This window comes from Xenophilus azovorans DSM 13620 (assembly GCF_000745855.1).
Classification (GTDB): Bacteria; Pseudomonadota; Gammaproteobacteria; order Burkholderiales; family Burkholderiaceae_C; genus Xenophilus; species Xenophilus azovorans.
Genome location: NZ_JQKD01000018.1, coordinates 1 through 54654 on the forward strand (window position 1 = coordinate 1; position 54654 = coordinate 54654).

General features: G+C 68.9%; 60 protein-coding genes and 4 tRNA genes (1 of these 64 only partly in view). 26 read left to right on the forward strand and 38 right to left on the reverse strand.

The window, feature by feature from the left end; all coding sequences use genetic code 11:
• Positions 1-108: 108 nt before the first annotated feature.
• The 4 genes from Q392_RS11365 to Q392_RS11380 all read left to right on the forward strand — a co-directional run bounded on the left by Q392_RS11365 (position 109) and on the right by Q392_RS11380 (position 4266).
• Positions 109-792 (forward strand): hypothetical protein, encoded by a 684-nt coding sequence (locus tag Q392_RS11365; RefSeq protein WP_157007917.1) that lies wholly within the window; start codon positions 109-111, stop codon positions 790-792.
• A gap of 238 nt (positions 793-1030) precedes the next feature.
• Positions 1031-1651 carry a guanylate kinase gene (gmk, locus tag Q392_RS11370; protein ID WP_038206994.1) on the forward strand — a complete coding sequence of 207 codons (621 nt, stop codon included), beginning with the start codon at positions 1031-1033 and terminating at the stop codon, positions 1649-1651.
• A gap of 43 nt (positions 1652-1694) precedes the next feature.
• Positions 1695-1898 carry a DNA-directed RNA polymerase subunit omega gene (gene rpoZ, locus Q392_RS11375; protein ID WP_038206659.1) on the forward strand — a complete coding sequence of 68 codons (204 nt, stop codon included), beginning with the start codon at positions 1695-1697 and terminating at the stop codon, positions 1896-1898.
• Between the two features lie 97 nt (positions 1899-1995).
• Positions 1996-4266, forward strand: coding sequence for a RelA/SpoT family protein (locus tag Q392_RS11380; protein WP_038206662.1), 2271 nt, complete (start codon positions 1996-1998; stop codon positions 4264-4266).
• 9 nt (positions 4267-4275) lie between these two features.
• Here Q392_RS11380 and greB read toward each other — a convergent pair whose 3' ends face one another.
• From greB to Q392_RS32770, 19 genes are all read right to left on the reverse strand, one after another.
• The gene (greB, locus tag Q392_RS11385) at positions 4276-4842 is read right to left on the reverse strand and encodes a transcription elongation factor GreB (protein ID WP_038206997.1); all 567 of its coding nucleotides are present in this window, start codon (positions 4840-4842) and stop codon (positions 4276-4278) included.
• A 61-nt stretch (positions 4843-4903) separates the two neighbouring features.
• Positions 4904-4980 (reverse strand) — tRNA-Arg (locus tag Q392_RS11390).
• Between the two features lie 29 nt (positions 4981-5009).
• A tRNA-Ile gene (locus tag Q392_RS11395) sits at positions 5010-5086 on the reverse strand.
• A 42-nt stretch (positions 5087-5128) separates the two neighbouring features.
• Positions 5129-6145: a heat-inducible transcriptional repressor HrcA gene (gene hrcA, locus Q392_RS11400; RefSeq protein WP_038206664.1), complete on the reverse strand. Its 1017-nt coding sequence runs from the start codon at positions 6143-6145 to the stop codon at positions 5129-5131.
• Between the two features lie 35 nt (positions 6146-6180).
• Positions 6181-6924, reverse strand: coding sequence for a recombinase family protein (locus Q392_RS11405; RefSeq protein ID WP_084217005.1), 744 nt, complete (start codon positions 6922-6924; stop codon positions 6181-6183).
• Positions 6925-6934: 10 nt separating this feature from the next.
• Positions 6935-7453 carry a hypothetical protein gene (locus Q392_RS32750; RefSeq protein WP_157007920.1) on the reverse strand — a complete coding sequence of 173 codons (519 nt, stop codon included), beginning with the start codon at positions 7451-7453 and terminating at the stop codon, positions 6935-6937.
• Positions 7454-7637: 184 nt separating this feature from the next.
• Positions 7638-8876 carry a zonular occludens toxin domain-containing protein gene (locus Q392_RS11410; protein WP_038206667.1) on the reverse strand — a complete coding sequence of 413 codons (1239 nt, stop codon included), beginning with the start codon at positions 8874-8876 and terminating at the stop codon, positions 7638-7640.
• Between the two features lie 8 nt (positions 8877-8884).
• The gene (locus Q392_RS11415) at positions 8885-9184 is read right to left on the reverse strand and encodes a DUF2523 domain-containing protein (RefSeq protein WP_038206670.1); all 300 of its coding nucleotides are present in this window, start codon (positions 9182-9184) and stop codon (positions 8885-8887) included.
• A 2-nt stretch (positions 9185-9186) separates the two neighbouring features.
• Entirely contained in the window at positions 9187-10593 is a 1407-nt protein-coding gene (locus tag Q392_RS32755) for a hypothetical protein (protein ID WP_157007923.1), read from the reverse strand.
• Positions 10594-10721: 128 nt separating this feature from the next.
• On the reverse strand, positions 10722-10925 hold the full coding sequence (locus tag Q392_RS11425) for a major capsid protein (protein ID WP_038206676.1): 204 nt from the start codon (positions 10923-10925) through the stop codon (positions 10722-10724).
• 12 nt (positions 10926-10937) lie between these two features.
• Entirely contained in the window at positions 10938-11147 is a 210-nt protein-coding gene (locus Q392_RS11430) for a hypothetical protein (RefSeq protein ID WP_038206679.1), read from the reverse strand.
• Positions 11147-11458 carry a major capsid protein gene (locus Q392_RS32760; RefSeq protein WP_157007926.1) on the reverse strand — a complete coding sequence of 104 codons (312 nt, stop codon included), beginning with the start codon at positions 11456-11458 and terminating at the stop codon, positions 11147-11149. The genes Q392_RS11430 and Q392_RS32760 overlap by 1 nt, the downstream gene beginning before the upstream one ends.
• A 136-nt stretch (positions 11459-11594) precedes the next feature.
• Complete coding sequence (locus tag Q392_RS11435) at positions 11595-11888, reverse strand: hypothetical protein (RefSeq protein ID WP_038206681.1); 294 nt, start codon at positions 11886-11888, stop codon at positions 11595-11597.
• Positions 11888-12142, reverse strand: a complete 255-nt coding sequence (locus Q392_RS11440) for a hypothetical protein (protein ID WP_038206683.1) — start codon at positions 12140-12142, stop codon at positions 11888-11890. Before Q392_RS11440 ends, Q392_RS11435 begins: the two co-directional genes overlap by 1 nt.
• Positions 12143-12146: 4 nt before the next feature.
• Positions 12147-12458 (reverse strand): hypothetical protein, encoded by a 312-nt coding sequence (locus Q392_RS11445; RefSeq protein ID WP_038206686.1) that lies wholly within the window; start codon positions 12456-12458, stop codon positions 12147-12149.
• Positions 12459-12478: 20 nt separating this feature from the next.
• Entirely contained in the window at positions 12479-13675 is a 1197-nt protein-coding gene (locus Q392_RS11450; protein ID WP_051953296.1) for a replication initiation factor domain-containing protein, read from the reverse strand.
• Between the two features lie 463 nt (positions 13676-14138).
• Positions 14139-14366, reverse strand: a complete 228-nt coding sequence (locus Q392_RS32765) for a helix-turn-helix domain-containing protein (RefSeq protein WP_157007929.1) — start codon at positions 14364-14366, stop codon at positions 14139-14141.
• Positions 14363-14656 carry a hypothetical protein gene (locus Q392_RS11455; RefSeq protein ID WP_038206691.1) on the reverse strand — a complete coding sequence of 98 codons (294 nt, stop codon included), beginning with the start codon at positions 14654-14656 and terminating at the stop codon, positions 14363-14365. Before Q392_RS11455 ends, Q392_RS32765 begins: the two co-directional genes overlap by 4 nt.
• Positions 14657-14939: 283 nt before the next feature.
• Positions 14940-15386, reverse strand: coding sequence for a hypothetical protein (locus Q392_RS32770; protein ID WP_157007932.1), 447 nt, complete (start codon positions 15384-15386; stop codon positions 14940-14942).
• A gap of 84 nt (positions 15387-15470) precedes the next feature.
• Here Q392_RS32770 and Q392_RS31960 point away from each other — a divergent pair, with 84 nt between their 5' ends.
• From Q392_RS31960 to rapZ, 4 genes are read left to right on the forward strand one after another with little or no spacing between them, the layout of a single operon-like run.
• Complete coding sequence (locus Q392_RS31960; protein ID WP_084217006.1) at positions 15471-15764, forward strand: hypothetical protein; 294 nt, start codon at positions 15471-15473, stop codon at positions 15762-15764.
• 10 nt (positions 15765-15774) lie between these two features.
• Complete coding sequence (locus Q392_RS11470; RefSeq protein WP_038206704.1) at positions 15775-16677, forward strand: NAD kinase; 903 nt, start codon at positions 15775-15777, stop codon at positions 16675-16677.
• A gap of 1 nt (position 16678) precedes the next feature.
• Complete coding sequence (recN, locus tag Q392_RS11475) at positions 16679-18361, forward strand: DNA repair protein RecN (protein WP_038206710.1); 1683 nt, start codon at positions 16679-16681, stop codon at positions 18359-18361.
• Positions 18358-19266, forward strand: coding sequence for an RNase adapter RapZ (rapZ, locus tag Q392_RS11480; RefSeq protein ID WP_051953298.1), 909 nt, complete (start codon positions 18358-18360; stop codon positions 19264-19266). The genes recN and rapZ overlap by 4 nt, the downstream gene beginning before the upstream one ends.
• Positions 19267-19278: 12 nt before the next feature.
• On the opposite strand, the gene mutY is transcribed toward rapZ, so the two are convergent.
• From mutY to mutM, 3 genes are all read right to left on the reverse strand, one after another.
• The gene (mutY, locus tag Q392_RS11485) at positions 19279-20292 is read right to left on the reverse strand and encodes an A/G-specific adenine glycosylase (RefSeq protein ID WP_038207009.1); all 1014 of its coding nucleotides are present in this window, start codon (positions 20290-20292) and stop codon (positions 19279-19281) included.
• A gap of 62 nt (positions 20293-20354) precedes the next feature.
• Positions 20355-22337 (reverse strand): dynamin family protein, encoded by a 1983-nt coding sequence (locus Q392_RS11490; RefSeq protein ID WP_051953299.1) that lies wholly within the window; start codon positions 22335-22337, stop codon positions 20355-20357.
• Positions 22338-22433: 96 nt separating this feature from the next.
• Complete coding sequence (gene mutM / locus Q392_RS11495) at positions 22434-23249, reverse strand: bifunctional DNA-formamidopyrimidine glycosylase/DNA-(apurinic or apyrimidinic site) lyase (protein ID WP_038206716.1); 816 nt, start codon at positions 23247-23249, stop codon at positions 22434-22436.
• A gap of 87 nt (positions 23250-23336) precedes the next feature.
• Between mutM and Q392_RS11500 the strand changes: the two genes are divergently transcribed.
• The 8 genes from Q392_RS11500 to Q392_RS31290 all read left to right on the forward strand — a co-directional run bounded on the left by Q392_RS11500 (position 23337) and on the right by Q392_RS31290 (position 29842).
• Entirely contained in the window at positions 23337-25202 is a 1866-nt protein-coding gene (locus Q392_RS11500) for a tetratricopeptide repeat protein (protein ID WP_038206719.1), read from the forward strand.
• 35 nt (positions 25203-25237) lie between these two features.
• Entirely contained in the window at positions 25238-25774 is a 537-nt protein-coding gene (locus tag Q392_RS11505; protein ID WP_245610701.1) for a lipoprotein insertase outer membrane protein LolB, read from the forward strand.
• A complete protein-coding gene (ispE, locus tag Q392_RS11510; RefSeq protein WP_038206721.1) occupies positions 25771-26637 on the forward strand; it encodes a 4-(cytidine 5'-diphospho)-2-C-methyl-D-erythritol kinase in 867 nt (288 codons plus the stop codon). The genes Q392_RS11505 and ispE overlap by 4 nt, the downstream gene beginning before the upstream one ends.
• Before the next feature lie 83 nt (positions 26638-26720).
• Positions 26721-26797 (forward strand) — tRNA-Gln (locus Q392_RS11515).
• 50 nt (positions 26798-26847) lie between these two features.
• Positions 26848-27822, forward strand: a complete 975-nt coding sequence (locus tag Q392_RS11520; RefSeq protein WP_038207017.1) for a ribose-phosphate pyrophosphokinase — start codon at positions 26848-26850, stop codon at positions 27820-27822.
• Positions 27823-28033: 211 nt separating this feature from the next.
• Positions 28034-28669, forward strand: coding sequence for a 50S ribosomal protein L25/general stress protein Ctc (locus Q392_RS11525; RefSeq protein WP_038206723.1), 636 nt, complete (start codon positions 28034-28036; stop codon positions 28667-28669).
• Positions 28670-28742: 73 nt separating this feature from the next.
• The gene (gene pth, locus Q392_RS11530; RefSeq protein WP_038206728.1) at positions 28743-29381 is read left to right on the forward strand and encodes an aminoacyl-tRNA hydrolase; all 639 of its coding nucleotides are present in this window, start codon (positions 28743-28745) and stop codon (positions 29379-29381) included.
• A 32-nt stretch (positions 29382-29413) separates the two neighbouring features.
• Positions 29414-29842, forward strand: a complete 429-nt coding sequence (locus Q392_RS31290) for a hypothetical protein (RefSeq protein ID WP_051953300.1) — start codon at positions 29414-29416, stop codon at positions 29840-29842.
• Positions 29843-29848: 6 nt separating this feature from the next.
• On the opposite strand, the gene Q392_RS11540 is transcribed toward Q392_RS31290, so the two are convergent.
• On the reverse strand, positions 29849-30097 hold the full coding sequence (locus tag Q392_RS11540) for a YfhL family 4Fe-4S dicluster ferredoxin (protein WP_038206732.1): 249 nt from the start codon (positions 30095-30097) through the stop codon (positions 29849-29851).
• A 62-nt stretch (positions 30098-30159) separates the two neighbouring features.
• Between Q392_RS11540 and Q392_RS11545 the strand changes: the two genes are divergently transcribed.
• The 6 genes from Q392_RS11545 to Q392_RS11570 all read left to right on the forward strand — a co-directional run bounded on the left by Q392_RS11545 (position 30160) and on the right by Q392_RS11570 (position 36929).
• Positions 30160-31119: an ABC transporter permease gene (locus tag Q392_RS11545; protein ID WP_038206738.1), complete on the forward strand. Its 960-nt coding sequence runs from the start codon at positions 30160-30162 to the stop codon at positions 31117-31119.
• Between the two features lie 94 nt (positions 31120-31213).
• Positions 31214-32089 carry an ABC transporter permease gene (locus Q392_RS11550; protein ID WP_038206744.1) on the forward strand — a complete coding sequence of 292 codons (876 nt, stop codon included), beginning with the start codon at positions 31214-31216 and terminating at the stop codon, positions 32087-32089.
• Positions 32086-33075, forward strand: a complete 990-nt coding sequence (locus tag Q392_RS11555; protein WP_038206749.1) for an ABC transporter ATP-binding protein — start codon at positions 32086-32088, stop codon at positions 33073-33075. Before Q392_RS11550 ends, Q392_RS11555 begins: the two co-directional genes overlap by 4 nt.
• Complete coding sequence (locus Q392_RS11560) at positions 33072-33899, forward strand: ATP-binding cassette domain-containing protein (RefSeq protein WP_038206758.1); 828 nt, start codon at positions 33072-33074, stop codon at positions 33897-33899. The genes Q392_RS11555 and Q392_RS11560 overlap by 4 nt, the downstream gene beginning before the upstream one ends.
• Before the next feature lie 42 nt (positions 33900-33941).
• A complete protein-coding gene (locus tag Q392_RS11565; protein ID WP_038206766.1) occupies positions 33942-35429 on the forward strand; it encodes an ABC transporter substrate-binding protein in 1488 nt (495 codons plus the stop codon).
• Between the two features lie 81 nt (positions 35430-35510).
• Complete coding sequence (locus Q392_RS11570) at positions 35511-36929, forward strand: amidase (protein ID WP_038206773.1); 1419 nt, start codon at positions 35511-35513, stop codon at positions 36927-36929.
• Positions 36930-36949: 20 nt separating this feature from the next.
• On the opposite strand, the gene Q392_RS11575 is transcribed toward Q392_RS11570, so the two are convergent.
• Positions 36950-37813, reverse strand: a complete 864-nt coding sequence (locus Q392_RS11575) for a LysR family transcriptional regulator (protein ID WP_038206777.1) — start codon at positions 37811-37813, stop codon at positions 36950-36952.
• Positions 37814-37918: 105 nt separating this feature from the next.
• On the opposite strand from Q392_RS11575, the gene Q392_RS11580 reads away from it, so the two are divergent.
• A complete protein-coding gene (locus tag Q392_RS11580) occupies positions 37919-38317 on the forward strand; it encodes a tautomerase family protein (protein WP_038206783.1) in 399 nt (132 codons plus the stop codon).
• A 120-nt stretch (positions 38318-38437) separates the two neighbouring features.
• On the opposite strand, the gene Q392_RS11585 is transcribed toward Q392_RS11580, so the two are convergent.
• From Q392_RS11585 to cysM, 4 genes are read right to left on the reverse strand one after another with little or no spacing between them, the layout of a single operon-like run.
• Complete coding sequence (locus tag Q392_RS11585) at positions 38438-39535, reverse strand: hypothetical protein (RefSeq protein ID WP_051953302.1); 1098 nt, start codon at positions 39533-39535, stop codon at positions 38438-38440.
• Positions 39535-39762 carry a sulfurtransferase TusA family protein gene (locus tag Q392_RS11590; protein WP_038207026.1) on the reverse strand — a complete coding sequence of 76 codons (228 nt, stop codon included), beginning with the start codon at positions 39760-39762 and terminating at the stop codon, positions 39535-39537. Before Q392_RS11590 ends, Q392_RS11585 begins: the two co-directional genes overlap by 1 nt.
• Before the next feature lie 8 nt (positions 39763-39770).
• Complete coding sequence (locus tag Q392_RS11595) at positions 39771-40346, reverse strand: NUDIX domain-containing protein (RefSeq protein WP_425425179.1); 576 nt, start codon at positions 40344-40346, stop codon at positions 39771-39773.
• Positions 40346-41248 carry a cysteine synthase CysM gene (cysM, locus tag Q392_RS11600; RefSeq protein WP_038206794.1) on the reverse strand — a complete coding sequence of 301 codons (903 nt, stop codon included), beginning with the start codon at positions 41246-41248 and terminating at the stop codon, positions 40346-40348. The genes Q392_RS11595 and cysM overlap by 1 nt, the downstream gene beginning before the upstream one ends.
• Positions 41249-41309: 61 nt before the next feature.
• On the opposite strand from cysM, the gene Q392_RS11605 reads away from it, so the two are divergent.
• Positions 41310-41394 (forward strand) — tRNA-Leu (locus Q392_RS11605).
• Positions 41395-41443: 49 nt separating this feature from the next.
• On the opposite strand, the gene Q392_RS11610 is transcribed toward Q392_RS11605, so the two are convergent.
• Together Q392_RS11610 and Q392_RS11615 are read right to left on the reverse strand one after the other, a co-directional pair.
• Positions 41444-42223, reverse strand: a complete 780-nt coding sequence (locus tag Q392_RS11610) for a TIGR04325 family methyltransferase (RefSeq protein WP_038206800.1) — start codon at positions 42221-42223, stop codon at positions 41444-41446.
• Between the two features lie 39 nt (positions 42224-42262).
• Entirely contained in the window at positions 42263-43210 is a 948-nt protein-coding gene (locus Q392_RS11615; protein WP_038206803.1) for an SDR family oxidoreductase, read from the reverse strand.
• A gap of 58 nt (positions 43211-43268) precedes the next feature.
• Between Q392_RS11615 and Q392_RS11620 the strand changes: the two genes are divergently transcribed.
• Positions 43269-44333 (forward strand): CDP-6-deoxy-delta-3,4-glucoseen reductase, encoded by a 1065-nt coding sequence (locus Q392_RS11620; protein WP_038206806.1) that lies wholly within the window; start codon positions 43269-43271, stop codon positions 44331-44333.
• Between the two features lie 45 nt (positions 44334-44378).
• Positions 44379-45359 carry a Bug family tripartite tricarboxylate transporter substrate binding protein gene (locus tag Q392_RS11625; protein ID WP_038206808.1) on the forward strand — a complete coding sequence of 327 codons (981 nt, stop codon included), beginning with the start codon at positions 44379-44381 and terminating at the stop codon, positions 45357-45359.
• A 69-nt stretch (positions 45360-45428) separates the two neighbouring features.
• Here Q392_RS11625 and Q392_RS11630 read toward each other — a convergent pair whose 3' ends face one another.
• The 8 genes from Q392_RS11630 to Q392_RS11665 all read right to left on the reverse strand — a co-directional run.
• On the reverse strand, positions 45429-46145 hold the full coding sequence (locus tag Q392_RS11630; protein ID WP_038206811.1) for an ABC transporter ATP-binding protein: 717 nt from the start codon (positions 46143-46145) through the stop codon (positions 45429-45431).
• An 11-nt stretch (positions 46146-46156) separates the two neighbouring features.
• Positions 46157-46927, reverse strand: coding sequence for an ABC transporter ATP-binding protein (locus Q392_RS11635; protein WP_038206812.1), 771 nt, complete (start codon positions 46925-46927; stop codon positions 46157-46159).
• Positions 46928-46945: 18 nt separating this feature from the next.
• Complete coding sequence (locus Q392_RS11640; protein WP_038206815.1) at positions 46946-48130, reverse strand: branched-chain amino acid ABC transporter permease; 1185 nt, start codon at positions 48128-48130, stop codon at positions 46946-46948.
• A 13-nt stretch (positions 48131-48143) separates the two neighbouring features.
• On the reverse strand, positions 48144-49073 hold the full coding sequence (locus Q392_RS11645; RefSeq protein ID WP_038206818.1) for a branched-chain amino acid ABC transporter permease: 930 nt from the start codon (positions 49071-49073) through the stop codon (positions 48144-48146).
• A gap of 241 nt (positions 49074-49314) precedes the next feature.
• The gene (locus Q392_RS11650) at positions 49315-50610 is read right to left on the reverse strand and encodes a replication-associated recombination protein A (RefSeq protein ID WP_038206821.1); all 1296 of its coding nucleotides are present in this window, start codon (positions 50608-50610) and stop codon (positions 49315-49317) included.
• A gap of 34 nt (positions 50611-50644) precedes the next feature.
• On the reverse strand, positions 50645-51286 hold the full coding sequence (gene lolA / locus Q392_RS11655) for an outer membrane lipoprotein periplasmic chaperone LolA (protein ID WP_038206824.1): 642 nt from the start codon (positions 51284-51286) through the stop codon (positions 50645-50647).
• 181 nt (positions 51287-51467) lie between these two features.
• The gene (locus Q392_RS11660; protein ID WP_038206826.1) at positions 51468-53870 is read right to left on the reverse strand and encodes a DNA translocase FtsK; all 2403 of its coding nucleotides are present in this window, start codon (positions 53868-53870) and stop codon (positions 51468-51470) included.
• Positions 53871-54008: 138 nt separating this feature from the next.
• Positions 54009-54654, reverse strand: partial view of a Crp/Fnr family transcriptional regulator gene (locus tag Q392_RS11665; RefSeq protein ID WP_038206833.1) — the 3' portion only. It continues 29 nt past the right edge of the window; 646 of the gene's 675 nt are visible here — the last part of the coding sequence; its start codon lies beyond the right edge, outside the window — the gene reads right to left on this strand; the stop codon is at positions 54009-54011.

The following is a 54654-nucleotide window of genomic DNA, read 5'->3' on the forward strand; positions in this document are numbered from 1 at the left end:
TCGATCTTCGTATGAATACATGAACTACCTCCAACGGTAGTCCAAGAAATCCGCCGCACCCCCGATGGGTCAATTTTCGGCCGGCGCCAACAGCCATGGATGATGGCCGTGCAGAACAACGCCACTGCGGCGGTCAACAACCTGCGTCGATTGGGCGCCCGGCGGAACGAAGCGCGGGACGAAACCCGACGCATCGAAGCACGGCTGGGTACGCTGTTCAAGCAGCGAGGCTTTCGGGTGCTGGTCGGCCACGAATTTCCCGCCGGCAAGGGTGATGAAGAGGATGCGGGCGAGATCGACCTGCTGTGCGCACTGGAAGGGCACTTGCTTGTGCTCGAACTGAAGTCAACCTACCAGCGCCGCTCCATGAAAGACGCTTGGATGCACCGCACCTCGACCCTGCGCAAGGCAGGATGGCAACTGCACAGGAAGGTGCCCGCGGTTCGCCAAGCACTCCAGCACGATGCGTCGCTGCGCCAGGCGCTGGCACTGCCGCCAGAAGCGGAGCCGGCGATCACCGCCTGGATCATCGACACCTCCATCGAGTGGGATCACCAGGCGTTCCGGGGCTTTCTCAAGATTTCGCTGGAAGAGATCCAGATTGCACTGCGCGATGACCGGCGCTGGCTGAATGACCCCGAAGGATTGTTCCGGGGGCCAGGCGTTGGTGATGCGACGACGCGTGCCGACACAGGCGCGGAGCCAGTCGACACGCTCTATCCAAACGGATTCTCAGCAAGGAAATTCATCGAGGTTGTCGAGTCGGCTGCGGTATGGACGGCTACGGCATGAGCAGAGGAACTGCGGCACGCGACAGCCTTGGGCCAAGGAGGTCGGCTGATAGACTTCCCTTCATGCGCGCGCTGGAGATGTGCTGCAGTGGCATGCCGTCTCACCGCAGCCCAGGCATCTTGTGGGGTAAATCGTGGGGGAAATGCAGGCCTACAACCCCGATAGGCCATGAAAATCAACGACTTGGAGCGCATCTCGCGCTTCAGGTGCAGAGCATCGAGTGACGAACACCATCACCATGGACTATCCCGGCAATCTCTTCGTGGTCGCGGCGCCCAGCGGCGCCGGCAAGTCGAGCCTGGTCAAGGCGCTGATGGAGCTCGACTCGGCGGTGCAGCCCTCCGTCTCGCATACCACCCGGGCGCCGCGCGGCCAGGAAAAGCATGGGCGCGAATACTTCTTCGTCTCGCCGGCCGAATTCGACGCCATGATCGCGGCCGACGGCTTCGTCGAGTGGGCGCATGTGCACGGCCAGCGCTACGGCACCTCCAAGAAGGCCGTGGAGGAGCGGGTGGCGATGGGCGCCGACGTGATCCTGGAGATCGACTTCCAGGGCGCGCTGCAGATCCGCAAGGTGTTCGCCAACGCGGTGCTGGTGTTCATCCTGCCGCCGAGCTGGGAGGAACTGCGCTCACGGCTGGAGCGGCGCGGCGAGGACGCGCCGGAGATCATCGAGATGCGCCTTCGCAATGCCGCCGAGGAGATGGCGCAGGCCGACCGGTTCGACTTCGTTATAATCAACGAGTTGTTCGAGCGCGCGCTTTTCGACCTGAAAGCGATCGTTCACGCCCAGCGGCTGCGGTATTCCGCCCAGCGCCGCGCCCGCGCCGACACCTTCGCCGCGCTGGGCATTTCCTGAAGAGCACCCTGCTTTTCCCCCTTTCCTCCGAAAGACTTCCACCATGGCCCGCATCACCGTCGAAGACTGCCTGGAGCAAATCCCGAACCGTTTCCAGCTCGTGCTGGCCGCCACCTACCGCGCCCGCATGCTGAGCCAGGGCCACGCGCCCAAGATCGAGAGCAAGAACAAGCCCGCCGTCACCGCCCTGCGCGAGATCGCCGAGGGCAAGGTCGGGCTGGAAATGCTCAAGAAGGTGCCGGGCTGAACCGACTGACGCCCCGCCGCCACACAAAGGAGCACCGCATGCGGTGCTTTTTTTATGTCCGGGGGCTTGACGGCCAATGCCACGCTAAAGTAGGGCGATGAGCGCCGTCGTCCAGCCGCAGTCCGCGGCCCAGCCCTCCTCCGGTGCAGCCGCCCCGGGGCACGTGGCTGCGCTGAACGCGGCCGCGGCCAGCTTCGCCGCGCTCACGGCCAAGCTCGACTACCTCAGCGCCGAGGACGTCGAGCAGGTGCGGCGGGCCTACCGCTTCGCCGACGAGGCCCACCTGGGCCAGTTGCGCAACAGTGGCGAGCCGTACATCACCCACCCCATCGCCGTGGCCGCGCAGTGCGCGGAATGGAAGCTGGACGCGCAGGCGCTGATGGCCGCGCTGCTGCACGACGCCATGGAGGACTGCGGCGTCACCAAGCCCGACCTGGTCGAACGCTTCGGCGCCCCGGTGGCCGAACTGGTGGACGGCCTCACCAAGCTGGACAAGCTGCAGTTCAATACCCGCGAGGAAGGCCAGGCCGAGTCCTTCCGCAAGATGCTGCTGGCCATGGCGCGCGACGTGCGCGTCATCCTGATCAAGCTGGCCGACCGCACGCACAACATGCGCACGCTGGACGATGCGCCGCGCGAGAAATGGGCCCGCATCTCCAGCGAGACGCTGGAGATCTACGCGCCCATCGCCTACCGCCTCGGCCTGAACCAGACCTACCGCGAGCTGCAGGACCTGTCGTTCCGGTACATGCGGCCCTGGCGCTACGCCATCCTGGCCAAGGCGGTGGCCAAGGCGCGCAGCCGGCGGCGCGACCTGATCCAGAAGGTGCAGCGCGACGTGGAAGCCGCCTTCGCCGCCGCCGGCATCGCGGTACGCATGGCCGGGCGCGAGAAGACGCTCTACTCCATCTACCGCAAGATGGACGAGAAGAACCTGAGCTTCGCGCAGGTCACCGACATCTACGGCTTCCGCATCATCGTGCCCAACGTGATCGCCTGCTACACGGGCCTGGGCGTGCTGCACCAGCTGTACAAGCCGCTGCCCGGCAAGTTCAAGGACCACATCGCCATCGCCAAGCTCAACGGCTACCAGTCGCTGCACACGACGCTGGTCGGCCCCTCCGGCATCAGCGTCGAGTTCCAGTTGCGCACGGAAGCGATGCACCTCGTGGCGGAGTCCGGCGTCGCCGCCCACTGGCTGTACAAGGCGTCGGACGCGGCGGGCGGCGCGAGCAGCGGCGACCGCCTGAGCGCCAAGTGGCTGCAGTCGCTGCTGGACATCCAGGACGAGACGCGCGACGCGACCGAGTTCTGGGACCATGTCAAGGTGGACCTGTTCCCCGACGCGGTCTACGTCTTCACGCCTCGCAGCGAGATCATGGCGCTGCCCCGCGGTGCGACGGTGGTGGACTTTGCCTACGCCATCCACACCAACATCGGCGACCACACCTCCGCCGCGCGCATCAACGGCGAGCAGGTGCCGCTGCGCACCGAGCTGAAGAACGGCGACGTGGTGGAGGTCATCACCGCCCCCGTCTCCACGCCCAACCCGGCGTGGCTGGGATTCGTGCGCACGGGCCGCGCCCGCTCGAAGATCCGCCACTACCTCAAGACGCTCGCGCAGGCCGAGTCCGAGCGGCTGGGCGAGAAGCTGCTGAGCCAGGCACTGCGGGCCGAGGGCGTGGGCAAGCTGCCCGACGACGACGCCGACAACCAGCCGACCTGGGAGAAGCTGCTGCGCTTCACCGGCAGCCGCAACCGCGCCGAACTCATGACCGACATCGGCCTGGGCAAACGTGTCGCCAGCCTGGTGGCCAAGCGGCTGGCCGCGCTGCTGGCCGAACGCGGCTTCAAGCCCGACGCGCTGCTGCTCAGCCGCGAGCGCTTCACCGCGCACGAGAGCGTCTCCCAGGGCGCGGTGACGCTGGACGGCAGCGAGAACTCGTCGGTGCGCTTCGCCCAGTGCTGCCGGCCGATCCCCGGCGACCCGATCGTGGGCTACCTGGGCCACGGCGAGGGGCTGGTCGTCCACACCGAGGCCTGCGGCGTGGGCCAGCGCCTGCGCCACAAGGACAGCGAGCGCTTCTTCGCCGTCGAATGGGCCGACGAGCCCGTGCGCACCTTCGAGACCGGCATCGTCATCACCGCGCGCAACGACAAGGGCGTGCTCGCCCGGGTGGCAGCCACGCTGGCCAACGCGGAGGCGGATATCACCCACGTCGAGATGAACGAGGAGCCCGGCCAGGACTCGACCGACCTGCGCTTCGTGGTCGCCGTGCGCGACCGCCCCCATCTCGACGCCGTGCTGCGCGCGGCGCGCCGCACGCCCTCGGTGCTGACGGCGGCGCGGATCGTCCCCGCGGCCTGACCGGGCGCTTCAGCCCGGCGCCGGGTAGCGGACTTCCAGCACCTCGATGTCCTGGCCACCTGCCGGAGTGACCAGGCGCACGACGTCGCCTACACGCGCCTTCAGCAGCGCTCGCGCCACGGGAGAGATCCAGCTCACCTGTTGTCGCGCACTGTCCGCCTCGTCGATACCCAGGATCGTGACCTCGCGCTCCTCGCCGGCCTCGTCCGCATAGCGCACCGTCGCACCGAAGAAGACCTGCTCGCCGCCGTGGTGGACGGCGGGATCGGTGACCTCGGCGACCTCCAGCCGCTTGGTCAGGAAGCGGATGCGCCGGTCGATCTCGCGCAGCCGCTTCTTGCCGTAGAGGTAGTCGCCGTTCTCGGAGCGATCGCCGTTCTTGGCGGCCCAGTGCACGGCCTCCACCACCTTGGGCCGCTCGTTGTCCATCAGGTCCAGAAGTTCGGCCCGCAAGCGCGCATAGCCGCCCGGCGTGATGTAGTTCTTGCCGCCCGCGGGCAGCGCCGGCAGCGCATCGGCCTCGCCGTCATCCTCGATGGCATCGCCATCGCTTTCACGGGTGAACGCCTTGCTCATGTCGGTGACCGCCAAAGAAAACAAGCCCGCAACCTCATCGGTTGCGGGCTTGATCAAAAGGTGGCGCGGCTGGCAGGAATCGAACCCACGACCCCTTGGTTCGTAGCCAAGTACTCTATCCATCTGAGCTACAGCCGCGCAGAAGCGAAAGTATAGCACGGGTTATCTGGTAGGCCGTGCTGGGCTCGAACCAGCGACCAAGGGATTATGAGTCCCCTGCTCTGACCAACTGAGCTAACGGCCCCGCGCCGCCGGATTCTAGGCGGGCCGCCGTCCCTTCCCGGCGTCACTTCGGCCCGGACGCGTGGTGGCTCAGCGCGTTGCTCACCAGGCGCGCGGTGATGTCGACGATCTGGATCATGCGCTCGTAGGGCATGCGCGTCGGCCCGATGACGCCGAGCGTGCCGACCACCTGGCCGTCGACCTCGTAGTTCGCGCTGACCACCGACAGTTCCTCCACCGGCACGAACTGGCTTTCGCCGCCGATGAAGATGCGCACCCCCTCGGCCTTGCTGGAGACGTCGAGCAGCCGCAGCAACTGGGCCTTCTGCTCGAACAGCTCGAAGGCGCGGCGCAGCTGGTTCATGTCGGTGGAGAAGTCGCTGACCGACAGGAGGTTGCGCTCGCCCGCGATCACCACTTCCTCCTGTGCCTGGGAGATCGCCTCCGAACTGGCCTGCACCGCCGCCTGCATCAGCGAGGCGATCTCGCCACGCAGGGTGTCCATCTCGGACTTGAGGCGGTCGCGCACCTGCTCGATCGACAGACCGCTGTAGTGCGCGTTCAGGTAGTTGGCCGCCTCGATCAGCTCCGATTGCGAATAGTCACGGTCGGTGAAGAGCACGCGGTTCTGCACGTCGCCGTCGGGCGAGACGATGATCACCAGCAGCCGGCGGTCCGACAGCCGCAGGAACTCGATGTGGCGGAAGGCCGAGGTGCGCCGCGGTGCCATCACCACGCCGACGAACTGCGACAGGTTCGACAGCAGTTGCGCCGCGTTGGCGATCACCTTCTGCGGCTGGTCGGCCGGCAGGCTGGGCGCCGCCATGTGCGGGCGCTGCGCCGTCAACATGGTGTCGACGAAGAGGCGGTAGCCTCGTGCCGTCGGGATGCGCCCTGCCGAGGTGTGCGGGCTGACGATCAGCCCCAGTTCCTCCAGGTCGGCCATGACGTTGCGGATGGTCGCCGGCGACAGTTCCAGGCCCGGCGCCCGCGACAGGGTGCGCGAGCCCACGGGGGTGCCGTCGGCGATGTATCGCTCGATCAGGGTCTTGAGCAGCAGCTTGGCCCGTTCGTCCAGCATCCTGAAATTCTAGTGACGTGTTTAATGATGTACCTTCAATACCTCACCCGAAAGACCACGCCCTCACGCAACAGCGCCCGACGCGCTGCGCTAGGCGACACCCCGAAAGCCCTCGCCGTCTCATCGATGCTATAGCCCGCACAGTACATCACAGCAGCCTCCTTGGACACCTCGCCCGAAAGCAACGGCAACGGCCCTCGCTGCACCGCGCCAGCCCTGCCCCTGAACTGGGCACCACCCGCCCGAAGCGCACGCCGAATCGCGACATCACTGACCTGATACAGCGCAGCAATCTCCGCAACGGTGAAGCCCGCACCGTACAGGTCTACAGCGGCATCCGCGGCAGCGCCATCAACCAGCGGCGCCCGACCAAACCGCACACCCCTCGCTCGAGCAGCCTGCCGCCCCGCCTCACAACGCTCATGGATCAATGCCCGCTCAAACTGCGCGGCAGCACCCAGCACCTGAATCGTAAAAAGCCCAGCCGGCGAACTCGTGTCAATCGGCTCCGTCAAACTACGCAGACCTGCCCCGCGCTCCTTAAGGCACTCAAGCACGGAAAGCAAATGGGCCAAGCTACGAGCAATCCGATCCAACTTGTACACCACCAGCACATCACCGCACATCAGCTCCGCAAGCAGCCGCTCAAACTGGGGCCGATACCGCACCGCTGACTTCTTTTCCTCATACACCCGATGCACTCCGGCTTGCCTGAGCACACGCACTTGCATCGCCGTATCTTGTTCCAGCGTCGAAACCCTCGCGTAGCCAACCAGCACACAACCCCCATCAACACCTCAGCCGAAACTGCTCATCACGAGCCGCCTTCCGCCGCCTCGCAATGTCATCCTGCACAGAAGCCGGATTAGGCTGCCGCGCCGCAGCATCGAGCGCACGCACCTGCTCATTCAACGCTGCACATACCGATGCATTGGCCTGCGTAGTCCCGGGCGTACTTGCCACCACACGACTGTTCCGCCGCAACAGACCATAGCCGGCCCGCGTCTGCCGATTCGCAATCTCCGCCTGCTCATGCATAGGCAAATCCGCTGGCACACGCTCAACACGCTCGATAACGGCATCACGACGACCGCAATGCTCCTGCGACCAGGAACGCGCGCCATTCGGCCACTCGCATAAATACAGGTCCGCCATCACGCGGGCATCCGGATCAGACACGGCCGGCCGCACGTCCACAGATCGACCACCAGCGCAGGGCACATCGCTATAGGCACTCCCGCACCGATAAACGCCCTGCGCATGACTGATCGAACACAACGCCAGAAGAGCGGCAAACATCCATTGCATACCTTAATGCTACTGGATGTAACATGCACTGTCACTCCCGGTAACGAATCTCCGATTCCGCGCGGCCATACCAGCACCGCAGCGCGGCCCTAAAACGTCCTCAGCCAGCGCCAATAGCGCACCGGACGAACGCGCGTTATCGGCCGACCAACACGCACCCGCCGCCCCAACTTCAAACAGCGCATCACCCGCCAGTCGTGAACGACCAGGGCGAGGACTTCGGCACTCGCGGCCTTGCGCCTTCGCCGGCCTCAATGGCGGGTTTCGATTCGATGGCCGGCTTCCCCAAGTCCTTGAGCATGCCCGTAGGCGCTTCGAACACGCTCAGGCCGCTCGGCGCCTGCGCAACCTGATCCGGACGCGCCTGCGCCGGTTGAGACGTCTCCATGACGTTCTTTCGCTGCGGATTAGGATCGAAATCGAGCCAGATGCCCGATGCCACGATTTGCTTACACAACATCGCGTCCACGGTGTACGGCGTGGCATCCTGCGTATAGCACTTGCACTTGTCACCCATGCTCATGCACGCAGCCGGCACAGGCACGCGCGCGGGCTTCGTCAGTTCGTCATAGGCCGGCGCCGAATGACGCAAGCCCGCGAGTCTCGGCTGATAGCTGGCGATGTACTCTGCCGTGGTCTTTACCGCATGCTGCTGGCCACCGGAGCCCTGCCCTGCCACCGGCATCGCGCCAGGCGCTTGTAACTGCGCCTGCTGGGGCGCCTTGCCGACCGTGCGCTTCCAGAGCATGTACCCGCCGCCGCCCAACAATGTCGGGATCAGCACCAGCGAGACGGCCAGGAAGATCGCTGCGCGAGGGATACGGGTCTTGCCCGTGTGCAACTCGGCCGAGTCGTACCACTCATAGACTTCTTTCGGCTGGCCGCGCATGGTGACCTGCCCCGACCGGCCGGCACCGTTCTTTTCGCACTGATTGTTGACGGCGTCCCACTGAATCACGCTCGTGACATTACTGCCGCCAGCCACGCGCTTCAGATGCTGATGCCAGCCAGGAGCGCCAATCAGCTTCGTGACGAAGCTATCGAGGTTGGACGGATGCTGCGTCAGCAGGAAGAAGTCAAAGCCGCGCGAGCGATGCTCTGCCAGCTTCGAGATGTACTCAGGAACTGCGCTACCGTTCGGCCGCTTGGGCAACCAGTTATGGCACTCATCGGCCAGGAAGATGGTGCCGTCCGGCTGCGACCACCATTCCGAGTAGTGGCACTCCACCCAGCCGAATTCCTGCATGGTCTTCGGCTTGATGCGCAGGTAGCGCCGCTCCGTATCAGCAGGCTCCGTCTGCGTAGCAGGCTTGCCGATGATGACGCACACCGACCGGCCTTCTTTAACTTGCTTGTCGCGCAGGTCTTTGAGCGTAAACAGGCTTTTGCAGGAGCCATTGGCCCCGGTGCGAAGGTACAGCATGGCCGCTCCTACTTCTTACGAAACGCCTTCATGGCGCCATTCTTCAAGCCCTGCCCGGTCATACGCATCACGATAGCGCTTGTGATGATGTTGATGCACACGCCAATCTTCATATAGGCCATGAGATTCACGATATCCGCACCCATGCCCTGCATCGCTCCGAGCGCCTGCGACTTCGCATAGTCCAGGGACATGTCAATGCCCGTATACGTGATGACCCCGATGCCCAGCGACACCAACACTTGTCCAGCAATGGAGCCAGCGGCCCACAGTAGACCGCGCATCAATAACGCAATGATTGCAGGCATGTTCAACCCCTTGTGACGATGCGAGCGGCCAGCAAGAACGAGACAGCCACCAGCAGATTGCCGAGCATGGCGAGCGGATCGCACAGCACATTGAAAGGCAGGTTGACCGTCAAACCGCGAACCTCAAATTGCTTGTTCAGATCGCAACTGCCGCCCCCGAGCGCATCCGAACTATCGAAACCACCCGGGCCGACATTGACCGTCTCGTTATGCGGATTGGTCGCCGTGCGATCGTCAGTCCGCTCGCCCTCGCCCTGAAGCCACGTGGAAGGCTCCGCGTCCGTGCGCAACGTCTCGCAGTTACGCTTATGCTGCTCCTGCGCCATCGCGTTGACCACAGCATCCTCAGACTTCGCCACGAAGCCCTGCGCGCAGTTGCCCGAGAACGAGCTTTCACTCGTGCCCTCGCCGCACATCTTGAGCCCATTACCCGGCTTGCACGCCCCGGACGCCGAACCGCTCGTGCTCGAACTCGTGCATGTCTGCGTACTACTGCCGGCTGGCGTCACGCATTCCGTCGTCGTCGTCGTACACGTCCCGCCCGAACAGCTTGTCTCCTTCGTCCAATCGGTCTTGTTCCCATCCTTGTCCGTCGAACTACCCTTGTCCGTTTCCTTGACGTTGCCATCGGTGCCGCGCGGATAGCAACTACTGACACCATTGACTTCACCGCGCGACTGCCCAGCAGGACAAGGCGACGGCGCCGCCGTACCGTCATCCGGCTTATCCGGCGTCGATCCATCTTCGGGCTTCGGCGTACTCGGCGCAGGCCCCTCATCCGTACCGCCACCACCATCGCAAGTAGTGCCCGTGCTACCGGTATAGAAGCCCTCGCCGGTGCTCACATAATGACCCGACCCCGCTGGCGTCTCCTGCTGAAACATGCGCTGCACTTTCACGACGCACTTCCCGCCACCGGCACTGTTCCAGCTATCGCAGAAATAGAAATCCGACCCCGTGCCTTCGTAATTCTTCCAGCCCGCCGACTGGCCGGCCAAAGCCTCGCATTCACTCGGATCAGCAACGCACGCGCCGCCCTCTTCGTGATAGCCGGTGTTGCACTGACAGCCGCCGCTTACCGCCGTGCTATTCGCAGGACACACCGACGACGCGCGACTGATGACCTTATAAACGCTTGAACCACCGACAGTCGAAATCCGACACGTCCCATAGTTGCCACCACCCACGACACCATCCCGATTCGGATAGCCGCTCCAAATGCCTTGCGCAATATCCATCCACTCATTACAGGCGGCAACGTTCGTGGAGTAATAACCCGTCTGGGGCGACGTCTTCCCCAAGAACGTATGCGAATCGACAAAGTACTGATTCGTCAACGCCGGCACCAACGCATGCGCCTGCCCAACCAGCAGCAGCGCCGCGACGATCAGACGGACAACATGAACCATAACGCCCCCAGTACCGCCAAGATGATGTAGATGCCGCCTTGATCCATGCTCTGCCTCTGCGAAGCGCACACCGCATGCGCTTTGAACAGGCAACCCCGGGTGATCAGGCCGGGGTGCGAGCTACTCGATCAGCTCAGGGCGGCACGCACCCACTTGAAGGCCTTCACGGCGCCGTAGATCATCAGCACGGCCACGCCGACCAGACCCACGGGAGCGGCCTGCGCGGCGATGTCCGTGACCAGATCGGTCACATCGATGGCGGCGGCATTGGCCGAGGCCAGGGCGCCCAGGGAGCCGACGGCCACGAGGCCGCGAGAGATGGTCTTGTTCATTTCAGTTTCCTTTCAGTTGCCCTCAGCGGGCGGGTTTCCATCACCAGTTGACAGGACCCGGGCGAGCATTCGAATAGCCCAGCCCACGATCCAGACCGCGCCGATGGCGAGCGCGATTTGTGCGCCTTCTTCCTTCGTCAGTTGGAAGGGAGGCAGTGACAACTCGTGCACGACCGTCACCGTGCACGCGCTATCGCATTGAATGATTTGCTGCGGCTCCATCAGCGGCCGGCACGCCGGTCCTCATGCTGCGCAGCGACGCCCTCGCGCCATGCCTGCTTTTCCGCATCGCTCCACGAGGCATCGAACTGGCGGCGCATGTAGCCCGAGTCCCAGGCCGCCGTGGCGGCATTCGCAGCAGCGGCCTCGCGCAGCGCCGCAGTGCCTTCCATCGGGCTATAGCCGAGCGCCGAGCGGACCCACTTACTCGCCTTCGCGGCAAGGAGCACCAGCAGGCATCCCAGGCCTACGGCACCAACAGCGCCTACTGCGAAGCCGATATCCGTCACGAGCGATGAAACATCAATTGCCATGGGTAAACCTCCTCAGGAAGAAAAGGGCGACCGCCACCGCGACGGCCGCGCAGACTCGGGCGATGACGTAGCGGCCCATCACAGCCACTCGCCAATCAGCACGAAGGCCCACATCGCTGCACCGCATGCCACGACTTCAAGCGCCCACATCGCAGCCTCGCCTTGCAGCTTGGCGAGCTTGACGCTCCGCGACCCGATCCAGCGCCAGGAACATGCGTTCGCGCATGACCCTCACGTGCTCGACGCGCCGGGCGAACGGCACTTGCTGCCCGCGCAGGCGAATCCAGCGGCCGACCATGCGAATCGCAGCCGCAACGCCCTGCGCGATGAACACGCCGAGCACGCCCGACACGAATGCGATCAGCGCCATGTAGCTCAGCGCCTGAGACAGGTCTTCGGCATTGAGAACAGACAAAGGTGCGCAATCCATCAGTGACTCCCGTTTCCGGTTACGAATCTCGATTGCGCTTCGTCGGTGTCATCGGCCGTGCCGAGTACATCGAGGTCCACAATCGAGGCGTCATCGTCCGGGTCCGTCCAGTCCTGCACCAACTGAACAGCCCGTTCGACGTCATCGGTGACCCCGCCGCCCGCTTTCGCGAGGCTGCGGAACCACTCGGGCGTGCCGTCCCGCCCAGGCGCGAGGAAGCGACCGGTTGCGAGGGATTGCACAATCAGCCGCATGGCATCAGGCGGACTTCGCCCGCTCCATCGGCTTGATGCTCACGATCGACAGCGAGGTCTTGTTCTCCGCCGCCGCGACCACATCGAACTCCACTTCGACGCGCAGCGGCAGCGACTTGGCGAGATGCTTCCACTTGTCGAATTCATCGGCCTTGCCGAACTTGAAGGGACGGGTGCTGATGCCGATGGCTTCGCCGCTGGTGTTGCTCGCGAGGTCTGCATCCAGGTGGAAGGTGCAGGAGTCGAAGCCACGGCCTTCGAAGTCGCCTTTGCTGGCCTTGATGCCGTAGAGAGTGCTTTCAGACTTGATACGCATGATTGATCCTTACAGCCCGTTCAATGGACACCCTGCGCGACTGGGCCAGATCGCGGGGCAACATAAGACTGGAATGCGCTGGCGTAACCGGCGCGAAGATCGGCATCAGAGAAGCCCCGAAGGCGAGACGGCCGCTTGACGGCCGACACGATCAGTTCGAGAAACTGTTCTTCATCGAGGAAGGTTGCGGCCACGCCGACGCTTGCAGCGGCCGTGCTGAGCACCCAGCGGGCATTGCGGGCGCACTCGGCCTGCACGCTCATGATGGCTTCGCGCGGCTTGCACTGGATCGGCTCAGGCGTGGCCTTGTCGCCCGCCTCGCGCAGGACGGCCGCATGCCAGTCGCTGGCGCCCGCGAAGAAGTCCTGCGGCCGGCGCAGCACTTCGCTTTCGATCACGCGCAGCTTGTTGCCATAGCGCAGTTCGAAGCGCAGCCAGTCAACATCCGCCTCAGGGCCGAACAGTTGATCGCCCTTTTCATAGACGTTGGTTTCCTTGCCGGCTTCCTTGCTGCCGATGTACAGGCTTCGACTATTGCCCTGCAGCCAGTTCAGATCGCGCAGCTTCGGGCGACGGCCGTAGTGATCGCACAGGCCGGCCTTGTAGTCTTCCCAAACACGCTCGATGCCGCCTGCATAGCCATCGAAGAAGTCCAACGCGAGGTCAACGCGCGTGATCTTGGCTTGCAGTTCATCGACAAGGTTCGCCATCTTGTCGGTCCATCCGGTATCAGCGAAGGTGCACGCCTTGCCGTAGAGGTTGACGTGCAGCGTCTCGGCTTGTGTGCGCTGGCGAGGACTGTCCGAGCTTGCGCCGAATCCGACCCAGCCGACTTCTTCTTCGTTGCGCTTAATGGACCAACGATGCTTGTAGAAATCGTGGCCCTTTTGCAATTCGTGATGGCGCACGAAGTCGAAGCCAAGGATGGTGCAGACGCGCTCCGCGAGGTCCGCCGCCTGCTGCGCCGGGGACTGGTCCGCATCGGGCAGACCATTGATGATCGTCAGCAGCTTGTGCAGGCGGTAGCCTTCGTCCCACACCGAAGTCGTCTCGCGGCGACGGTCCGTGAGGACTGGGGGATAGGTCTTGACCTTCGCCGTGAAGCGAAGCCAGTCCACGTGCACGAGGCGCTTGCTTTCGGTGCGCTCGGCCATCAGCCGCAGCTTCACCGTGTTGCCATCGAGCACCAGCGCATTGCGGTCCGCTACCTTGGTCATTGATCGTCTCCGCGATGCGAATTCATGTTCTCCCCGTGATTACCATCGGGGTCGGCCGGCGCGTCTGCCGCGCTCGTGTCTCGTGCCTCGCCCCGGCGCGGCGCCACGCCCGCAGCCCGAGCAGCACAACGAGGGCGCATGCCTTCGGCACCGGGCTCTGGCCCTTCGGGTTGAGCCGGCCTTGCCGTCTCAATCGCGCAAGGCGCGACTAACGATCCCTTGCGCGGGGCGCCACCGTCCGCGTACCAAACCACGCCGGCATCGAGGAGGCCGCGCAGGAGGCCCGGATCAATCAGCAGCTCACGGCGGGCTGCGGCTCGCCCTCGGGGCGCAGCCGCAGCGACAGGCCGGCCAGCGCTGCACGCGCTGGATTTGTTCAGCAAGAGGGGGGCGAGGGGCGGCAGGAAGGCCGCGCCACTGGCGAGCAGGCGGCGCGAGCCGGCGCCGGCCGCGATGGCGGGTTTCACCATGGCGACCCCATCGCGCGCTCGATGCGCCTTCGCGTGGCACGGTCCACCACATCACCGGACTCGGCACGCTGGAACGTGCGCAGGCCGACACCGGCCCGGCTGGCGGCTTCCGGCTGCGTCAGCTTCAAACCGACACGCAGACAACGGATGAACGACGCACCGGGCGGCGCGCGATACGGGCCACGCGAGCCGCCACCGGAAACGAATCGCAGGCCGCTCATGCTCGCCCCTGCATGGCTTCCAGGCGGCACAGCGCGGCACGGGCCTTGTCCTGCTGCGTGCCGCGTGCGCAGAAGGCCGACAGCACCGCGCAATCGGCCTTGAACTGGATGGACGCCCGCAACGACTCGCGCACGGCCGCAGGGACCGGAGCGCGAAGGACTGCCGAGGCCCGGCGGCGCAACTCGTGGCGGTCGATGCCGGCCGTGCTCACCGAGACGGCCGGCGTGACGGGCTCCGGCTTCGCGCAACGCGTGCGGACGGCTTCGAGCCATTCGGAGACGGTCAGCATGCCACCCTCCGGTCCTCAAGCTCACGCGCCTGCGATACCTCAAACGACAACATGCGCCACGCCGTCCACGGCGTACGCCCGAAACCCTTTAAGCCCTGCGGGCCGATAGCAACCCACAAGCCGCCATCGCGATACAGATGCGGCTTTTGATGCCAGTCAGTCACAGCGCACCCCACCCCCCCGCCAAGGCCATACTGCAGCGAATAGAAGCGGATCAGGGACACAAGCGGCCGATGCCGCATGCAATTCCTGCGCTGCGCAAGCTTGATGCGCTGCGCGTGCTTCACAGCGCACCCCGCCCGACGAGCCCGACCTGCTTCCAGTTGCGATTGGTCAGCGCGAAGGCCAGCAACTCGCGTACGACCTCATTGGCGCTGAAGCCCAGTTCACGGGCAATGGAATCGATGCTCGCCTTCGTCTCGGGCTTGACCGTCACATCCAGGCGCGCATGGGACTGGCGATGTGCCTTGACACGCTCGCGCGACAACGCGTAACGAGCCTTGCGGCCGGGCACGCTGATCAACTCGATAGGGATGCCCGCCGACTGGCCGGAAGCCGCAGGAGCGGCCACGCTGACGGCAGCTTCGTTTACCTCGGCAGAGGCACCAGCCGGGGGGCAAGGGTCACCATCGACAACGTAGCCGCATGCATCGCATGCCCACTGACCGGCAGCGTTCAGCCGCAAGTCATGCCCGTTGCCGAGGCAGTGAGGGGTGACGGAAAGAGACATGGCCGCTCCTATGCGAGAATTCACTTATCAAATCCGGTTACTTACCAGATTTGATAAGTTGCAATTTACCACATGAGGTAACCAATGAGCCAATTGAATTATCTTATCGAAAAAGGTAAATCCATGTTTGGAAGCTATGGCGCGTTAGCAGACGCGATAGGCGTCCCGAACACACATATCTCCATGTGGAAGTCAGGCCGACGCTATTGCAGCCCGCCCGATCGCGCAGCACTGGCCAGCGCCGTAGACGAAGACCCCACGGCAGCAACCATCGAAGCAGTGATCGAAGGTATCGACCTCAAAAGCCCGCAGGGGAAGCGCGCAACACACGCGCTACAGGTTGCATTGCACAACCTACAGACGAGCTTGAAATCGTAATTTGTATCCCATGAGTACCCGCTTTCGCCACGTCGCCCTGATCGGAAAGTACCAGGCGCAGGCGGCCCGCGCGCCAGACAGCGTGATGCAGGGCATCGCCGCCTTCCTGGAGGAGCAGGGCTGCTCGGTGGTGCTGGAGCGCGGCAGCGCCGAGAGCGGCCCCGACGGACAGCCCCTGGACACCGGCCCGTACCCTGTGCTGGCGGTGGAGGACATCGGCCAGCGCTGCGACCTCGGCCTGGTGGTCGGCGGCGACGGCACCATGCTCGGCATCGGCCGGCGCCTGGCGCCCTCGGGCCTGCCGCTGGTGGGCATCAACCACGGGCGCCTGGGCTTCATCACCGACATCCCGCTCGACGGCTACCAGGGCGCGCTGAGCTCGATCCTGGCCGGCGAGTACGAAGAGGACCACCGCAGCCTGATGCACGCGCAGGTGGTGCGCGAGGGCGCGGTGGTGTTCGACGCGCTGGCCATGAACGACGTAGTGGTCAACCGCGGCGCCACCTCGGGCATGGTGGAGCTGCGCGTGTCGGTCGGGCCCAACTTCGTGGCCAACCAGCGCGCGGACGGGCTGATCATCGCCACGCCGACCGGGTCGACCGCCTACGCCCTGTCCGCCGGCGGGCCGCTGCTGCATCCGGCGATCCCAGGCTGGGTGCTGGTGCCAATCGCGCCGCACACGCTGTCGAACCGGCCGATCCTGCTGCCCGATGCGCAGGAGATCACCATCGAGGTGGTCGGCGGACGCGACGCCAGCGCCAATTTCGACATGCAGTCGCTCGCCACGCTGATGCACGGCGACAAGGTGGTGGTGAGGCGCTCGGACTACCGGGTGCGCTTCCTGCACCCGCGCGGCTGGAGCTATTTCGACACGCTGCGCAAGAAGCTGTACTGGAACGCAGGAGGTTCATGACATGGCGCTGCGACGCATCGCACTGCGCGACTTCGTCATCGTCCGGGCACTCGAGCTGGACCTCGCCGCCGGTTTCAGCGTGCTGACGGGCGAGACGGGCGCCGGCAAGTCCATCCTCATCGACGCACTGCAGCTCGCGCTGGGCAGCCGCGCCGATGCCGGGGCCGTGCGCGAGGGCGCCGAGCGGCTGGACGTGAGCGCCGAGTTCGATCCCGTGCCGGCGCTGGCCGCCTGGCTGGACGAAGGCGGCTTCGCGCCCGGCGAATCGCTGCTGCTGCGGCGCACCGTCGACACGCAGGGCCGCAGCCGCGGCTGGATCAACGGCAGCCCGGCCACCGCCGCGCAGCTGCGCGAGCTGGGCGACCACCTGCTCGACATCCACGGCCAGCACGCCTGGCAGAGCCTGACGCGCGCCGAGGCGGTGCGCGGGCTGCTGGACGCCTATGCCGGCATCGACGCCGCACCGCTGGGCGCCGCCTGGACAGCCTGGCGCCAGGCCGCGGGCGCCCTGGAGACGGCGCGCCAGGCGCAGGACACGCTGCTGCGCGAACGCGAGCGCCTGCAGTGGCAGATCGGCGAGCTCGACAAGCTGGCGCCGGGCGAGGACGAATGGGAGGAACTGTCCGCCCAGCACACCCGCCTGTCGAACGCACGGGCGCTGCTGGATGCCGCCGAGGGCGCGGCCGCCGCGCTGGAGGACGACGACGGCGGCGCGCTGCAGGCGCTGGCGCGCGCGCAGTCGCTGCTGCAGGCCAGCGAGCACATCGAGCCCGCCTTCCAGGCCATCGGCGAGGAGCTGGCCTCGGCCATCGCCCAGGCGGCCGACGCCGCGCACACGCTGCACGCCTGGCGCCGCCGCACCGACCTGGATCCGGAACGCCTGGCGGAACTGGACGAGCGCATGGGCCAGTGGCTGTCGCTGGCGCGCCGCTGGCGCCGGCCGCCGGCGGAGCTGCCCGCGCTGCTGGCCGACTGGCGCACGCAGCTGCAGGCGCTCGACGCCCAGGCCGACCTGGCGGCCCTCGAAGGCGCCGAGCAGGCGGCGCACAAGGCGTACCTGGAGGCCGCGCGCGCGGTCGGGCGCGCCCGCCAGAAGGCTGCGCCGAAGCTGTCGCAAGCCGTCACGCAGGCCATGCAGGGCCTGGGCATGCAGGGTGGGCGCTTCGAGGTCGCCCTGGCCCCCCTGGCGCAGCCGGGCCGCGCCGGGCTGGAAGAGGTGAGCTTCCTGGTGGCAGGCCACCCGGGCAGCACGCCGCGGCCGATCGGCAAGGTGGCCTCGGGCGGCGAGCTGTCGCGCATCGCGCTGGCCATCGCCGTGACCACCAGCCGGCTGGGCGAGGCGCAGACGCTGATCTTCGACGAGGTGGATGCCGGCGTCGGCGGCGCCGTGGCCGAGACCGTCGGGCGCCTGATGCAGCAGCTCGGCCGCGACCGGCAGGTGCTGGCCGTCACGCATCTGCCGCAGGTGGCCGCCTGCGCCGACCACCACCTGCGGGTCGCCAAGCGGGTGGCGCAGGGCCGCACCGAAAGCACCGTGCAGCCGCTGGACGGCGAAGGCCGCATGCAGGAGATCGCGCGCATGCTGGGTGGCGAACAGGTGTCGGCCACCTCGCTGGCACACGCGCGCGAGATGCTCGGCAAGCCCGCTGCTCCCGCGCCGCGCCGCGCGAAGGCTGCCTCATGAGCGTGCCCGGGACCACGCAGGCCCCGCCCGACGGGCTGGACCTCTTCCTCATCACCGGCATGTCGGGCTCCGGCAAGTCGGTGGCGCTGGCAGCGCTGGAGGATGCCGGCTACTACTGCGTCGACAACCTGCCGCCGGAACTGCTGGAGTCCTTCGTCGCCCTGCAGCGCGAACGGCAGGCGACGCACGTGGCGGTGGCGATCGACGTGCGCAGCGGCGTCTCGCTGCCGCAGTTGCCGCTGCAGCTGGAGGCGCTGCGCCGCGAGGGCATCCGGATGCGCTCGCTCTTCCTCGACGCCACCACCGACGCCCTGGTGCGGCGCTACTCCGAGACGCGCCGCCGCCACCCCCTGTCGCGCCAGGACGGCCGCGTCGACGTGCCCGAGCAGGAGCGCGCCCTGGTGCAGGCGATCGAGCTGGAGCGCGAGCTGCTGGCCGACCTGCGCGACGGCGCCGACGTGATCGACACCAGCCTGATCCGGCCGGCGCAGCTGCGCACCTACATCAAGGCGCTGATCGGCGCCCCGCGCCGGCAGATGACGCTGGTGTTCCAGTCCTTCGCCTTCAAGCGCGGGCTGCCGCTGGACGCGGACTACGTGTTCGACGTGCGCATGCTGCCCAACCCGCACTACGTGCCGGCGCTGCGTCCGCTGACGGGGCGTGACCAGCCGGTCATCGACTGGCTGCGCGGCCACGACGAGGTGGCGCGCATGTATGCGGACATCGAGCAGTTCCTGGCGCGCTGGCTGGACGCCCTGGCGCAGGACCACCGCAGCTACGTCACGGTGGCCATCGGCTGCACCGGCGGACAGCACCGCTCGGTGTTCCTGGTCGAGCAACTGGCGCGCGCCTTCGGCGACCGCTGGGCGGCGCTCAAGCGGCACCGCGAGCTCGACATCGAGTAGGCGGCCTGCGCTTCAGCCGGCGGCGCGCTGCTCCAGCAGGCGCCGCACGGGCGCCGGCAGGCCCAGCGTGGGCCAGCGGTCCGCATCCACCCAGCTTCCTTCGATGGCCGGCGACTGCGACGCGAAGGCCGTCGCCACCGGATGCAGGTGCAGATCCTTGTGGGTGAGCACGTGGACGAAGGCCGGCAGATCCTGCGGCTCGGCTGCGGAGGGGCAGGCGGCCAGCAGCGCCTCGCGCGACTCGAACACCGGCAGCGCCCACAGCCCGGCCCAGATGCCGCGCGCCGGGCGCTTGTGCAACCAGACCGCGCCGTCTTCCTCCCGCTGCGCCAGCAGCACCCACAGCGTCTGCGCCGTGCGGCGCAGCTTGCGGCTGCGCACGGGGTAGCGCTCGACGTCGCCGCCGGCGCGGGCACGGCACAGGGCCTGCACCGGGCACAGCAGGCAGTCGGGCCGGCGCGGCAGGCAGATGGTGGCGCCGAGGTCCATCAGGCCCTGCGTGTAGGCCGCGATGTCGTCCGGTCGGTCCGCCGGCGGCAGCAGCACATCGGCAGCGGCCCACAGGGCCCGCTCGTTCGCCGCCACGGCCAGGTCGCCGCCGTAGGCCAGCAGCCGCGCCAGCACGCGCCGCACGTTGCCGTCCAGGATGGCGACCCGCTCGCCGAAGCAGAAGGCGGCGACGGCCGCAGCGGTGGAGCGGCCGATGCCGGGCAGCGTCGCCAGCTCGGCCGCGGTGTGCGGAAAGCGGCCGCCGAAGCGCGCCACCACCTCCTGCGCGCAGCGGTGCAGGTTGCGCGCCCGGCTGTAGTAGCCTAGCCCGCTCCAGAGGCCGAACACCTCGTCCTCCGGCGCCGCGGCCAGCGCAGCAACGTCAGGGAAGCGGGCGAGGAAGCGCTCGTAGTAGCCCAGCACGGTCGTCACCTGCGTCTGCTGCAGCATGATCTCCGACAGCCAGACGCGGTACGGATCGCGGGTGCGCTGCCAGGGCAGGTGGTGACGCCCGTGGCTGCGCTGCCAGGCGACCAGCTCGCGATGGAACTCGGATGAAAGCGCCTGCGCGGCGGCGGCGAGCGCCGCGTGCTCGCCGGTCACGCCACGCGCAGGGCGTCGCGCGCCGCGGCCTCGCCGGCGGCGGACGCGGTGGGCGGCTCCTGGCTGGTCAGCAGCCCGGTCAGCTCCTGCAGGCGCTCGTTCAGGGCCTTGAGCTGCCCTTCGTGGGCGTGGATCTCGGCCAGCCGCTCCTCCAGGCCGCCGGCCGCCTGCTGGATGCGCTCGACGGACTCGATGCGGCGCACGAAGTTGCGGCGGCGCTCCTTGAGCTGCGCGTCGAGCTGCGCGCCGGCGCTCTTGGACCAGCGCTCCACCTCGGCCATCGCGGCCTCGTTGACCGCGCGCACCCGGCTGCCCAGGGCGCGCACCAGCTTGTCGCAGAAGTCGTGCTGCGCCAGCTTGAGCACGTTGCCCACGCCCAGGTAGTGCAGGTGGCTCTGCTCGATGCGCCCCAGCTCGGCCACGAAGTCGCTCAGGTCGGGCTCGGCCGGCGCCTGCAGCGCGAAACCGTGCTCCGCGTTGAGCTGGCGGAAGGTGGCGTGCAGCATGGCCTGGATCTCGGCCGTGGTCGCCTGCACCTCGCGCAGGTTGCCGCGCAGCGCATCGAAGGTGGCGCCGTACACCTTGCCCAGGCTGAGCTTGATGCCGGGGCGCCGCAGCGCCGCCGCCAGCCGTCCGAGGTCGGCCTTGAGCGCGGTGCTGCCCAGCACCGCGTACACCTCGCGCAGCAGCTTGGCCTGCACCGAGCGCAGCGCCAGGATGCGGGTGTTGCTGGCCTCGAAGTCGGCTTGCTCCTGCTCGATGCGCGCACGCATGTGGCGGATCACGGTACTGTTCTTGCCGCGCAGCCCCTGCAGTTCCAACGCCTGCTCCGACAGGTCGCGCTGGCGCACCTGCAGCAGGCGCGCGGCCTCGGCGCGCAGCGCCGCGATGCCGGCATCCACCGCCAGGCGCAGCATGGTCTCGCGCCGGCCCAGCAGTCCTTCGCCGAGCGCGGCCTCCAGGGCGGGCAGGCGGCTGGCCTGCTGCAGCGCAGCGTCGCGCTCGATCTTGGCCTGCAGCCCCTTCTGCGCCGAGACCGGCATCACACGCTCGCGCGGCACGCCCAGCGTGTCGGCCGAGGTGCGGCACTGGCGTTCGATCTGCGCGTCGATCTGGCCCGGCGCGCTCAGCGTGTCCCAGAGCGTGTCGATCTTGTTCAGGACGACGATGCGGGTCTCGCCCGGATCGCCCTCGGTGACCAGGTGCTCGCGCCAGATGGCGAGGTCGGAGCGCGTGACGCCGGTGTCGGCGCCCAGGATGAACACCACCGCATGCGCCTGCGGGATGAGGCTCACGGTGAGCTCCGGCTCGGCGCCGATGGCGTTCAGGCCCGGCGTGTCGAGGATCACCAGCCCCTGCTCCAGCAGCGGGTGCGGCATGTTCAGCAGCGCGTGGCGCCAGCGCGGCACCTCCACGCGGCCCTGGGCATCGCACACCGGGTTGTCCTGCGGATGCTCGTCGCTCCAGAAGCCCAACGCCCGCGCTTCGTCCACGCTGACCCAGTCGACCTCGGCCACCTTGTGCATCGCCGTGGCGAGCGACTCGGCGTCGTCGACGTCGATGGGCACCTCGGTCCAGCGCGCCTCCTGCTCGCGGCCGCGCCACCAGGTCAGCGAATGCGCCTCCAGCCGGGTAGCGATGGGCAGCAGCCGCAGGCAGGGCAGGAAGGCGGCGTCGTAGCCCAGCTCGGTCGGGCACATCGTCGTGCGCCCGGCGCTGGCCGGCATGATGCGGCGGCCGTAGCCGGCGAAGAAGATGGCGTTGATCAGCTCCGACTTGCCGCGCGAGAACTCGGCCACGAACGCGACCATGACCTTGCTGGTGCGCATCTGCGCCTCCAGCTCGCGCAGGCGCTCGCCGACGGCGGCGTCCAGCAGGTCGCTCTCACGCAGCCAGCTGGCCAGCCACTTGAGCCGGTGCGCGAAGTTGCGACGCCAGGCACCGTGCTGGTCGAATTGCTGGTTGAAGGACGCGCTCAAGAAGGCCTGCCACGTGGATGGTTAACAAAATATAACACTCGCTTTTCCGCCCGGCATCGCCTTTCGGAGGGTCGATGTCGACCGTTCAGCCGCTTTTCAACTTTTCTGACACGCCGGGCAGAAAAAGGTGGAACGCTGGCCCTGGCGGATCTGCCGGACCAGGGTGCCGCACACCCGGCAGGCCTCGCCGGCACGACCGTACACCATGGCTTCGAGCTGGAAGTAGCCGCTGCTGCCGTCGACGTGCGAGAAATCCCTGAGGCTGCTGCCGCCGCGCTCCACCGCGCGGCCCAGCACGTCGCGGATGGCGGCGTGCAGCCGCAGGGCGCGCGGACGCGAGACGCGCGAGGCAGGCAGCGTCGGCCGGATGCCGGCCAGGAACAGCGCCTCGGAGGCGTAGATGTTGCCGACCCCCACGACGACGTCGCCCGCCATCAGCACCTGCTTGATGGGCGCCTGCCGCCGGCGCAGCGCGGCATGGAAGACGCCGGCGTCGAATCCGACCTCCAGCGGCTCCATGCCCAGGCCGTCGAGCAGCTTGCGCGCCGCCGGCGCGTCCTGCGCCTCCACATAGACGGCCGCGCCGAAGCGGCGCGGATCGTTCAGCCGCAGCGTTCCCGCGGTGGTGGCCAGGTCGAAGTGGTCGTGCACGCCCGGCGGCGGCAGCGCGGCGTCGAAACGCAGGCTGCCGGACATCCCCAGGTGCAGCAGCAGCAGGCCCTCGTCCAGGTCGACGAGCAGGTACTTGCCGCGCCGACGCACGCCCTGCACCCGGCGGCCCACCAGCGCCTGCGGCAGCACGCCCAGCCCCCAGCGCAGGGGCTTGCCCATCCGCACGGCCAGCACCTGCGCGCCGGCGATGCGGTCGGCGAAGCCGCGCCGGGTGACTTCGACCTCGGGGAGTTCGGGCATGGGGAATCCAGCGAAAGGGCGCAGCGCAGCCAGGCCGGTTGCCCGGCTGCGGCCATCGTCCGAAAGGGGTTGGATTATTATGATTCGATGCTTTTTTCGCCCCGCAGATACCGCCTGGCGGCAGCCTTGGCGACGGTCGCCACGCTGGGGGCGTGCGCCCAGACGACGACGGCGCCCGAACCTTCCCCTCCTCCTCCTTCCGCTGCCGCGCCGGTCCCTGCCGCCGCACCGGCAGCCGTACCCACCGCAGCCACCCGGACCGACACCCGCGGCGACGCCGGCAAGAACAAGGACACGCCCGAGGACGACGGCCCGGCCCGGCCCTCGGCCATGACGGCCCAGCTGTTCTACGAGGTGCTGGTGGGCGAACTCAACGCCACCGGCGGCGATCCCGGCGAGGGCTTCGAGATGTTGCTCGACGCGGCCCGCCGCACCCGCGAACCGGCCCTGTTCCGCCGCGCCGCCGAAGTGGCGGTGCTGGCGCGCTCGCCCGAGGCCGCGCTGACGGTCGCGCGCCTGTGGCGCGAGGCCCTGCCCGACGCGCGCGAAGCCCGCCGGCTCGAACTGCAGGTGCTGATCGTGCTCGGCCGCCTCGCCGAATCCGAGGCGCCGCTGCGCGACGAGCTGGCGGCCACTCCCGTGGTCGAGCACCCTGCCCTGATGGCGATGATCGTCCGCCACTACAGCCGGGCTGCCGACAAGAAGCTCGCCGCCTCGGTCATCGAGCGCGCGCTGGCCGACGACCTGCGCAACCCCGCCACGGCCGCCCTGGCCTGGACCACGGTGGGCCGCCTGCGCATGGTGGCCGGCGACGCCGGCGGCGCGCTCGATGCCGCGCGCAAGGGCCAGGCGGCCGACCCCGACGCGGACGCGCCGGTCGGGCTCGCGCTGGACCTGATGGAGACGCAGCCCGAGGCCGAGGCCGTCGTCAAGCGCTACCTCGCATCGCCCAAGGCGCTGCCCGAGGCGCGCATCGCCTATGCGCGCGCCCTGGCGGTCGATCGGCGCTATGCGGACGCCTCCGCCGAGCTGCAGGCGCTCACCCAGGCCAAGCCGGAACTGCCCGAACCCTGGCTGCTGCTGGGCTCGCTGCAGGCACAGGCCCGGCAGGACACCCAGGCCGAGGCCTCGGCCAAGCGCTACCTGGAACTCGCCACGCAGCAGAGCGACGCGGACGACCGCCGCCGCGGGCAGACGCAGGCCTACATCCTGCTCGCGCAACTGGCCGAGCGCCGCAAGGACTATGCGGATGCTGAGCAGTGGCTGACGCGCATCGAGGGCGGCGACCAGTTGCCCGCGGCCCGCTCGCAGCGCGCCCTGCTGCTGGCCCGCCAGGGCAAGCTGGCCGAGGCGCGCGAGCTGATCCGCGGGCTGCCGGCGCGCAACGAGGCCGAGCGCCGGCAGAAGCTGCTGGCCGAGGTGCAGCTCCTGCGCGACGCCAAGGACTACCAGAGCGCCTACGACATGCTGGCCCGGGCCAGCACCGCCGCGCCCGAGGACGGCGACCTGCTCTACGACCAGGCCATGATGGCCGAGAAGCTCAACCGGCTGGACGACATGGAGCGCCTGCTGCGCCGGCTGATCCAGCTCAAGCCCGACAACCAGAACGCCTACAACGCGCTGGGCTACGCCTGGGCCGATCGCAACATGCGCCTGCCGGAGGCGCGCGAGCTGATCCTCAAGGCCGTGGCCCTGGCGCCGGACGACCCGTTCATCGCCGACAGCCTGGGCTGGGTCGAATACCGCCTGGGCAACGTCGCCGAGGCCCGGCGCATCCTGGAAGCGGCCTACGGCAAGCGGCCGGACCCGGAGATCGGCGCCCACCTGGGTGAGGTGCTGTGGGCCAGCGGCCAGCGCGACCGCGCCGTGAAGGTGTGGAAGGAAGCCGTCCTGGCCGACGCCGAGAACGAGACCCTGCAGGAAACGCTCAAGCGCCTGCGCGTCAAGCTGTGAGCGCCGCCCGACCGCTCGAAGACGCTCGCACGGCAGTGCGAAGCACGCAGGTTGTCGGGTATTCCCGCCGCCGCACCCTGCTGCGGGCGGCGCCGGCCGCCTGCCTCGCACCGCTTCTCCTGCTGGCCGGATGCACGACGCCGCCTGCCGGCCGGCCGGATGCCGCCGTCTGGACGGGCCGCCTGTCGCTGCACGTGGACAGCCAGCCGGCCCAGACCTTCGCCGCCCTGTTCGAGCTGCGCGGCGCCCCGGGCGCGGGCGAACTCGTCCTCACCAGCCCCATCGGCTCGACGCTGGGCGTGCTGTCGTGGAAGCCCGGCGAGGCCCTGCTGCGCGACGGCAGCCGGGTGCAGCGCTACGACTCCATCGACCTGCTGGCCGAGCGCGTGACCGGCGCCGCCCTGCCGGTGGACGCCCTCTTCCGCTGGCTGGCCGGCGAGCCGGCCGAAGTGCCGGGCTGGCGCGCCGACCTGCGCCAGGCGGCCGCGGGCCGCCTGCAGGCGGTGCGCGAGTCGCCGCCGCCCACGGCCGACCTGCGGGTGGTGTTCGAGCCGCGGCAGGCCGTGCCGTGAAAGCGCTGTACGACCTGCCGGCGCCGGCCAAGCTCAACCTCTTCCTGCACATCACCGGCCGGCGCGAGGACGGCTACCACCTGCTCCAGTCGGTGTTCATGCTGATCGACTGGTGCGACACGCTGCACGTCGAGCTGCGGCGCGACGGCCAGCTCAGCCGCGAGGACCTGGCCGCACCCCTGCCGGCGGACGACCTGGTGCTGCGCGCTGCCCGGGCCCTGCAGGCGGCCGCCGGGCCCCGGGCCGCCGACCTGGGCGCGCACATCGGGGTGCACAAGCGCATCCCGGCGCAGGCCGGCATGGGGGGCGGCTCGTCCGACGCTGCCACCTGCCTGCTGGCGCTGAATCGGCTGTGGACCCTGGGATTCAGCACGGCGCGGCTGATGCGGATCGGCCTGGCCCTGGGGGCCGACGTGCCCTTCTTCCTGGGCGGGCGCAACGCCTGGGTGGAAGGGGTGGGTGAGCAGCTCACGCCGGTCGAGTTGCCCGCCGCCCGCTTCGCCGTCCTCAAGCCGCCCGAGGGCCTGGACACGGGCCGAATTTTTTCGGCGCCGGACCTGCAGCGCGCCACACCTGCTGCTATACTCTCAGGCTTTGCTGCGAACGACGCGGAACAAATCTACCGGTTTGGCCGCAACGACCTGCAGCCGGTTGCCGAGCGGCTTTGTCCGCCGGTGCGCGAAGGCCTCGATTGGCTGGCAGCGCAGGGCCTTTCTTCCGATTCGGCCCGCATGACCGGCTCCGGCAGTGCGGTGTTCGCGCAGATGCCGCAAGGCCTGCGGCTCGCCGACCCGCCACCGGGATGGCAGCTTCGGCAGTGCGGCAATCTGGCAGTCCATCCTCTCGCAGGCTGGGCGCGCTAGGTGAACCGGGCGTCCTTCCCTGGCAGGAGGGGCATCCGGAAGCGACATTCACGGTGGGTGGTCGTTGGACCATCCTCCTGTGTAGGGGAGTCGCCAAGTTGGTTAAGGCACCGGATTTTGATTCCGGCATTCGAGGGTTCGAGTCCTTCCTCCCCTGCCAAATCCTCACGATCACTCCGCCCAATGTCCGAAGACCGCCGGGAAGCAAGCATGCAGGCGTACCACCCTGATTTCATGGTTTTCACCGGCAACGCCAACCCGGCCTTCGCGGCCGAGGTGGCGCAGGCGCTGGGCACCACGCTGGGCGCCGCCCGGGTGGGCCGCTTCTCCGACGGCGAAGTCACCGTGGAACTCCACCAGAACGTGCGCGCGCGCGACGTGTTCGTGGTGCAGTCCACCTGCGCGCCGACCAACGAGAACCTGATGGAGCTGCTGATCATGGTCGACGCGCTCAAGCGCGCCTCGGCCGAGCGGATCAGCGCCGTCATCCCCTACTTCGGCTACGCCCGCCAGGACCGCCGCCCACGCTCCAGCCGCGTGCCGATCTCGGCCAAGGTGGTGGCCAACCTGCTGCAGACCGTGGGCGTCTCGCGCGTGCTGACGATGGACCTGCACGCCGACCAGATCCAGGGCTTCTTCGACATCCCGGTCGACAACATCTACGCCTCGCCGGTGCTGCTGGGCGACCTGCGCGCCAAGAACTACGACGACCTGATCGTGGTCAGCCCCGACGTCGGCGGCGTGGTGCGCGCCCGGGCGCTGGCCAAGCAGCTCAATTGCGACCTGGCCATCATCGACAAGCGCCGGCCCAAGGCCAACGTGAGCGAGGTGATGAACGTCATCGGCGAGATCGACGGCCGCAACTGCGTGATCATGGACGACATGATCGACACCGCCGGAACGCTGGTGAAGGCGGCCGAGGTGCTCAAGGAGCGCGGCGCGAAGAAGGTGTACGCCTACTGCACGCATCCCGTGTTCTCCGGCCCGGCGCTGGAGCGCATCGCCCAGGGCACGGCGCTCGACGAGGTGGTGGTGACCAACACCATCCCCCTGTCCGACGGCGCGGCCGGCTGCGGCAAGATCCGCCAGCTCTCCGTGGCACCGCTGTTCGCCGAGACGATCCAGCGCATCGCCAAGGGCGAGTCGGTGATGAGCCTGTTCTCCGAACAGGACAATCTTTTTTGAGCACTTTGCGATCTGACGATCGCAAAGCGGGTTTGAGAGTCAGCGCGAACAGGACCGGCAAAGCCGGATCCTGATCGCAATGAAGACGGCGCTGCGCGATGCTTCGCGCCGTCTTGAGGAGCACGCTTCGCGGCTCCTTTTGGTGGGTCCTTCGGGCCTTTTTTGAAACGGAGCCAGGCTGGTCGCGGCCGGTTCCATCTGGAGAATCGATATGAAATTCGTCGCCTTCGAGCGCGCCAAGCAGGGTACGGGTGCGAGCCGCCGTCTGCGCAACTCCGGCAAGACGCCGGGCATCGTCTACGGTGGCGAGGGCCAGCCGCAACTGATCGAGCTCGATCACAACGCGCTGTTCCACGCCCTCAAGAAGGAAGCCTTCCACTCGTCCATCCTGGAGATGGAACTGGGCGGCAACGTCACCAAGGTGCTGCTGCGCGACGTGCAGTACCACCCGTTCAAGCAGTTGGTCCAGCACGTGGACTTCCAGCGCGTGGACGCCCGCACCCGCCTGACGGTGAAGGTGCCGCTGCACTTCAAGGGCGAGGAAGAGTCCGAGGCCGTGAAGCTGCACCACAACCTGGTCAACCACGTGATGACCGAACTCCAGATCAGCGTGCTGCCGGCCGACCTGCCCGAGTTCATCGAGGTGGACCTGTCCGGCCTGACCAGCGGCGCCACGGTGCACCTGAGCGACCTGAAGCTGCCCAAGGGCGCGAAGGTCATCACCCACGGCAAGCCGAACCCGGTGGTGGTGTCGGCCGTGGTGCCGGCGGCCGAGGAAGAAGCTGCACCGGCCGAAGCCGCTGCGGCGCCCGCCCCGGCTCCGGCCAAGGGCGGCAAGAAGAAGTAAGACGCAACTGCGCCTTCTTGCGCATCAAGACGGCCCGCCTTGGCGGGCCGTTTTTCTTTTCATAATCCTTTCCATGATCAAGCTCTTCGTCGGCCTGGGCAACCCAGGCCCCGAGTACGAGGCCACGCGCCACAACGCCGGCTTCTGGTGGGTGGACGCGCTGGCACGCGACTGGAAGGTACCGCTGCTGCCCGAGCGCAGCTACCACGGCCTGGTCGCGCGCGCCAGCGTGCAGGGCCACAGCGCCTGGCTGCTGCAGCCGCAGACCTTCATGAACCTCTCCGGCAAGTCGGTGGCGGCGCTCGCGCGCTTCTACAAGATCGCGCCGCAGGAGATCCTGGTGGTGCACGACGAACTGGACATCGTGCCGGGCGAGGCGAAGCTCAAGTTCGGCGGCAGCCATGCCGGGCACAACGGGCTGCGCGACATCCATGCCCAGCTCGGCACCGGCGACTACTGGCGCCTGCGCCTGGGCATCGGCCATCCGGGCGTGAAGTCCGAGGTGGTCGGCTGGGTGCTCAAGAAGCCGCTGCGCGAGCAGCGCGAGGCGATCGACGACGCGATCGTGCGCTCGCTGCATGCCGTGCCTGCGCTGCTGGCCGGCGAGATGGACAAGGCCATGCAGCAGATCCACACCAGCAAGCCGCCGCGGCCCAAGCCCCCGCGCCGCGCGCCGCCGGGCGAGGGCAGCACCGCCCCGCCGGCGGGCTGAAGCGGGGGCACTCGCATCTCAGGGAGGAGAACATGAACCACAAGAAGAACCGCCACCGCGCCGCAGCCGTCCTGCTGCTGGCCGGCGCCTTGCACCTGGGCGCCACGGCGGGCCCGGTCTGGCGCTGCGGCAACGCCTACAGCGACCGCCCCTGTGAACGCGGCCGCAGCGTCGAGGTGGACGACAGCCGCTCCGACGAAGCGCGCCAAGCCAGCGAGGCGCAAACCCGCGATGCGAAGCGCCAGGCCGATGCGATGGCGCGCGAACGCCGTCAGCTCGAAGCCCGGACGGCAGGCCAGGGCCCCGCCGTCATCGCTCTGCCCGAGCGGGCCGAGCCCACGCCGGCGAAGCCGGGCTGGCACAAGCCGCGCAAGCCCAGGAAAGGGGTTGGGGCCGACGACTTCACCGCACGCGACACTTCTGCGCCGGCAGGCAGGAAACGGAAGAAGGCCGGGGACTGAAAGGGATCAGGCGGCCGTGAGCCGCTGGTACTTCTCGTACAGCGTCTCGCGCGACTCGACGTGCGCCGGATTGACCGGAATGCACGCGACGGGGCAGATCTGCACGCACTGCGGCTCGTCGAAGTGCCCCACGCACTCGGTGCACTTGCGGGGATCGATCTCGTAGATCGACTCGCCCATCGAGATGGCACCGTTGGGGCACTCCGGCTCGCAGACGTCGCAGTTGATGCACTCGTCGGTGATCATGAGGGCCATGCGCCGATTATCGGCGCCGGGCATGGACGTTGCGTCCGTCGGGTTATGCTGCGCCCCGCCCCATGAGTCTGTTCCTTCTCAAACGCTTCGCGACCCTGCTCGGTACGCTGATCGGCGCGTCGATCATCGTCTTCCTGGTGCTGGAGATCCTGCCCGGCAACGCGGCGCAGATCCTCATGGGCCCCGACGCCGACCCGTCGGCGGTGGCCGCCCTGGCCACCAAGCTGGGCCTGGACCAGCCGGCCTGGACGCGCTACTGGCACTGGATCGGCGGGCTGCTGACCGGCGACCTGGGCGACAGCTACAGCTACGGCTCGCCGGTGCTCGACCTGATCCTCGAGCGCCTGGCGCTGACGGTGCCGCTGGCCGTGCTGGCGATGCTGCTGACCACGGGAATCGCGCTGGCGGTGGGCGTGACGGCCGCCTCGCGCCACAACCAGCTGGGCGACGTGGGCCTGATGGGCCTCACGCAGGTGGGCATCGCGATCCCGAACTTCTGGTTCGCCATCCTGTTGATCCTGCTCTTCTCGGTGAAGCTGCAGTGGTTCTCGGCCGGCGGCTTCGACGGCTGGGGCACCACCTGGGACGAGCGGCTGGCCGCCTTCAAGTCGCTGCTGCTGCCGGCCCTGTCGCTGGCGGTGGTGCAGGCGGCCATCCTGGCGCGCTTCACCCGCTCGGCGGTGCTGGAGGTGATGCGCGAGGACTTCGTGCGCACCGCCCGCGCCAAGGGCGTGAGCCAGCGCGCCGTGCTGTGGCTGCACGTGCTGCGCAACGCGCTGATCCCCGTCATCACCGTGATGGGCATGCAGTTCTCCGAGCTGCTGGCCGGCACCATCGTGGTGGAGAACGTGTTCTACCTGCCCGGCCTGGGCCGCCTGATCTTCCAGGCCATCAGCAACCGCGACCTGATCGTGGTGCGCAACTGCGTGATGCTGCTGGCTGCCTTCGTGGTGATCGTGAACTTCGTGGTCGACGTGCTGTATGCGGTGATCGACCCGCGTATCAAGGCTTCCGACATATGAGGCCCCCCAGCTTTTCCCGTCGCTTCGCTCCGTGGAACGCCGCCCCCCAAGGGGGAGGCGCGGTCCGCCTTGGGGCGGCCCGGCGGCGACCGCTATGAACGCCGCCGTCGCTCCTTCCGGCGCCGCGCTGAAGCTGCCCGGCTTCTGGCACCGCGCGCTGCGCCACCGCAGCTTCGTCATCGGCGCCGTGCTGACGCTGCTGCTGGTGCTGGCGGCGCTGCTGTCCTATGCGTGGACGCCCTGGCCGCCCAACGACATGGACATGGCCAACAAGCTGGCCGGCCCCACGGCGAAGCACTGGCTGGGCACAGACGCCTTCGGCCGCGACGTGGCCTCGCTGCTGCTGGTGGGCGCACGCGCCTCCATCATGGTCGGCGTGATCGCGGTGGGCATCGGCCTGGTGGTCGGCACCGCGCTCGGGCTGCTGGCCGCCGCCCGGCGCGGCTGGGTGGAAGAGGCCATCATGCGGCTGACGGACTTCAGCCTCGCCTTTCCCGCCATCCTCTCGGCCATCATGCTCACGGCGGTGTTCGGCGCCGGCATCGTCAACGCCATCATCGCGATCGGCATCTACAACATCCCGACCTTCGCGCGCATCACGCGCGGCTCGGCCAACGCCATCTGGTCGCGCGAGTACATCGCCGCCGCGCAGGCCTGCGGCAAGGGGGCGTTCTCGATCACGATGCAGCACGTGCTGCCCAACATCGCCGCGGTGCTGATCGTGCAGAGCACCATCCGCTTCGCCATCGCCATCCTGGCCGAGGCCGCCCTGTCCTACCTGGGCCTGGGCACGCAGCCGCCGCAGCCGTCGTGGGGCCGCATGCTCAGCGAGGCGCAGACGCTGATGTTCCAGCAGCCGCTCCTGGCGGTGTGGCCCGGCATGGCGATCGCGCTGGCGGTGCTGGGGCTGAACCTGCTGGGCGACGGGCTGCGCGACCTGCTCGACCCCCGACTGGCGAGGGCGCGATGAAACTCCTAGAAGTCACCGACCTGCACATCGGCCTGACGACCCCGCGCGGTCCCGCCGAGGCGGTGCGCGGCATCTCCTTCTCGCTCGAGCGCGGCGAGACGCTGGGCATCGTCGGCGAATCGGGCTGCGGCAAGTCGATCACCGTGATGTCGCTGATGGGCCTGCTGCCCGGCAGCGCGAAGGTGTCGGGCAGCATCCGCTTCGACGGGCAGGAACTGGTCGGCCTGCCGGAGAAGGCGATGTGCGGCATCCGCGGCAACCGCATCGGCATGATCTTCCAGGAGCCGATGACGGCGCTGAACCCGGTGCACACCATCGCGCGCCAGGTGGGCGAGCCGCTGCGCATCCACCGCGGCCTCACGAAGGCCGAGGCGCGCAAAGAGGCGCTGGCGCTGCTGGAGCGCGTGGGCATTCCCGACGCCGCCTCGCGGCTGGACGCCTACCCGCACCAGTTTTCCGGCGGCCAGCGCCAGCGCATCGGCATCGCGATGGCGCTGGCCTGCGGGCCCGACCTGCTGATCGCCGACGAGCCGACCACCGCGCTGGACGTGACCATCCAGAAGCAGATCCTCGACCTGATCCAGTCGCTGGTGGCCGAGCGCGGCATGGCGCTGATCCTGATCTCGCACGACCTGGGCGTGATCGCCAGCAGCGTACGCCGCATGCTGGTGATGTACGGCGGCAGCATCGTCGAGAGCGGCCCCACCGAGGCCGTGTTCGCCGAGCGCGCGCATCCCTACACCAAGGGCCTGTTCGCCGCGCGCCCGGCGCTGGGCGCGCCGCGCGGCCAGCGACTGGCGACCATCCCCGGCAGCGTGCCCGAACTGGTGGACCTGCCGCCCGGCTGTCCCTTCGCCGGCCGCTGCCGCTACACGGCCGACGCCTGCCACGGCACGCGGCCGGCGCCCTCGATGCTGCCGCATGACCATGCGGTGCGCTGCCTGCGGCTGGACGAGATCGCCGCAGAAAGCGAGGCGACCGCATGAGCATGAGCCCTCCGCTGCTCGAAGTCACCGACCTGGTGCGCCACTACGCCCTGCCGCGCGAGAAGCTGTTCGCCCCTGCGCCGATGGTGCAGGCCGTCAACGGCGTGAGCTTCACGGTGCAGGCCGGCCGCAGCCTGGGCATCGTCGGCGAGTCGGGCTCGGGCAAATCCACCATCGCACGCATGGTGATGGCGCTGGACACGCCCACCGCCGGCAGCGTGAAGCTGCTGGGCCGCGACCTGCACCGGCTGCCGAAGGCCGAGCTGCGCGCGGCGCGGCGCGACTTCCAGATGGTGTTCCAGGACCCGTACGGCTCGCTCGACCCACGCCGCACGGTGGAGCGCATCGTGGCCGAGCCGCTGGAGGCACTGGCCGGCGCCTCCCGCGCCGAGCAGCGCGAGCGCGCCGCCGAATCGCTGGTGGCCGTGGGCCTGCGCGCCACCGACCTGGCCAAGTACCCGCACGAGTTCTCCGGCGGCCAGCGCCAGCGCATCGCCATCGCCCGCGCTCTCATCACCCGGCCCAAGCTCATCGTGGCCGACGAGCCGGTGAGCGCGCTCGACGTCTCGGTGCAGGCGCAGGTGCTCAACCTGATGCAGGACCTGCAGCAGCAGTACGGCATCAGCTACCTGCTCATCAGCCACGACCTGGCGGTGGTCAACCACCTGTGCGACGAGGTGTGCGTGGTGCTCAAGGGCCGGATCGTCGAGCGCGGCGCGCCGCAGCAGCTCTTCGCCGGGGCCGAGCATCCCTACACCCGGGCGCTGCTGTCCGCCGTGCCGCGAGCAGAGCCGCTGGCCGCCAAGGCCGCCGACGCGCTATAACGCCAACTTTTCCAATTGTTTCCGTTGCAGGAGCTTTCGACCATGCTGAACCGTCGCCACGTGATCGCCTCCACCGGCCTGGCCGCCGCGCTGCCCCACTGGGCCCTCGCCCAGGGCCGCGGCAAGACCGCCATGGTGCTGGCCATGCAGCTCGAACCGCCGGGCCTGGACCCGACGGCGAACGCCGCGTCGGCCATCGGCGAGGTCGTGCTCTACAACGTGATGGAGACGCTCACCAAGATCCATCCCGACGGCAGCGTCTCGCCCCTGCTGGCCGAGAGCTGGGAGGTCTCGCCCGACCTGAAGACCTACACCTTCAAGCTGCGCAAGGGGATCACCTTCCAGAACGGCGAGCCCTTCAACGCCCAGACCGTCAAGTTCAGCTTCGAGCGCGCCGGCGGCGAGAAGAGCACCAACAAGGACAAGCGCACCTACGCCAACCTCACGGTGCAGGCGGTGGACGAACACACGGTGGTCATCCTCAACAAGGAGATCGACCCCGACCTGCCCTTCGTGCTGGGCCAGGCCACGGCCATCATCGTCGAGCCCAAGAGCGCGGCCACCAACGCCACGCAGCCGGTGGGCACCGGGCCCTTCAAGCTCGACAACTTCGCCAAGGGCTCCTCGCTCACGCTCAGCCGCTGGCCGGGCTACAAGGGCGTGCAGAAGCCGGCCCTGCAGAAGGTCACCTTCCGCTTCATCTCCGATCCGGCCGCCGCGGCCGCCGCCCTGCTGGCCGGCGACGTGGATGCCTTCCCGCGCGCGCAGACGCGCATCGTGCCGCAGTTCAAGGCCAACCCGCAGTTCCAGGTGATCCTGGGCGGCTCGCGCGCCAAGACCATCCTGTCGATCAACGAGCGCCGCAAGCCGCTGGACGACGTGCGGGTGCGCCGCGCCATCCTGGCCGCCATCGACCGCAAGGCGGTGATCGAGGGCGCGGCCGACGGCTTCGGCGTGCCCATCGGCAGCCACTACGTGCCCGGCGCGCCCGGCTACGTCGACACCACCGGCATCAACCCCTACGACCCGGAGAAGGCCAAGAAGCTGCTGGCCGAGGCCGGCGTGAAGCTGCCGCTGGAGCTGACCATGACGCTGCCGCCGCCCGCCTATGCGCGCCAGGGCGGCGAGGTGATCGCGGCGCAGCTCGCCAAGGTGGGCATCAACGCGAAGATCCAGAACGTGGAGTGGGCCCAGTGGCTCAGCGGCACCTACGGCGGCGGCTTCAACTACGACCTGACCATCGTGTCGCACGTGGAGCCGTTCGACCTGGTCAACTACACCAAGCCCGAGTACTACTGGGGCTACGGCAGCAAGGAATTCAGCGCCCTGTTCGACAGGATCAAGGCCACCGGCAACGAGGCCGAGCGCAACAAGCTGCTGGGCGAGGCGCAGAAGCTGCTGGCGCAGGACGCGGCCAACGGCTTCCTGTACCAGCCGCAGTTCCCCACCATCGCGCGCAAGAACGTGCGCGGGCTGTGGAAGGAGATGCCGATCTCCTGCAACGATCTGTCCTCGCTCTCGTGGGCATGAGTTCGCCGCCCCGCTGAGCTCCCCGGAACGCCGCGCCCGGCCGACGTCGGGCGCGGCTTTTTCTTTTCTCCCCGCGCCGCCATGACCACTGAATCCTCCCGCCCGCTGCACGACTGGAGCGCAGCCGAACTCTCCCGTGCGTACCGCCGGGGCACGCTCTCGCCGGTCGAGGCCGCGCGGGCCGTGATCGACCGCATCGAGCGCTGGGAACCGCAGTTGCAGGCCACCTACCTCTACCGCCCCGAGGCGGCGCTGGAACAGGCGCGCGCCAGCGAGGCGCGCTGGCGGCGCGGCGAGGCGCTCGGCCCGCTGGACGGCGTGCCCGGCACGCTCAAGGAGAACATCGCCACCGCCGGCGACCCGATGCCCGCCGGCACCGCCGCTGTCGAACTGCGTCCCGCTGCGCAGGACGCGCCACCCGCCGCGCGCCTCAAGGAAGCCGGCATGGTGGTCGTCAGCAAGACCACCATGCCCGACTACGGCATGCTGTCCTCGGGGCTGTCGAGCTTTCACCGCCTGGCGCGCAACCCGTGGGACCTCACGCGCACGCCCGGCGGCTCCAGCGCCGGCGCCGGCGCGGCGGCAGCGGCCGGCTACGGGCCGCTGCACGTGGGCACCGACATCGGCGGCTCGCTGCGGCTGCCGGCCTCGTGGTGCGGCATCTTCACCCTCAAGCCCAGCCTCGGCCGCATTCCCATCGACCCGCCCTACGCCGGCCGCGCCGCCGGTCCGATGACGCGCAGCGTGGAGGACGCCGCGCTGATGATGCAGGCCCTGGCCCGCCCCGATGCACGCGACAGCATGAGCCTGCCTGCGCAGGACATCGACTGGCCCGCCTTCGACGTCGGGCCGGAACACCTGAAAGGACTGCACGTCGGCCTGCTGCTGGAGGCCGGCTGCGGTCTGCCGCTGGATGCCGAGATCCGCGCCGCGGTGGAAGAGGCGGCGCGCCTGTTCGAGCGCGCCGGCGCCCGCGTGACGCTGATGCAACCCTTCATGACGCAGGCCATGCTCGACGGCATGGACCACTTCTGGCGCATGCGCTCCCGGGTCGACCTGCAGGCGCTGCCGCCCGCGCAGCGCGCCAAGGTGCTGCCCTACATCGGCCAGTGGGCCGAGAGCGCCGCCGGCCTGTCGGGCGAGGCGATGTACCGCGCCGCGAGCCAGTTCCACGCCACGCGGGTGGCGACGGTGGCGGCCTGCGCGCCCTTCGACTACGTGCTCTCGCCCGTCTCGCCCAACATGCCGGCACCGGCCGAGGACCCCTCGCCCACCAACGATCCGCTGCGGCCGCTGGAGCACATCGGCTTCACCGTGCCCTACAACATGTCGGAGCAGCCGGCCGCTTCGGTCAACTGCGGCTGGTCGAAGGGCGGCCTGCCCATCGGCCTGCAGATCGCCGGTGCACGCTTCGACGACCTGGGCGTGCTGAAGGTGGCGCGGGCCTTCGAGCAGGTCCGCGGGCCACAGCACCCCTGGCCCGAGCCACCGGCGGCCTGACGCCGCGCCGCATCCGGCCTTCAGGCGAAGGCGGCCTTCACCACCTCGCGCGCCTGTGCGACGAAGGCTGCCTCGCCCGCGCGCGGCGGCAGCAGGCGGAAGACCGCCTGCGGCAGGGCCGGCAGCCCGTGCGGCGCCGGCAGCGCCACGGCGCCCGACGCCGGCAGCGCCGATTCGTTGAGGCAACCGATGCCCAGCCCCGCGGCGAGGGCGGAATGCAGCCCGGCCACGCCCGAGGCCACGTGCACCACCGCGTACGGCACCTTGCGGCGCGCCAGCAGCCCGACGACGAAGCGGTGGACCGAGCAGGTGTCGGGCAGCGCGACCAGGCGCAGCGGCTCGCCGCGTGCGCGCCGCACCCCGGGCGCCGCCGCCCAGCGCAGCGGTTCGCGCCGCAGTTCGTCGCCGGCGGGCCGGCGCATGCTGCCCTCCACGATGCGCATGGTGATGGCCAGGTCGAACTCGCCTCGCGCGTGGCCCGCCTCCACCTCGTCGCTCTTGCGCACCGTGACGCACAGCCGCACCTGCGGGTGCTGCGCGCCCAGCCTCGCCAGCAACGCGGCCATCTCGGCCGTGCGGAAGTAGTCGGTCACGCCCAGGCGCAGCGTGCCGGCCAGCGCGACGCCGTGCAGGTCGCGCCAGGCCGCCTCGCTCAGCGCCAGCAGCCGGCGCGCATGGGCCAGCAGCCGCTCGCCGGCCGGCGTCGGCACCACGCCCGACTTGCTGCGCACCAGCAGCGGATGCCCGGCGCGCTCCTCCAGCTTGCGCAACTGCTCGCTGACCGCCGACTGCGAAAGGAACACCTGCGGCGCCGCCGCGGTGAGGCTGCCGGCATCAATCGCTGCGACGAAGGTTCGGAGTTGAGTGATGTCGAAGTCCTGCATGGCGTCATCCTCCTGCTTTTCCGATGGATGACATTATCAAATCCCGCTTTTCCGATGCAATGGCCGGACCCAGAATCCATCGCACCCCAACCCGAGGAGCCCGCCATGCCGCACATCGTCATCCACCTTTCCGGCGAACCCGACGCCGCCCTCGCCCGCCGCGCCGTGGAGGCGGTGGGAGACCTGACCCGGCGTCTCCTGGGCAAGCAGCCCGAGGTGATCGCCACCACCGTGCAGTTCATCCCCGACGCGCAATGGTTCGTCGGCGGCCGCACCCTCGCCGAGCAGGGCGCCAGCGCCTTCCACCTCGACATCAGCGTCACCGACGAGACCAACACCAAGGCCGAGAAGGCCCGCTACCTCGCGGCCGTGCACGAGGCCATGGCGTCGCTGCGGCCCGACCTGCACGAGGTGAGCTACGTGCACGTCATCGACGCGCGGGCGGCGGCCTACGGCTATGGCGGCCGCACGCAGGAATTCCGCCATCAGGCGGCAAAGATGTAGATCAGCAAGAACCGCCCGGGCCGAGCTTGTTGAAGCCACAGGAACCGTTCAGGCGGAGCCTGTCGAAGCCCGACACGGCGCTTCGACAGGCTCGGCGTGAACGGTGGGCAGATGCGGAGATCAGCGTCCTGCACCGCCGGCCGGCAGTTGCGCCTCGACGAAGCGCTGCGCTTCCGCGTCGTCGATCGGCTTCACGGGCAGGCCCACGGCCGCCAGATGCCGGCTGATCGCCTGCGCCCACAGCACATTGGCCGCCAGGCCCCAGTGGTCGTCGGCCAGCACCGCATGCCGCGGCTCGTCACCCATGGTGTTCGTCACGTCCAGGCTGCCGATGCGCACGCTGCGGTAGGCCGGTGCGCCCTCGGCGCCGCGCCCGCCCCAGAGCGAGCGGAACCAGGCGCGGTCGTCGAAGAAGCTGGCGTGCGGCGTGCGCGCGGCCAGTTCGCGCAGGCCGGCGTCGTAGCGGTCCAGGCCGCGCGCGATGTTGTCCAGCGCCGGGCGCGAGCGCCAGCGGTCGAAGTGCAGCGGCGCGTTGCTGTCGTCGAAGATGCCCACCAGCACGATGTGCGTGAGGGGATGCGCCGCGCGGATCAGGCCCACCGCCTGCTCGACCTCGGACAGGCAGCCGGCGATGGCGCGGTGCTCGGCCGGGGCGTTCGCATCGAGCGCCAGGCCGTCAAGGAAGTCCTGCGGCGCCATCTGCGCCATGCCGATGCGGATGACCACCGCGCCGCGGCGCCAGCGCGCCGGCGCCTGCGCCATGAGGTGCAGCAGCGGCTGCACCTGCCGGCTGGCACCGTGCGTGAGGGCCGTGCACGGCGCGCCGGAGTAGGCCATGTTGTAGCGGTAGTCCTGCTTGCGCGGCGCGCGCACGGCCGCCAGGCCGAGCGCCTGGCCGGCCCGTGCCAGCAGGCGGTTCTGGCCGTCGGTCTCCCAGGTGCCGGGGTCGAGCACGCCCGTCCGCAGGCGCGCCAGCACCTCGGTCCACTGGAAGGTGCGCTCGTGAAAAGCGCCGCCGCGCTGGCCCGAGCCCGGCGGGAAGCTCACCGCGTCCTGGTACGAGTGGCTGAGCGAATCGCCCAGCACGGCGATCGGCACCGCCGCGGCCGGCGGCGGCGTCTGCGCGCCGGCCGCACCCCCGCCCAGCGCCGCCAGCATCGACAGCACGGCCGCGCCCAACAGGTGCTGGCGCCGGGGGCGAGCCAGCACGGCGCCCATCAGCGCCTCTTGAGCACGTGGACGAATTCGGCGCCGAGTGTCTGCTGGTCCACCAGCTCGTTGCCGGTCTGGCGCGCGAAGGCCTGGAAGTCGCGCAGCGAGCCCGGGTCGGTCGCCACCACCTTCAGCAGCTCGCCGCTCGCCATGTCGTTCAGCGCCTTCTTGGCCTTGAGGATGGGCAGCGGGCAGTTCAGGCCGCGGGTGTCGATCTCTCGGGCGATGGGCAGGTCGGTCGTCATCGCGCGTCTCCGGGCTGCGGCGGCTGGTCGAGGCCGCGGCGCCGCTCCTCGTTCTCGGCCGCGGTGAAGAACACCGGCTCGTGCCCGCGCGAGCGCAGCCAGTCGGCCAACGCGTAGCCGGTGCCCGCCGGCCAGCACTTGAGGTCCTTCAGGTCGTAGAGGCGCCAGTCCACCAGCTCGGGCGAGAGCTTCACCTCGCCGTCGGCCACCACGTGGTAGGCGATGATGACCTGGTTCATGCGCTGGAAGTCGTAGGCGCCGACGATGTTCACCTCGCTCACGTCGAGGTTGGTCTCTTCCTTCACCTCGCGGGCGATGCCTTCCTGGGGCGTCTCGCCCGCCTCCATGAAGCCGGTGATGAGCGCGAACATCTTGGCCGGCCAGGCCGCGTTGCGCGCCAGCAGCACCTGGCCGCGGTACTCGACGATGGCGGCCAGCACCGGCGTCGGGTTGTTCCAGTGGGTGTGGCCGCAGGCCGGGCAGCGCAGGCGCGACTTGGGGCCGCTGTCTTCCAGCTGCTCGATCCATTCGAGCGGGGTGGCGCAGGCCTGACAGAACTTGGGCAGATGCATCATGCGGGGAACACGCCGGTGGAAAGATAGCGGTCGCCGCGGTCGCACACGACGAACACGATGGTGGCGTTCTCCACCGTCTTGGCCACCTGCAGCGCGACCCACAGCGCACCTGCCGCGGAGATGCCGCCGAAGATGCCCTCCTCGCGCGCCAGCCGGCGGGCCATCTCCTCGGCGTCGTCCTGCTTCACGTAGATCATCTCGTCGACCGCCGTGGGGTCGTAGATCTTGGGCAGGTACTCCTCGGGCCACTTGCGGATGCCGGGGATGCGCGAGCCCTCTTCCGGCTGCGCGCCGACGATGCGCACCTCGGGGCTCTTCTCCTTGAGGAAGCGCGACACGCCGGTGATGGTGCCGGTAGTGCCCATCGCGCTGACGAAGTGGGTGATGCGCCCGCCCGTCTGCTCCCACAGCTCGGGGCCGGTGGTCTCGTAGTGGATGCGCGGGTTGTCGGGGTTGGCGAACTGGTCGAGCACGCGGCCCTTGCCCTGCGCCACCATCTGGTCGGCCAGGTCGCGCGCGTACTCCATGCCGCCGCTCTTGGGCGTGAGGACCAGTTCGGCGCCGAAGGCCTTCATGGTCTGCGCGCGCTCGACCGAGAGGTCCTCCGGCATGATCAGCACCATGCGGTAGCCGCGCACCGCCGCCGCCATGGCGAGCGCGATGCCGGTGTTGCCCGAGGTGGCCTCGATCAGCGTGTCGCCCGGCTTGATCTCGCCGCGCTCCTCGGCGCGCCGGATCATCGACAGCGCGGGCCGGTCCTTGACGGAGCCGGCCGGGTTGTTGCCCTCCAGCTTGGCCAGGATCACGTTGCCGCGCCGGCCGTTGGCCTCGGCCTCGATACGTTGCAGGGCCACCAGCGGCGTCCTGCCGATGGCGTCTTCGATGGTGGGATAGGTCATGGGAGCAGGTGGGGAAGCCAGGGGCACTGTGCCATAATTTTCGGCTCCTCTCCCAACCCGTGCCCGGGTGGTGAAATTGGTAGACGCAGGGGACTCAAAATCCCCCGCCGCAAGGCGTGCCGGTTCGATTCCGGCCCCGGGCACCAGATGCTGCTCAGCCCGCCTCATGGCGGGTTCATCGTTTCCAGGCCCCGCTCAGCGGCCCTGGGCCAGGTCGAAGCAGCCGCCCCCGTAGTACGCCCGGTCGCCCCCTTCCACGAAGGGGATCTCGATCGGCTTGCCCTCGTTGCGCCAGCCGTCGCGGCGGCGGTACCCGGCATCGACGATCTCCTTCTGGATCGCCTCGTGGTGCTGGACGCGGTACGGACACACGCCGAAGCCGATGCTGTTGAGCGTGTAGATGGTGCGGTCCTCGTGCATGGCCGTGGTGTTGAGCACGATGCGCTGCGGCTTGGCCGGCAGCTTCGCCAGCAATTCGCCCAGCGTCGTCGGCAGGTACTGCAGCGAGCCCGAGAGCATCAGCACGTCATGGCCGGAGGCGTCGGTGGGTTCGGTGCCGAAGCTCAGTTGCGCCTGCGCGCCGCGCTCCACCGCCAGTTCGCGGCCGGTCTGCACCACGCCGGGCACGTCGCACACATGCCATCGCAGCGCGGCCGGCATCTCCAGCACGCGGCGGAAAGCGTAGTACTTGATGCCCACGTGCCCGCCGAGGTCGAACACGCGCGTGGCGCCGCCGGCGATCGCCTGGCCGACCCAGAACAGGGCCGGGTAGTCCCAGTTGTAGATCTGGTGGCTGTACAGCGCCTTCGCGCCCTCGGCGTTGTCGTACCCCGCCGCGAATTGCGCGGGGATGTGGGCGCGGGCCTCGTCGAAGCTGCCGAAGTCGCCCATGAACAGGTTCTCGTCCTTGTTCTCGTAGAAGCGCCGCTCATAGGCCGATTTGCGGCCGGCTGCCGAAAACACGTTCAACACCATGCGCAGTCCTCGTTGAAATTCATGGCCTGTGGCGGGCGCTCATTCTGCCGCTTCGCCTCGGGCGGGGGATTCATTCTGTCGCAGCCCGGCATGGACGGTGGGGTGGCGCAGCGCCACGCGCAGTTCGCGCTTGAGGCGCCGGTTGTCCAGGCGCCGCGACTCGTCCATGAAGCTCAGCAACTGCGGCGTCAGCCGGCCGGCCGCCTCGCTGCGCGCGACGCGCGGCGGGCGCGGCAGGCCGTACAGGTCGGCCGCCAGGTCGAAATAGTCGCCCATCTTCAGCTCGGTGTCGTCGCTGGCGTTCACCACGCGCTGCGGCCGCCCCCGGAACAGCGCCGCGACGCAGGCGCGCGCCAGGTCGTCGGCATGGATGTGGCTGGTGTGGACGTCGTCCTCGGCCCGCAGCGCCGGCGTGCCGCGCAGCAGGCGCTCGCGCGGCGTGCCGCCCTCGCGGTCCGGCGCGTAGATGCCGGGGATGCGCAGGATGCCGGCGCGCACGCCGGCGGCGCGGCCCAGCCAGCGCACGGCGCGCTCGGCCGCCACGCGCCGCTGCGCGCGGGGCGTGGCGGGGCGCACGGGGCGCGTCTCGTCCACCCGGGCCCCGCCGCAGTCGCCGTAGACGCCGCTGGTGGAGCCGTAGACCAGCGCCTGCGGCGGCGAGCGCCGCGCCAGCGCCCGCACCAGCGCCAGGGTGCGCGGATCGCCCTGCCCCTCGCGCGGCGGCGGCGCCAGGTGCAGCACGCGCGTGCCGAGCCCCGCCAGGCGGCGCAGCGTGGCCGGCGCGTCCAGGTCGCCCAGCAGGGGCCGAGCGCCCGCGGCGCGCAGCAGCGGCACGCGCCCGGGCGAGGAGGTCAGCGCCAGCACGTTCAGCCGGCCCGCCACCTGCCGCAGCACGCGCTGGCCGACGTCGCCGCAGCCGACGATCAGCAGCCGCCCGCGCCGGAAGCGCGAGGGCAAGGCCCCGAGGGGGTTTGTGTTTGAAGGCAAAATCGTGGATTCCCTGCTGCACAGAGAGAAGCGTTCCGCGGAACGCCCGAGAATACCCATGAGCCTCGCCGACCCCGCCGGATCGGGCTTTTCCGTCACCGTCGAGCCCAGCGGCCGCCACTTCGGCGTCAACGCCGACGAAACCATCCTGGCCGCCGGCATCCGCCAGGGCATCGGCCTGCCCTACGGCTGCAAGGACGGCGCCTGCGGCTCCTGCAAGTGCAGGAAGCTGTCGGGCACCGTGACGATGGAGGCCCACCAGAGCAAGGCCCTGTCGGCCGAGGAGGAACTGGCCGGCTTCATCCTCACCTGCCGCTCGCATCCGACCAGCGACGTGGTGCTCGAATCGCGCCAGGTCACCGAGGCCGGCGCCTTCCCGATCCGCAAGATGCCGGTGCGCGTCAGCGCGCTGACGAAGCAGTCGCACGACGTGATGCTGCTGCGCCTGCAACTGCCGGCCGGCGACCCGCTGCAGTTCCACGCGGGCCAGTACGTGGAGTTCATCCTGCAGGGCGGCGCGCGGCGCAGCTACTCGATGGCGAACGCGCCGCACACGCTGAGCGAACCGGGCACCGGCATCGAGCTGCACATCCGCCACATGCCGGGCGGCAAGTTCACCGACCACGTGTTCGGCGCGATGAAGGAAAAGGAGATCCTGCGCATCGAAGGCCCCTACGGCAGCTTCTTCCTGCGCGAGGACTCCGACAAGCCGATCGTGCTGCTGGCCTCGGGCACCGGCTTCGCGCCGATCAAGGCGCTGATCGAGCACATGCGCTTCAAGGCCATCGACCGGCCCGCCGTGCTGTACTGGGGCGGCCGCCGGCCGGAAGACCTGTACATGGACGGCTGGATGCGCGAGCGCCTGGCCGAGATGCCCAACCTGCGCTACGTGCCGGTGGTCTCCAACGCGGTGCCGGAGGACAACTGGACGGGCCGCACCGGCTTCGTGCACCGCGCGGTGCTGGAAGACATCCCCGACCTCTCGGGCCACCAGGTCTACGCCTGCGGCGCGCCGGTCGTGGTCGACTCGGCCCGGCACGACTACGTGGCCGAAGCCGGCCTGCCCGAAGAGGAATTCTTCGCCGACGCCTTCACCACCGAGGCGGACAAGGCGCAGCCCTGAGCCGCACTCCATTCACCTTCCCTCGACCCTCCCCTGCACAACAACATGAACAAGAGACATCTGCTTTCCCTCCTGCTCGGCGCCGGCGCGGCGCTCGCCGCCACGCCCTGGGCCCATGCGCAGGGCACGCACGCCGTGCGCCTGGTGGTGCCCTACGCCGCCGGCGGCCCCATCGACGTGACGGCCCGGGCGCTCGCCGAGCGCGTCAAGGACGCGCTGGGCGGCCCGGTGATCATCGACAACAAGCCCGGCGCCGGCGGCAACATCGGCGCCGACATGGTGGCCAAGGCGGCGCCGGACGGCCTGACCATCGGCATCGCCGCCACCGCCACGAACGCGGTGAACCCTTGGCTCTACACGAAGATGCCGTTCAACGCCCAGGCGGACTTCGCCCCCATCACGCAGATGGTGCGCGTGCCCAACGTGCTGGTGATGAACGCCGAGACGGCGCAGCGCCTGAAGATCGACTCGCTGCAGGACCTGATCGCCTACGGCAAGGCGAACCCCGGCAAGCTCAACTACGGCAGCGGCGGCAACGGCAGCGCCGGCCACCTGGCCGGCGAGATGTTCAAGAAGGCGGCCGGCATCTTCGCCGTGCACATCCCCTACAACGGCGGCAACCCGGCGCAACTGGCGCTGCTGTCGGGGCAGGTGGACTTCAACTTCGACAACCTCGCCACCGCCGCGCCCAACATCAAGGCCGGCAAGCTCAAGGCGCTGGCCGTCACCACGCTGCAGCGCAGCCCCTTCCTGCCCGACGCGCCGCCGGTGGCCGATACGCTCAAGGGCTTCTCGATCGACACCTGGTGGGGCCTGGTGGCGCCGGCCGGCACGCCCAAGGCCACCATCGACAAGCTGAACCAGGCCTTCGTCGCCGCGCTCAAGGCGCCGGAGACGCAGGCGCGCTTCGCCGCCCTCTTCGCCGAGCCGGTGCCCACCACGCCGGAGCAGTTCGGCGCCTTCATGAAGGCGGAACTGGCCAAGTACGAGCAGGTGGTGAAAGCCACCGGCGCGAAGGTGGACTGAAGCACCCACGCACAAGAAAAAGGCCCGCGCGATGCGGGCCTTTTTCTTGCCGCGCCAGTGCGGTCCGGGCTACTCGCCCAGGTAGGCGGCGCGCACCTTCGGGTCGTTGAGCATGACCTTCGCGTCGCCGCTCATGGAGATCAGGCCCGACTCCATCACGTAGCCGCGGTCGGCGAGCTGCAGCGCGCGGCTGGCGTTCTGCTCCACCAGCAGGATGGTCACGCCCTGGTTGTGCACCTCCTGCACCACCTCGAAGATCTTGTCGCACATGATGGGCGACAGGCCCATCGTGGGCTCGTCCATCAGCAGCACCTTGGGCCGCGCCATCAGCGCCCGGCCCATGGCCAGCATCTGCTGCTCGCCGCCCGACATGGTGCCGGCCAGCTGCGTGGCGCGCTCCTTCAGGCGCGGGAAGATGCCGAAGACCTTCTCGATGTCGGCCGCGATGCCGGCCTTGTCGTTGCGCACGTAGGCGCCGATCTGCAGGTTCTCGGTGATGGTCATGCGGGTGAACACGCCGCGCCCCTCGGGCACCATCACCAGCCCCTCCTTGACCAGGTCCCACGCGCCGCGTCCCTTGGTGGGCTTGCCCATGAACTCGATCTGGCCCTCCAGCGGCGGCAGCGTGCCGGTGATGGCCTTCATGGTGGTGGTCTTGCCGGCGCCGTTGGAGCCGATCAGCGAGACCAGCTCCCCCTCGTGAACCTCGAAGTCCACGCCCTTGACGGCCTGGATACCGCCGTATGCGACCTTCAGGCCGCTGACTTTCAACAGTGTCTGTGCCATGCGCCCGCCCTTCAATGTCCGCTGGTGCCGAGGTAGGCCTCGATCACCTTCTCGTTCTTCTGCACCTCGGCCGGCGTGCCCTCGGCGATCTGCTTGCCGTAGTCGAGCACCGTCACCCGGTCACACAGGCCCATGATCAGCTTCACGTCGTGCTCGATGATGAGCACGGTGCGGTTGTCCTTGCGGATCTGGTCGATGAGCTGGCGAAGCTGCACCTTCTCGGTGGCGTTCATGCCGGCGGCCGGCTCGTCCAGCGCGATGAGCTGCGGGTCGGTGGCCAGCGCGCGGGCGATCTCCAGGCGGCGCTGGTCGCCGTAGCTGAGCGTGCGGGCCTTGTAGTCGGCGTACTTGCCCACGCCCACGTACTCCAGCAGCTCGTGCGCGCGCTCGGCGATCGCCTTCTCCTCGGCCTTGAAGCCGGGCGTGCGGAAGATGGCGCCGAACACGCCCGAGTGCGTGCGCACGTGGCGCCCGACCATCACGTTCTCCAGCGCCGTCATCTCGGCGAACAGGCGGATGTTCTGGAAGGTGCGCGCGATGCCGGCCTTGGCGACCTCGTGCACGGCCGTGGGCGTGTAGGGCTTGCCGGCCAGCTCGAAGGTGCCGCTGTCGGGCGTGTAGAGGCCCGTGATGACGTTGAAGAAGGTGGTCTTGCCGGCGCCGTTGGGGCCGATCAGGCCGTAGACCTGGCCGCGCTCGATCTTGATGCCGACGTCCGACAGGGCCTGCAGGCCGCCGAAGCGCTTGGAGATGCCGCTGACGTGGAGGATGGTGTCTGCCATGTGGGTGTGCTCCATCCGTCAGGGGTTGATCGACATGGGGCGGTTGGCGCCGCCGGCGATCTCGTCGGCGGGCGTGTCCACGCCGGGCTCGATGGCCTGCGTGGAGCCGGGCACCGGATCCGGCGCCTTGCGGCCCTTGAGCGACTTGCCGTGCTCCGGCGAGGGCCACAGGCCGCGCGGCCGGGTGAGCATGATCAGGATCATCGACAGCGCGATGAAGAGCTGCCGCAGGATCGAGGCGTCCAGCCGTCCGTCGGTCATCGACTGCAGCGGGCCGGCCACGTAGCGCAGCACTTCGGGCAGCGCCGCCAGCAGCACCGCGCCGAGGATCACGCCCGGCAGGTGGCCGATGCCGCCCAGCACCACCATGGAGACGATCATCACCGACTCCATCAGGTTGAAGGACTCGGGCGAGACGAAGCCCTGGAAGGCGGCGAACATGGCGCCCGAGACGCCGCCGAAGCTGGCGCCCATGCCGAAGGCCAGCAGCTTCATGTTGCGGGTGTTGATGCCCATGGCCTTGGCGGCGATCTCGTCCTCTCGGATCGCCATCCAGCCGCGGCCCACGCGCGAGCTCTGCAGGCGGTAGGAGATGATGACGGTGAAGATCACCAGCACCAGGAACAGGTAGTAGTACAGCGACACCGAGGAGATGGTGTAGTCGCCGATCTTCAGCGGCCGGCCGAGGTTCAGGCCGAAGATGCGGATCGAGTCGATGCCGGTGATGCCCTTGGGGCCGTTGGTGACGTTGTAGGGATGGTCCAGCGTGTTCAGGAACACGCGGATGATCTCGCCGAAGCCCAGCGTCACGATGGCCAGGTAGTCGCCGCGCAGCTTGAGCGTGGGCGCGCCCAGCAGGGCCCCGAGCAGCGCCGCCACCACCAGCGCCGCCGGTATCACCAGGATCAGCGAGGTGTGGAAGCCGTTGGGGAACATGGCCTTCAGCGCCTCGAAGTTGTCCGTGAGCTGGGTCGAGCCCAGCAGCGCGAACAGGTAGGCGCCGATGGCGAAGAAGGCGACGTAGCCCAGGTCCAGCAGGCCGGCGTAGCCGACCACGATGTTCAGGCCCAGCGCCAGCAGCACGTACAGCAGCGCGATGTCGACGATGCGCACCCAGGCGTTGCCCTGCGTCTGCAGCAGCAGCGGCAGCACCAGCAGCGCCGCCGCCGCGACGAGGAAGACGACGAGTTTCTTGGCGTTCATGCTCGGTCCCTCCTCAGGCGCGGTCGGCCACCCGTTCGCCCAGCAGGCCGGAGGGCCGCACGGTGAGCGTCAGGATGAGGATGATGAAGGCGAAGATGTCGCTGTGCTGGCTGCCCAGCACGCCGCCTGTGACGTCGGCGAGGTAGCCCGCGCCCACCGCTTCGATGAGCCCCAGCAGCAGCCCGCCGACCACCGCGCCGGCCAGGTTGCCGATGCCGCCGAACACGGCCGCGGTGAAGGCCTTCAGGCCGGGGATGAAGCCCATCGCGTGCTGCGCGATGCCGTAGTTGGAGGCGTACATCACGCCGGCGATGGCGGCCAGCACGGCGCCGATGATGAAGGTGGCGGAGATCACCGTGTCGGGCCGGATGCCCATGAGCGCCGCCACGCGCGGGTTTTCGGCCGTGGCGCGCATCGCGCGGCCGAGCTTGGTGTAGTTGACCAGCCACATCAGCACGCTCAGCGAGACGGCCGTGACCGCCAGGATCATCACCTGCGTCGGCGAGATGTTGGCGCCGGCGAAATGGATCGACTCGCTGGGCAGCAGCGTGGGATAGGCCTTGTTGGTCGGCCGCCAGATGATCATCGCCAGCGTCTGCAGCAGGATCGACATGCCGATGGCGGTGATCAGCGGCGCGAGCTTGGGGCTGTTGCGCAGCGGCCGGTAGGCCACCTTCTCGATCACGAAGTTCAGCGTGGCGGCCACCACGCAGGCAATCACCAGCGCGATGAGCAGCACCAGCCAGCCGGGCGTGCCGGCCATGGACGTCTGCATCCACCCGATGATGGTCCAGCTGGTCAGCGCGCCGACCATGAGCACCTCGCCGTGGGCGAAATTGATGAGGTTGATGATGCCGTACACCATGGTGTAGCCGAGGGCTATCAGGGCGTACATGCTGCCGAGGACCAGACCGTTGATGATCTGTTGCAGCAATATTTCCATGGAAGAGATCCCTTTGTTTATGCGGTCGGTGGAGGCGCTCATTGCCGGCCCATGCGCCGGTCGGCACCCAGGGCTGGCTAGCAAAAAACCCGCCAGCATGGGTGATGGGCGGGTTGGGGTGGCGGGATTTTAGTGACGCGCCAAGGCCGTTCCGGGGGGTGTCCGACACGGGTTTTCCCGGTGGACGCGGCAGCCTGTTGCGCATGCCGGCATGCCGCCCGCGCATGGCTGCAAGCGCGTATCAGCCGCCAGCCTGTTCGTCGTTGCGGCGACGCAGTTCGCGCAGCTTGTCGGCGATGCGGATTTCCAGCCCGCGCTCCACGGGGCGGTAGAAGCCCGGCGCCGCCATGCCCTCGGGCAGGTAGTTCTCGCCGGCGGCGAAGCCGCCCTCCTCGTCGTGCGCGTAGCGGTAGCCCTTGCCGTAGTCGAGCTGCTTCATCAGCTTGGTGGGGGCATTGCGCAGGTGCATCGGCACCGGGCGGGAGCCATCCTGCTTGACGAAGGCCTTGGCCTCGTTGAAGGCGGCGTACACGGCGTTGGACTTGGGCGCGACGGCCAGGTAGACCACGCACTGCGCCAGCGCCAGCTCGCCCTCGGGTGAACCCAGGCGCTCGTAGCTCTCGGCGGCGTCGAGCGCCAGGCGCAGTGCGCGCGGGTCGGCCAGGCCGATGTCCTCGCTGGCCATGCGCACCAGGCGGCGCGCCATGTAGCGTGGGTCGGCGCCGCCGTCGAGCATGCGCACGAACCAGTACAGCGCCGCGTCCGGATCGCTGCCACGCACCGACTTGTGCAGCGCGCTGATGGTGTCGTAGAACTGCTCGCCGCCCTTGTCGTAGCGGCGCATGCGCTCGCCCAGCACGCGCAGCAGCCAGGCGTCGTCGATGCGCTCGCGCCGCTCGGCGCCGGCCGCGACGGCGAGCGTCTCCAGCGTGTTCAGCAGGCGCCGGGCGTCGCCGTCGGCATAGGCGATCAGCCGGTCGAGCGCGGCGTCTTCCAGCGCGGGCACGGCGCCGATCTCCTGGGCGCGCGTCACGATCTGCCGCAGATCGTCTTCGGCCAGCGGCTGCAGCACATAGACGGCCGCCCGCGACAGCAGCGCCGAGTTGACCTCGAAGGAGGGGTTCTCCGTGGTCGCGCCGATGAAGGTGAACAGGCCCGATTCGACGTGCGGCAGGAACGCGTCCTGCTGGCTCTTGTTGAATCGGTGCACCTCGTCGACGAAGACGATGGTGCGCTGCTGCGCGAGGCCGTCGCGGGCCAGCGTGGCGCGCTCCACCGCCTCGCGGATGTCCTTCACGCCGCCCAGCACCGCGCTGATGGGGATGAACTGGGCGTCGAAGGCGTCGGCCATCAGCCGCGCGATGGTGGTCTTGCCCACGCCCGGCGGGCCCCAGAGGATGCACGAGTGCGGCTGGCCCGACTCGAAGGCGATGCGCAGCGGCATGCCCGGGCCCAGCAGGTGCTGCTGGCCGATGACCTCGCCCAGGTTGCGCGGGCGCAGGCGTTCGGCCAGGGGTTGGTGCGAGGCGGCGGACATGGAAAGGGTTATACCGGCAGGCCGGCGGCGGGGTTCACTGCCGGATCACGTCGGCGCCCGCCGGCGGCTTGAACTGGAAGGTGTCGGCGGGCAGCGCCGGGTTGAGTTCGACCTTGGCGAAGCGCAGCACCGAACGCTGGCCGAAGGCGTCGAGGATATCCAGCGCCGCCAGCGCCTCGCCCTGGAAGCCGATCTGCACGCTCTGCAGTTGCGCGTCGCGCGACTTCGGCGTGGCCTTCACCCATTGCAGGCCGTCGCGCTCGGGCTGCTCCTCCAGCGTGAAATCCGCCTCCAGCGCGCGCAGGTCGGCGGCCGAGGCGATGATCGCCGCCGGCGTCGAGCCCAGCGCCTGCGCCTGGGCACGCTGCGTGACCTGGTTGAGGTCGGCGTCGTAGAGCGACAGCGTCCTGCCGTCCGCCACGATGGTCTGGGCGAAGGGCTTGCGGTAGTCGAAGCGGAAGCGCCCGGGCCGCTGGAACTCGAAGCTGCCGGTGGAGGTCTTGGCGCGCTGCGCCTGGCCTTCCCTGGGCGGCGGCGTCACGGTCTGGGTGAACTCGGCGCGGCCGGACTTCGCGTTCTTGACGAAAGCCTCCAGGCTGTCCATGCCGCCGGCGCTGGCCGCGGCGGCCGCGGCGCCCAGGGCCAGCGCGGCGAGCAGGCGGGGAAAGCGGTTCATGCTTGTTCTGACCTTTCTAAACGGGAGATGGAATGCCGATTGGAGCTTCGCGGCCTGCCGGCGTTGCAGCCGGCACGTTTCGCGCGGGCAAAGCAATGCAAGTGATCGTCACGCGGTTGCGGAAGCGGCGCCATCGGCCCGGTCCACGGGCGCACCGCCGACCGCGTCCGACGGACGCGGCCTACTCCGGGCGCGCGGGCACCAGGATGTCGCGCTTGCCGTCGGCCGTCATGGCGCTGACCAGGCCGGCGCTCTCCATGTCCTCCACCAGCCGCGCGGCGCGGTTGTAGCCGATCTTCAAGTGGCGCTGCACCAGCGAGATGCTGGCCTTGCGGTTCTTCAGCACCACCTCGACGGCCTGGTCGTACATCGGGTCCTTCTCGCCGCCGGCATCGCCGCCGCCGAAGACGTCGCCGCCCTCGCCGTCCACCGTGCCTCCCTCGAGCACGCCCTCGATGTAGTCGGGCTCGCCCTGGCTCTTGAGGTAGGCCACCACGCGATGCACTTCGTCGTCGGAGACGAAGGCGCCGTGCACCCGCACCGGCAGGCCGGTGCCGCTGGCCATGTAGAGCATGTCGCCCATGCCCAGCAGCGCCTCGGCGCCCATCTGGTCGAGGATGGTGCGCGAATCGATCTTGCTCGAGACCTGGAAGGCGATGCGCGTCGGGATGTTGGCCTTGATCAGGCCGGTGATCACGTCCACGCTGGGCCGCTGCGTCGCCAGGATCAGGTGGATACCGGCGGCGCGCGCCTTCTGCGCCAGGCGGGCGATCAGCTCCTCGATCTTCTTGCCGACCACCATCATCAGGTCGGCCAGCTCGTCGATGACGACCACGATGTGCGGTTCGCGCTTGAGCGGCTCGGGGTCGTCGGGCGTGAGGCTGAAGGGGTTGTAGATGAATTCCTCGCGCGCCTTGGCCTCGTCGATCTTGGTGTTGTAGCCGGCCAGGTTGCGCACGCCCAGCTTGCTCATCAGCTTGTAGCGGCGCTCCATCTCGGCCACACACCAGTTCAGGCCGTGCGCCGCCTGCCGCATGTCGGTGACCACCGGCGCCAGCAGGTGCGGGATGCCCTCGTAGACCGACATCTCCAGCATCTTGGGGTCGATCATCAGGAGGCGCACGTCGTTCGCCTCGGCCTTGTAGAGCAGCGAGAGGATCATCGCGTTGATCCCCACCGACTTGCCCGAGCCGGTGGTGCCGGCCACCAGCACGTGCGGCATCTTCGCCAGGTCGGCCACCACCGGGTTGCCCACGATGTCCTTGCCCAGGCCCATGGTCAGCATCGACCGGGCCTCGTTGTAGACCTGCGAGCCCAGGATCTCGCTGAGCTTGATCATCTGGCGCTTGGCGTTGGGCAGTTCCAGCGCCATGTAGTTCTTGCCGGGAATGGTCTCGATCACGCGGATCGACACCAGCGACAGCGAGCGCGCGAGGTCCTTGGCCAGGTTGACGATCTGTGAGCCCTTCACGCCGGTGGCGGGCTCGATCTCGTAGCGGGTGATGACGGGGCCGGGCGAAGCCAGCACCACGCGCACCTCGACGCCGAAGTCCTTGAGCTTCTTCTCGATCAGGCGCGAGGTCATCTCCAGCGTCTCGGGCGAGACGGTTTCCTGGCGGCCGGGGGCGGCGTCGAGCAGGTCGACCTGCGGCAGCTTGCTGTCGGGCAGTTCCTTGAACAGCGGCTTCTGCCGCTCCTTGACCACGCGGTCGCTCCGCGGCACCTCGGTCAGGGCGGGCTCGATCTGCACCGGCGGCGCCTTCTCGCGGCGCTTCGGCCGCGGCTGGGCGGCCGCCGGGTCGGCGGCATCGTCGCCCGGCACGGCGTCGTCGAGCGCGTCGAAGTCGCGCTCCAGGGCGCCGACCTCCTCGCGCTCGCGGCGCGCCTGCCGGCCCAGCGCGATGTCCTGCGCGATCTCGCGCTTCTCGCGCCGCATCTCGAACAGCGAATACAGCCGCGCGCCGATGCGCTCGGCCACGTGCGCCCACGAGAAGCGGAACACCAGCGCCGAGCCGATCACGCCGGCAGCGATCGCCACCAGCGCCGAGCCGGTGAAGCCCAGCCACTTCACGCCCAGCGGGCCGACGAAGTAGCCGAGCACGCCGCCGCCGTGGCCGGGCAGCCGGAACTCCAGCCGGTACAGCCGCGACCATTCCAGGATGGCGCTGGCCGCCAGCAGCAGCAGCAGCCCGAACCAGAAGGCCAGGCGGCTGCGGTTGAAGCGCCCGCGCGGCGGCGCATCGGCGGCCGGCTCGCCGCCGCGCAGCCAGTGGGCCAGCGACGACAGCCAGACCCGCACGCCGGCGGCGAAGCACCACCAGATGGAGTAGCCGGCGAGGTAGTAGCTCGCGTCGGCCACCCAGGCGCCGAGGCGGCCGGCCCAGTTCTTGACCGCGCCGCCGCTGCCGGAGGTGGACCAGGCGGCGTCCGAGGGCGTGTAGCTGAACATCGCCAGCAGCCAGAACAGCAGCAGCGCCATGCCGGCGATGAGCGAGATCTCGTGCGCGAAGCGCATGGCGCGTACGCGCACCGGCGGCGCTTCGGCGTCCACCGGTGAATGCAGGGTATGGAGCGAATAGGTCATGGACAAGGGCTGCCGGCCCGGCTGCCATCCGGGCCACCGGCAAGCCTACAACGGAAAGAAGCCCGGCCGGTCCAACGAACCGGCCGAGGCGTGCAAAACGGCGGTGTCCGGCAGCCTGGCCACACCGCTCACACCTTCTCAGGCCATGGTCATCAGCCGTTCCTTGACGATCACCGAACCGTCCGGCTGGGTCTGGACGAAGCCGCGCTCCTCCAGGTCCTTCATGACGCGGCTGACCATCTCGCGCGATGCGCCCACCATCTTGGCCAGATCCTGGCGCGAGATCTTCTCGCGGATCTTCAGGTTGCCGACGCCGTCGTCCTGCGCGAATTCGAGCAGCGAGCGCGCCACGCGGCCGTACACGTCCATCAACGCCAGCGACTCGATCTTGCGGTCGGCGTGGCGCAGGCGCTGCACCAGACCGCGCATGATGTTGTAGGACATGGAGGAGTTCTCGGGCAGGCAGCGCGAGAAGGCCTCGCGGCCGAGCATCAGCACGTCGGTCTGGACCTCGGTGCGCACGGTGGCCGAGTGCGGCTCGTCGTCGATCAGGCTCATCTCGCCGATGTAGTCGCCCGGCTGCAGCGTGGCGAGGATGACTTCGCGGCCCCGGTTATCAGCGCTCATCACGCGCGCCCGGCCGGTCAGGATGATGTAGAGAGCGTCGGACTTCTTGCCCTGTTCGACGATCATCTCGGCCCGCTTGAAGCGGCGCTTGATGATGGCATCGGCGATGCTGGCGGACTGTGCGGGCGTCAGCGCCGAGAACAGTGGCACGCGCCGC

Coding starts and splice junctions, on each gene's coding strand:
- gmk (WP_038206994.1), top strand. CDS start 1,031: ATGGACTATCCCGGCAATCTCTTCGTGGTCGCGGCGCCCAGCGGCGCC.
- rpoZ (WP_038206659.1), top strand. CDS start 1,695: ATGGCCCGCATCACCGTCGAAGACTGCCTGGAGCAAATCCCGAACCGT.
- Q392_RS11380 (WP_038206662.1), top strand. CDS start 1,996: ATGAGCGCCGTCGTCCAGCCGCAGTCCGCGGCCCAGCCCTCCTCCGGT.
- greB (WP_038206997.1), bottom strand. CDS start 4,842: ATGAGCAAGGCGTTCACCCGTGAAAGCGATGGCGATGCCATCGAGGAT.
- hrcA (WP_038206664.1), bottom strand. CDS start 6,145: ATGCTGGACGAACGGGCCAAGCTGCTGCTCAAGACCCTGATCGAGCGA.
- Q392_RS32750 (WP_157007920.1), bottom strand. CDS start 7,453: ATGCAATGGATGTTTGCCGCTCTTCTGGCGTTGTGTTCGATCAGTCAT.
- Q392_RS11410 (WP_038206667.1), bottom strand. CDS start 8,876: ATGCTGTACCTTCGCACCGGGGCCAATGGCTCCTGCAAAAGCCTGTTT.
- Q392_RS11415 (WP_038206670.1), bottom strand. CDS start 9,184: ATGCCTGCAATCATTGCGTTATTGATGCGCGGTCTACTGTGGGCCGCT.
- Q392_RS32755 (WP_157007923.1), bottom strand. CDS start 10,593: ATGGTTCATGTTGTCCGTCTGATCGTCGCGGCGCTGCTGCTGGTTGGG.
- Q392_RS11425 (WP_038206676.1), bottom strand. CDS start 10,925: ATGAACAAGACCATCTCTCGCGGCCTCGTGGCCGTCGGCTCCCTGGGC.
- Q392_RS11430 (WP_038206679.1), bottom strand. CDS start 11,147: ATGGAGCCGCAGCAAATCATTCAATGCGATAGCGCGTGCACGGTGACG.
- Q392_RS32760 (WP_157007926.1), bottom strand. CDS start 11,458: ATGGCAATTGATGTTTCATCGCTCGTGACGGATATCGGCTTCGCAGTA.
- Q392_RS11435 (WP_038206681.1), bottom strand. CDS start 11,888: ATGGATTGCGCACCTTTGTCTGTTCTCAATGCCGAAGACCTGTCTCAG.
- Q392_RS11440 (WP_038206683.1), bottom strand. CDS start 12,142: ATGCGGCTGATTGTGCAATCCCTCGCAACCGGTCGCTTCCTCGCGCCT.
- Q392_RS11445 (WP_038206686.1), bottom strand. CDS start 12,458: ATGCGTATCAAGTCTGAAAGCACTCTCTACGGCATCAAGGCCAGCAAA.
- Q392_RS11450 (WP_051953296.1), bottom strand. CDS start 13,675: ATGACCAAGGTAGCGGACCGCAATGCGCTGGTGCTCGATGGCAACACG.
- Q392_RS32765 (WP_157007929.1), bottom strand. CDS start 14,366: ATGAGCGGCCTGCGATTCGTTTCCGGTGGCGGCTCGCGTGGCCCGTAT.
- Q392_RS11455 (WP_038206691.1), bottom strand. CDS start 14,656: ATGCTGACCGTCTCCGAATGGCTCGAAGCCGTCCGCACGCGTTGCGCG.
- Q392_RS32770 (WP_157007932.1), bottom strand. CDS start 15,386: ATGTCTCTTTCCGTCACCCCTCACTGCCTCGGCAACGGGCATGACTTG.
- Q392_RS31960 (WP_084217006.1), top strand. CDS start 15,471: ATGAGCCAATTGAATTATCTTATCGAAAAAGGTAAATCCATGTTTGGA.
- Q392_RS11470 (WP_038206704.1), top strand. CDS start 15,775: ATGAGTACCCGCTTTCGCCACGTCGCCCTGATCGGAAAGTACCAGGCG.
- recN (WP_038206710.1), top strand. CDS start 16,679: ATGGCGCTGCGACGCATCGCACTGCGCGACTTCGTCATCGTCCGGGCA.
- rapZ (WP_051953298.1), top strand. CDS start 18,358: ATGAGCGTGCCCGGGACCACGCAGGCCCCGCCCGACGGGCTGGACCTC.
- mutM (WP_038206716.1), bottom strand. CDS start 23,249: ATGCCCGAACTCCCCGAGGTCGAAGTCACCCGGCGCGGCTTCGCCGAC.
- Q392_RS11500 (WP_038206719.1), top strand. CDS start 23,337: ATGCTTTTTTCGCCCCGCAGATACCGCCTGGCGGCAGCCTTGGCGACG.
- Q392_RS11520 (WP_038207017.1), top strand. CDS start 26,848: ATGCAGGCGTACCACCCTGATTTCATGGTTTTCACCGGCAACGCCAAC.
- Q392_RS11525 (WP_038206723.1), top strand. CDS start 28,034: ATGAAATTCGTCGCCTTCGAGCGCGCCAAGCAGGGTACGGGTGCGAGC.
- pth (WP_038206728.1), top strand. CDS start 28,743: ATGATCAAGCTCTTCGTCGGCCTGGGCAACCCAGGCCCCGAGTACGAG.
- Q392_RS31290 (WP_051953300.1), top strand. CDS start 29,414: ATGAACCACAAGAAGAACCGCCACCGCGCCGCAGCCGTCCTGCTGCTG.
- Q392_RS11540 (WP_038206732.1), bottom strand. CDS start 30,097: ATGGCCCTCATGATCACCGACGAGTGCATCAACTGCGACGTCTGCGAG.
- Q392_RS11545 (WP_038206738.1), top strand. CDS start 30,160: ATGAGTCTGTTCCTTCTCAAACGCTTCGCGACCCTGCTCGGTACGCTG.
- Q392_RS11550 (WP_038206744.1), top strand. CDS start 31,214: ATGAACGCCGCCGTCGCTCCTTCCGGCGCCGCGCTGAAGCTGCCCGGC.
- Q392_RS11555 (WP_038206749.1), top strand. CDS start 32,086: ATGAAACTCCTAGAAGTCACCGACCTGCACATCGGCCTGACGACCCCG.
- Q392_RS11560 (WP_038206758.1), top strand. CDS start 33,072: ATGAGCATGAGCCCTCCGCTGCTCGAAGTCACCGACCTGGTGCGCCAC.
- Q392_RS11565 (WP_038206766.1), top strand. CDS start 33,942: ATGCTGAACCGTCGCCACGTGATCGCCTCCACCGGCCTGGCCGCCGCG.
- Q392_RS11570 (WP_038206773.1), top strand. CDS start 35,511: ATGACCACTGAATCCTCCCGCCCGCTGCACGACTGGAGCGCAGCCGAA.
- Q392_RS11575 (WP_038206777.1), bottom strand. CDS start 37,813: ATGCAGGACTTCGACATCACTCAACTCCGAACCTTCGTCGCAGCGATT.
- Q392_RS11580 (WP_038206783.1), top strand. CDS start 37,919: ATGCCGCACATCGTCATCCACCTTTCCGGCGAACCCGACGCCGCCCTC.
- Q392_RS11585 (WP_051953302.1), bottom strand. CDS start 39,535: ATGGGCGCCGTGCTGGCTCGCCCCCGGCGCCAGCACCTGTTGGGCGCG.
- Q392_RS11595 (WP_425425179.1), bottom strand. CDS start 40,346: ATGCATCTGCCCAAGTTCTGTCAGGCCTGCGCCACCCCGCTCGAATGG.
- cysM (WP_038206794.1), bottom strand. CDS start 41,248: ATGACCTATCCCACCATCGAAGACGCCATCGGCAGGACGCCGCTGGTG.
- Q392_RS11610 (WP_038206800.1), bottom strand. CDS start 42,223: ATGGTGTTGAACGTGTTTTCGGCAGCCGGCCGCAAATCGGCCTATGAG.
- Q392_RS11620 (WP_038206806.1), top strand. CDS start 43,269: ATGAGCCTCGCCGACCCCGCCGGATCGGGCTTTTCCGTCACCGTCGAG.
- Q392_RS11625 (WP_038206808.1), top strand. CDS start 44,379: ATGAACAAGAGACATCTGCTTTCCCTCCTGCTCGGCGCCGGCGCGGCG.
- Q392_RS11630 (WP_038206811.1), bottom strand. CDS start 46,145: ATGGCACAGACACTGTTGAAAGTCAGCGGCCTGAAGGTCGCATACGGC.
- Q392_RS11635 (WP_038206812.1), bottom strand. CDS start 46,927: ATGGCAGACACCATCCTCCACGTCAGCGGCATCTCCAAGCGCTTCGGC.
- Q392_RS11640 (WP_038206815.1), bottom strand. CDS start 48,130: ATGAACGCCAAGAAACTCGTCGTCTTCCTCGTCGCGGCGGCGGCGCTG.
- Q392_RS11645 (WP_038206818.1), bottom strand. CDS start 49,073: ATGGAAATATTGCTGCAACAGATCATCAACGGTCTGGTCCTCGGCAGC.
- Q392_RS11650 (WP_038206821.1), bottom strand. CDS start 50,610: ATGTCCGCCGCCTCGCACCAACCCCTGGCCGAACGCCTGCGCCCGCGC.
- lolA (WP_038206824.1), bottom strand. CDS start 51,286: ATGAACCGCTTTCCCCGCCTGCTCGCCGCGCTGGCCCTGGGCGCCGCG.
- Q392_RS11660 (WP_038206826.1), bottom strand. CDS start 53,870: ATGACCTATTCGCTCCATACCCTGCATTCACCGGTGGACGCCGAAGCG.